Genomic DNA, 54,954 nt, shown 5'->3' with positions numbered 1-54,954 from the left:
TGAGTCAGCAGCGCCATCTGCTCGAAGACCTGCTCCGGGAAGCAATTGCAGGTGGGGAGCTGCCCCGCGGCGCAGATGTCGCCGCGCTGGCTTGGTATTTTCTCGGGGTAAGTCAAGCGGTTTTGGATCTACCGCAGGCGGGTGCGACCAGGAGCGAATTGGACCGGATGATCGCCGTTGCAATGCGGGCGTGGCCGGCCGCCGGTATCGCGCCAACAAGAACCTAGGCATGTACACCGGCTCGACGGTTGCCGGCATGTGAACGCGGCTTCCATCCTCGCCGGCACCCTCGGGCATGCGCTCGCGCAGGCAATCGCCTTAAAGCGCAGGCAAGTGGCCAGCGCGCCAGGCGGCCCCCATGGCGTCGCTGTAGGCGATGGTTTGCTGGCGCTGCGTGCCGAGCAGGTCACTGCCCAAGGTCATCACATCACCGTCCTTCAGGAACACAGGCGGTTTCTGGCCGAGGCCGACACCCGGCGGCGTACCGGTTGGAATCACGTCGCCGGGCCGAAGCGCCATAAAGCGGCTGAGATAAGACACGATGGTGGCAACGCCGAAAATCTGCGTGCGGGTGTTGCCGGTCTGCCGGCGAGTTCCGTTCACGTCGAGCCAGAGGTCGATATTCTGCGGGTCCGGCACTTCGTCAGCCGTCAGCAACCAGGGTCCAATCGGTGCATAGCCAAGGTAGCTTTTGCCCTTGGTCCACTGGCCTTCCATTTCGATTTGCCAGGCGCGCTCTGACACGTCGTTGCAAAGGCAGTAGCCGGCCACATATTGCAGCGCTTCTGCTTCGCTGACATGCCAGGCCGGACGGCCGATCACGATAGCGAGTTCGACCTCCCAATCAAGCTTGCCCGAGCCGGGTGCGATGAGGACCGGGTCGTTGGGTCCTGCCAGCGCGCTGGTGTGCTTGTTGAACACAATCGGCTGCGTGGGAATCGGCGTGTTGGTTTCTGCCGCATGGTCGGAATAGTTGAGGCCGATGCAAACCACATTCGGAACCTGGCCGACGCAGGGGCCGAGCCGTGTATCGGCGGGCACGGCAGGCAAGCTGGAGGTATCGAGGGCGCGCAGCCTTGCAAGGCTCTCGGGTGAAAGTGTTGGCCCGTGAATGTCGCTCACGACGGAAGACAAATCGCGCAAGGTGCCTTGTGTATCAATGAGGCCGGGTTTTTCAGAGCCACGGGGGCCGAATCGAACGAGACGCATGGGAAATCCTTTTGGCTTTTGAAGTATGTATTCAGGTTTGAGGCCGCGTTGTCAAACGCTGCTCGAGCTTCAGCGCAAGCTCGCCGAAGTTGCCATAGCGAAGCACGGCGGGACGCTTGAACGGCAGGTCAATCGCCCCCGCAAATGAGCCGGTGATGACGGCCTGCCCAGCCTCCAGACCCGTGCCCTGGCTGCGTAGAAACTCGGCAAGCCAGTAAAGAGGCAAGCGCGGGTCGCCGTTGGGGTGGCTGGCTGCAAATGTGATGTCGTCCTGGCCCTGTACCGAGAGTGCAATCTCGAAGGGACCAGGAAATGGCTCCTGCGCAAAGTCCAGGGCGACAGTCGGTCCCAGCACCACGCTTTGGTGCCACAGGCTGTCGGCCATCAGTTCAGGGCCGCTGGCGTCTGCAGCATCGTCATAGCGACAACCGAGCACCTCGACCGCCAGCCGCACGCTGCCGATGGCGGCGTTGACATCGGCGCGGGTGTAGGGGGTCGCCCGTGGCGGCAGGCTTTGCTTGAGCTCGAATGCCAGTTCGGGTTCGATGCGCGCTGCGCCTGTCGGTCCGGCAGGCGCAGCAGCCATGCCGCCCGATGGCCTTGCATCATGCAGCGCGGCGGCGACCCAGCGATCGCCCGGGGGCAACCCGCATTTCCAGCCGATGGCGGGGCTGCCGCGCAGTTCGCTGATTCGCCGCTGGATGCGCCAACCGTCTTCCGGCGTGGCCGGGCGCAAGCCGGCTTCGAGCCTTGCACCGAAGCGACCCGACGACTGAAGTGCGTGCAGGTAGCGCGCGGCGGCCTCGATGGCGCTCGGCTCCATGCGGGTCATGCGGCCAGCCCCACGGGCGCTGCCGCTTTGCCCGAGTGGCGCAGCACACCTCGGCTGAAAAAGATCCCGTTGATCTCGTCGCAAGTCGAAGAAGCGCCGGTCGCGCTGTTGGCGCGCTCGATCTGGATACCGTTCATTTGCCTGTTTCCTCGTGTCGACTGAAAATGCCTGTCTGGGCCTGTAAACCTCATCCGGTGTTTGGCCACGGCGCTGTCATCCCTGGGGCCAGACCAGGCCCAGCGTGCCGCTGGCCTGCTGCAGCAGGGCGTGAAACTCCGCGTCGCGCTCGGTGCCCATGCGCAGCAGCGGGCCGGCAATGCTGATCGTGCCCAACACGCGCCGGCTTTCGGGTTCGCGCACGGCCGTCGCAATCGCTTTCACGCCGGGCTCTGCCTCTTCAACTGCGAGCCCGTAGCCGCGGGCGCGGGTCGCGTCCAGTTCACGCAGCAGTTCATCGATGGTTTGCATCGCACGCGGACCGGCGAGCTTGCCGGGAGCGGCCGGCTGGCCCAAGCCGTTTTGCAATGCCAGCCGGGTCGCCGCTTCGTTGCTCATCGTGGCCAGCCACGCCTTGCCGTTGGCGGTGGTGTGCAGCACCGGCCGGCCATTGAGTGCCGGCTGGTACATCAGGCCGGGCGGCGCGCCTTGGGCCGATGCGAACCAGTGCAGCGCGTCGCCCTGCACAACGGTCAGCCGCACCAGTTCGCCGCAGCGCCTGGCCGCCTCATCGAGCACGGGCTGCACGATGCCAGGCAAGCCGGTGCCGCGCAGATATTGCTGGCCCAGCAAGGCCAGCTTCAGCGTCAGGCGATAGCGGTCGGTTTCGGCATCCTGCTCAATCCAGCCGAGCGTGGCCATTTCCGCGAGCAGCCGATGCGCCGGGCCTTTTTGCAGGTCCAGTGCAGTCGCGATGTCAGACAGGCGTCGCCATTGGCCTTCCACCGCCAGCAGCTCGATGACTTCGAGACATCTCTCCAATAAACCCTTGACAAGCCGCATTTGAAGAAACAGAATTCTTGTTGGAACAAAGTTACTTTAACGGTGCGCAAGACAAGTGTCAATCCTTTCGCAAAAGACATCGGCCCGAAAGCCGAAGTCCATTCATCGAAGGAAACAACACGCGTGCCGATCACCCGTGCATTGCTTTTCGCGGCGCATTGAAGGTGCGGTGTACCTGGTGTATGCCGGGCAGCCGCCCCTCACGAAAAAACAAGTCAGAGAGTTTCCATGTCCCTCGATCTTTCCCGCACCCTGCCGGACGACGCCGCCGATGCGCTGCTGATTGGCAGGCTCTGGCAGCCCGGCATCGGCCCGACGGTGGTCGCTTGCCACGACGGCATGCTGCTCGATTTGTCGAGGCTGGCCGCCACCGCCAGCCAATTGCTGGAATTGCCCGATGTGGCGAGTGCCGTGCGCGCCGCCTTGCCGACGGCACCCCCGCTGGCGCCGCTCGTCAGGGTGCTGGCCAACTCCGACGAGGCCCTGCGGGACGAATCGCATCCGTGGCTGCTGGCCCCGTGCGACCTGCAAGTCATCAAGGCCAGCGGCGTGACTTTTGTCGCCAGCCTGCTGGAACGCGTGATCGAAGAGCAGGCGCGCGGCGATGCTTCGCGTGCTGAGGCGATCCGCACGGCACTGTCAGGCATCCTGGACGACAACCTGGCCGGCATCGTGCCCGGCTCGCACGAGGCTGCGCGTGTCAAACAAGTCTTGATCGAGCAGGGTGTCTGGTCGCAATACCTCGAAGTCGGCATCGGCCCGGACGCCGAAATCTTCACCAAGGCGCCGGTGCTGTCGGCGGTGGGCACCGGCGCGCAGGTCGGCATCCATGCGGAGTCGAAGTGGAACAACCCCGAGCCCGAGGTGGTGCTTGCAATCAACAGCAGCGGCGCGGCCGTCGGCGCTGCGCTGGGCAACGATGTGAACCTGCGCGATTTCGAAGGGCGCAGCGCGCTGCTGCTCGGCAAGGCCAAGGACAACAACGCGTCGTGCGCGATCGGCCCCTTCATCCGGTTGTTCGATGCGGGGTTCACGGTCGACGATGTGCGCCGCGCCGATCTCGCGATGCGGGTCGACGGCCCCGAAGGCTTCACCATGCACGGCGCCAGTTCGCTGGCCAAGATCAGCCGCGATCCGCTCGACATCGTGGCGCAGGTGATCGGCCCGAACCACCAGTACCCCGACGGCTTCATGCTGTTTCTGGGCACGATGTTTGCGCCGACCCAAGACCGCCACGGGCCCGGCCTTGGCTTTACCCATGAAGTGGGCGATGTGGTGCGCGTGGCAACGCCCCGGCTCGGCACGCTGGTCAACCGCGTCAACCACTGCAGCAGCATCACGCCCTGGCGCTTCGGCATCACTGCGTTGATGGGCAATCTGGCGCAGCGCGGGCTGCTCTGATCAACACCAAGGCGAGACCAAGTTTCATGAATCCATCGACAACTGTATCCAAGGCCGTGAATGACGTGGCGCCGCTGATCAGGCTGGCTGCGCAGGACGACGTCGGCATTGCCCGGCGCGACCTGGCAGCGGGCGAATCGCTCGCCCCCCTTGGGCTCGTATGTGCCGGTCCCGTTCCCGCCGGCCACAAGGTGGCCCTTCATGACATTGCAAAAGGCGCGGTTGTGCGCCGTTATGGCCAGGTCATTGGCATGGCGACGCAGGCCATCAGCGCCGGTGCTCATGTGCATGTGCACAACCTCGGCATGGGTGAGTTCACGCGCAGCTCCAGCGTGGGCGAGGCCTATCGGCCGACAAGTTTCATCGATCCCGCCGCAACCTTCATGGGCATCGTCCGTGCCGACGGCCGCGTCGCAACGCGCAACTACATCGGAATTCTGTCAACGGTCAATTGCTCTGCCAATGTGTCGCACGCGATTGCCGAGCGCTTCAAGGGTGCGGCCCTCGCCGCCTATCCGAATGTCGACGGCGTTGTACCGCTCACACACGGCAGCGGCTGCGCGATGGACCCCGACGGCGAAGGGCTTGCCTTGCTGCGCCGCACGCTGGCAGGCTATGCACGGCATGCCAACTTTGCTGGAGTGCTGATCGTTGGACTGGGCTGCGAGTCCAATCAGCTGGATGCCCTGAAAGTGGCCGGTGAACTTTCTGAAGGTCCGATGCTGCGCACCCTGGGCATTCAGTCCAGCGGTGGCACGCGCGCGGCAATCGATGCCGGAGTGGCGGCCATCGAGTCGATGTTGCCTGAGGCGAACAAGGTACTGCGACAGCCAGTGGCTGCCAAACATCTGGTGGTCGGCCTGCAATGCGGCGGCTCTGACGGCTATTCGGGCATCTCGGCCAATCCGGTGCTGGGCGCCGCGGTGGATTTGCTGGTGCGCCATGGCGGAACCGCGATCCTGTCGGAAACGCCGGAGATCTATGGTGCGGAACATTTGCTGACGGCCCGCGCCGCCTTGCCGGCGGTGGCCGAGAAGCTTGAAGAGCGCCTGCGCTGGTGGGAGGACTACACCTCGCGCAATCACGGCGAAATGAACAACAACCCATCACCGGGCAACAAGGCGGGCGGCTTGACGACCATTCTTGAAAAGTCTCTCGGCGCGGTGGCCAAAGGCGGCAGCAGCGGCTTGATGGCGGTTGTCGAATATGCCAGGCCTGTTCAAGCCCATGGGCTGGTGTTCATGGACACGCCCGGCTATGACCCGGTCTCTGCAACCGGCCAGGTTGCCGGCGGCGCCACCCTGCTCTGCTTTACCACCGGACGAGGCTCGGTCTATGGCTGCAAGCCTTCGCCTTCGCTGAAGATCGCCACCCATTCGGGCCTCTACCGGCGCATGAATGAAGACATGGATTTCAACGCCGGCGAAGTGCTCGACGGTACGGCCAGCGTTGAGGATGCCGGTGCGCGGCTGTTCGCGCTGATGCTGGAGACCGCCTCCGGCGGCAAGACCAAAAGCGAAGCACTCGGCATCGGCACCGATGAATTCGTGCCGTGGCAACTGGGCGCGGTGATGTAGTCTTTGCCTTGGCCGCGCATTGCCTCAAGTGCGCCGCCGCTGCGACGCCGTTGAAAGCTGCACCGCGCTTTTCGCGGGCGCTGCGCCAGGCAGCGTGGCGGCATTGATCTCGCGCACGCTCCCTTGAACGCCGGTCATCCGAGCTTCTCGCTGCCGCGAGCACCGAATCGGACGAGCGGCATTCCTCTTGTGATCCCTGCAGGGATCAGTGCAACGGCTCGAGCCGTTCGCCGGAGTCGGCGCGGAAAAGATGAACATGCGCGCTGTCCGCACCCAGGCGCACCTGGTCGCCGGGGCGCACACCGACCCGTTCGCGCAGCACGCAGGTGAGCTTGGTGCCGCCCGCATCGACGATGAGGTGCGTCTCCGAGCCGGTGGACTCCACCACCAGCACCCGCGCCTCCACGCCCTCGGCGTCCAGCCGCAGGTGCTCGGGCCGCACGCCCAGCGTGAGGGCCTGCCCGCTTGTGGCCGGCACGCCGGGCACGGTCCAGTGGTTGCCCGCGTTGTCCACAACGCCCTTGCCGTTCACCTTGACGGGCAGCAGGTTCATCGACGGCGAGCCGATGAAGGCCGCGACAAAGACGTTGCGCGGCCGGTCGAACAGGTCGAGCGGCGTGCCTACCTGTTCCACGATGCCATCGTGCATGGCCACGATCTTGTCTGCCATCGTCATGGCCTCGATCTGGTCGTGCGTGACGTAGACGGTGGTGGCCTTCAGGCGCTGGTGCAGCTCGCGAATCTCCGCACGCATTGCCACACGCAGCTTGGCGTCCAGATTGGACAGCGGCTCGTCGAACAGGAAGACCTGCGGGTCGCGCACGATGGCTCGGCCCATGGCGACGCGCTGGCGCTGGCCGCCGGAGAGCTGCTTGGGCAGCCGCGTGAGCAGTGGCTCCAGCCCCAGGATCTTGGCAGCCCGGGCCACGCGCTCTTCGGTCTCCTGCTGCGGCGCATGGCGCAGCTTCAGCGAGAACGCGAGGTTGTCCGCCACCGTGAGATGCGGGTACAGCGCATAGTTCTGAAACACCATGGCGATGTCGCGATCCTTGGGCAGCAGGCCGTTCACGCGGCGCCCGCCGATGCGGATCTCACCGCCGTCGATGCCTTCCAGGCCCGCGACCATGCGCAACAGCGTGGACTTGCCGCAGCCCGAGGGGCCGACCAGCACGACGAATTCGCCGTCCCGGATGTCGATGCTCACGCCGCGGATGATCTGCGTGCTGCCGAAGGACTTGGCGACGTCCTGAATCTCAACTGTTGCCATCTTGGTGTCTCCTCATTCAAAAGATAAATTTGTTGTCGCGCAAAGCCGGCCGGGTGCCGCTGCGCGCACTTCCAGGTCGAAGGGGGGAGTTGTGATCCCTCATCCCGCTTGCCAGGCGGTTTTCAGCCGCGTGTATTCATGCAGATAGCGGCCCACGGCAGCGTCACGCAGTTCGGTGGCCTGTTGCAATAGCGCAAGGGCCGCATCGAAGGCGCCGGGATCACATGCCTCCAGCAACAGCACCCAGCGAGCCGGGGCCTGCAGGTCCTTGCGGTCCTTGCTTTCGGCAGTGCGCTGGCCCGACATGCCGGGGTCCGAGCCCAGCAGGTGCGCACCGCTGATGCGCGGCAGCCGCGCAGCGGCTTCCAGCGCCGAGGTCAGGCGCGGCACCACGTCGCGCACCGTGTCGTCCGCGATGTCGAAGCGCACGGTCAGCATCGCGCCACCCGAGCCCACACCGTGGCTGGCCACCACGCGCGTGAGTGATCGCGTGGTCGTCTGGAAATGTGCGGTGGTCGCACGCGTCCACTCCGTGGGCTCGTTCAAGCGCGACAGATAGTCGCTGCCCTGGATGACCTGGAAGCTCGCGGTTTCATACAGAGTGAAGAACTCCGGCTGCGTCGCGGCATCGGCAGCGCGATAGCGGCGCCCCCGCACAAATCCGGGAATGCCCACGCGCTCGGGCATGTGCTCGTGCAGATGCCAAGCGTAAAACTCTGCGCGCCCGGCCTCGGCGATGTCGTTCCAGATAGCCACTGCACCTTCACCTGCCAGCATGGTTTTGCTCCTTGAATGTGGTGGGCACGGCCTCGCGCAGGTTGAGCGCGACTTGGCCGACCCTTCGGAAACACAGCGCAGCCGCTCGGCCGGCCGCGCACGATGGACGCCTGTGAATGAAAACGACGCCTGGAGCGGCGGACGCGCATGGCACCTCGGCTCCGGCGAGCTTCCGATGGGGAAGGCCTTTATCCATTGGAGACTTTCAGCGGCGTGATCCCCATCATGGCTTCCATCACCTTGCGGCTGGGCCACAGGTCGGCGATCTCCGCCGCGGTGGCTTGCACGTCGGGCGCGATGGCGGCGATGCGCTCCGGTGGGAGTCGCGCCACGGGACCGGCCACACTGACGGTGCCGATGGCGCGGCGGCTTTGCGGATCCACGATCGCGCAGCCCACCGCGCACGTGCCTGGCTCCCCTTCCTCGACGGATGTGCCATAGCCGCGCGCGCGCGTCAGCGCAAGTTCGGCACGCAGGCTGGCCTCGTCGCGCACGACTGGCCGGCCGAACCGGGAAGGCACGACAAAGCCGCGCGCCTTGACCAGCGCCACGGCCTGCTCCTCGTCCAGGCTCGCCAGCCAGGCTTTGCCGGTCGACGTGGCGTGCAGCACCACGGGCTGGCCCATATCGGGGTCGTAACGCAGGCCGGAGAGCGCGCCCTGGGCCTTGGCGATCCAGATCAGCGCATCGTCTTCCACCAATGCCAGGCGCACCAGTTCGCCGGTGCGCGCGGCCAGCCGGTCCAGAGACGGCTGGCAAATTTCCGTGATGCCGGAGGCCGCGAGGAAGCGAAAGCCGATGGCGGCCAGCTTCACCGTCATGCGGTAGCGCTGGCTGTACTCGTCCTGCACCGCCAGCCCGCGCCTCACCAAGATGGACAGCAGCCGGTGCACGGCGCTCTTGGGCAGTTCCAGTCGCCGCGCGACCTCGCTGATCGGCAGCCCTTGGGGGTAGTCGGCCAGCAGCGTGAGGATGTCCAGCACGCGCTCGATCATGTCGCCAGTGGCCACGAAAATCTCCATCTATTTAGAACAGGGTTCCAATGTAGCATCATAAGTTAACCCGGAACCAAGGGATATCCCGCATGACGAGGCGTATTCAAGCAACTACATTGGAACGATGTTCTATGTGAGGTCGTTTTTATGAATGCCATTCCCTACGGGCAGGCCGCGACTGTGGCGCAGGCGGACCCCCGGCCGCCGGGCTTCTGGACGCGTTTCGCCTGGTTTGCGCCAGCCGTCGCCGTGCTGCTCGCCGTCACGCTCTATCCCACGGCCGTGGTGCTGTGGCTGAGCGTCCACCGCACGCGCCTCTATGACGTGGTGGAAGGCGTGGGCCTGGCGAACTATGTCTCAGTGATCACTTCTCCCGCCTTTCTCGAACTCAGCCTCAACTCCCTGCTGTACGTGTTCGGCGCGCTGGCCGTGGTGCTGCCCGTAGGACTGGCTTGCGCCCTTGCGCTGCAGAACATTGCGCGCGGCGCTGCGTACGTCCGTACCCTGCTGTTGCTGCCCTGGACGCTGTCCATGGGCGTGGTGGGCTGCTTCTGGCTGTGGCTGCTCAATCCCTCGTACGGGCCCATGAGCTATCTGATGCGGTCCCTGGGCATGGAGCCCGGCCTGATGCTGGGCGACCCTTCGCTGGCGCTGATCCTCGTCATCCTGGTCACCGCGTGGTGGTCCTTTCCCTACGTGATGGTGATGATGAGCGCCTCGCTGCAAAGCATCCCGGCGGAGCTGTACGAGGCGATCGATATCGACGGGGGTGGCCTGCGCGCGCGCCTGCGCCACGCGGTGTGGCCGCACATCGCGCCCACGCTGGGCAGCACCGCGCTGGCGCTGGGCATCCTCTACCTCACGCTCATCACGCTGATCCTGGTGCTCACCGGCGGCGGACCGCTGGGCTCCACCGCCACCTGGAGCTTCGAAGTGTTCTCCAGCGCCTTCCGCTCGGTGGACCTGTCGCCCTCGTCGGTCATCTCCGTCGTGGTGCTCGCGGTCAATCTCTTCCTTGGCTACCTTTACACGCGGCTCACCGGCCGCGTCTCGGGCTGAACATCATGCATATCCGCCGTTCCGAAAAAATGCTGTCCTGGGCCGTGCTGACGGCCTTGGTACTGGTCGTGCTGATCCCGCTGTCCTGGGCGGTGCTCACCTCGCTCAAGAGCGAGGCCAACGTCATGGCCTACCCGCCTACCTTCTTCCCTACCGAGCCCAGCCTCTCGGCGTACAAGGCGGTGTTCCGAAACGAGACCTTCGGCACCGACCTGTTCAACTCGGTGCTGTACGCGGTCGGCGCGGTTGCGCTCGCAGTACTGCTGTCCGCGCCCGCCGGCTACGCGGCTTCACGCTTCGAGTTCCGCGGCAAGCGCACCGTGATGCTGCTGATCCTGTCCACGTCGATGATCCCCGGCGTTGCGCTGCTGGTGCCGACCTACTTCCTGCTGGACGCGCTGGGCCTCTTGAACAACGCCGCGGTCATCATCGTGGTGCAGGCCGCGCGCCTGGTGCCGCAGACGGTGTGGTTCATGCAGAACTTCGTAGACGCCGTGCCGCGCGAGCTGGACGAGGCGACCCAGGTGGACGGCGCCAATCACTGGCAAACGTTCACCAAGGTCATCCTGCCGCTGGTGCGGCCCGGCATCGCCGCAAGCGCCGTCATCGGCATGGTCACGACCTGGAACGACTACATCACCGTGGCCGCGTTCGCGCCCGAGGTCGCGCACCGCACGCTGCAAGTGGCCCTGGTCAACCAGGTGTTCGACAGCATCGGCATCACCTGGTCGTACGTCATGGCCTACGCCGTGGTGTCCTCCCTTCCCATCGTCGCCATCTTCGTGCTTGCGCAGCGATGGTTCATCAGCGGCCTGACCGCCGGCGCCGTCAAAGGCTAGTCCAACACACGTGCACTTAAACCAGGAGACCAACATGAACGAGAAAAAACCAGCAAGCATGAACGAACAGAACCCGGCGCCGCGTACGAGCCGGCGCATCTTCCTGGGTGGCATGGCTGCCATGCTGGGCACACCCGCGGGCCCAGGCTTTCGCGCAGACCACGGAGACCATCGCCTACGACACCTTTCTCGACCCGGCCAACACCAAAGATCCGCGTGCGGCGGCGCAGACGCAGATGATCGCGGCTTTCGAGGCCAGCCAGCCGCGTGTGAAGGTACGTGTGGTGGTGGACCCCGCCGGGCAAAACGGCGTACGCGCGGCGCGCGCCAAGTCGGACAGCCCCGACGTGATCCGCGTGAACAACTTTCAGATGCCCGAGTTCGTGTCCACCGGCTCGGTGCTGGCCATCGACGAGCTGATCGCGCGCGACAAGGTGGACACCACGGACTGGCTGATCGGCCTGGACCAGACGCGCGTCAACGGCAAGATCTGGGGCTTGCAGCAGGACTATCGCATCCCGATCTACGTCTACCGCAAGAGCAAGTTCAACGAGGCGAAGATTGCGACGCCGCCGCGCACGTACGGGGAAGTGAGCGCGCTCGGCCCGCTGCTGACCAGGCAGAACCAGATGGCCTACGGCGTCCCCATCGGCCTGAGCGGCGGGATCGGCGGCGCGCAGGCGTTCATGGAGTTCATCGTGAGCTCCATCGTTGCGGGCAACAGCGACCCGTTCTTCGCGCCCAACGGCCGCGAGATCGGCTTCAGCGACAAGCGGCTGCTGCTGGCCGCCACCATCGTCAAGGACCTCTTCCAGAAGAAAGCTGCGACACCCGTGAGCCTGCAGTTCGCGTACAACGAGCTGCAAGATGGGATGCGGGCAGGCACGGTGGCCTCCGCCACCTTCGGGCTGTACCGATACCGTGGCCTGAAGGCTGCCGTGGCCGACGACCTGGCCTGGGCGCCGGCCCCTTCGGTGGAGCCCGACGACAAGCACGCGGTGTATGGCTTTCAGATGTGCATCAATAGCCATTCGCCACGCCAGGGCGGCGCGTGGGAGTTCGTCAAGTTCATGGCCAGCCCGGCCGCTCAGGCGATCGCCGCGCGAGGCGGCGAAGTGGTGGCGCGCGCCAGCGCCTACAAGGACGCCTACTTCAAGACGCCCGAAGCCGAGGACCAACTGGGCTGGAAGGCGCTGGTGGAAAAACGCGGCCGCATGGTGAACTACTCCATCATCCAGTCGACCTTCAATCAGATCTGCGGCGAAGCCTTCCAGCGCATGATCCTGCGTGACCTGGCGCCTGCAGCCGTGGCGCTCGAGGTGCGCACTCGTTACACCGAAGCGCTGGCCAAAGCATGATGCCGCATGTCACAGGAACAACCCGACTCTATGGGTTGGTGGGCGATCCGCTGACGACAGCCAAGTCGCCCGAACTATTGAACCGGATCTTTGCCGAACAGCGCGCAGACGCGGTGTGCATCCCATTGGCCGTCAAGGACGATGACCTGCCCGCATTCGTCACCGGCGCACGGGCGTTGGGGAATCTCTCCGGCCTGCTGGTCACGATGCCCCACAAGCAACGGATGCTGGCCTTCGTCGACGAACTGCATCCGACTGCCCGGCAGGTCGGCGCAATCAACGTCATCCGCTGCGATAAGGATGGGCGCTGGGTCGGTGCCATATTCGATGGCCTCGGCTGTGTGCTTGGCATGCAATGGGAGGGCAACCACCCGGCGAACAAGTCCGTTCTTCTCGTCGGCGCCGGCGGTGCGGGAAGAGCCATCGCGTTCGCTGTCGCATCCGCGGGCGCCCGGACATTGACCATATCCGATGTCGACGAGCATCGTGCGGACGACCTCGCCAAATCCGTCGCCGCCGCGACCGGTTGCACCACACATTCCGGCCCACCCGATCCGCACGGATTCGAAATCGTCATCAATGCCACGCCGCTGGGTATGCACGCGAACGATCCCATGCCCGTGGATCCCGAGAGGCTGGATCCCGGCACCATCGTCGTAGACATCATCAATGCACCCGAGCCGACGCCGCTTTGCCGCACCGCCGATGCACGCGGTTGTCGTACCCAAGGCGGCCGCCCGATGCATGAAGGGCAGGCGCTGCATGCCCTGCGTTTTCTTGGATTCGATTACCGACCTGACGGCAAATCACTACCGGGCGGGCCCGAAACCACGCAGTTGTCGCCATCTGAATGAAAGGAAGATGTCATGAATAGGCTTTCCAGGATCGCCGCGGCATTCCGTGCGGCTGGCTGCACGAGAGGAGGATACGCATGAAAGTTGCATTGCTGGAAGCCAGCCATTGGCATGTCCCGCTCTATCTTGATGCGCTCGACACGCCCGGGATCGAGGTGGTTGCCGTTTCGGATGCGGAGCATGTCAAGGGAGAGGCAATCGCCGCGCGATTCGGCAGTACGCTGTATTCGTCGCCCTATGAGCTGCTGGAGCGGGAGGAAGTCGATTTCGCGTTTGTGTTCGGTCGACATTCCGAGATGCCGACGCTCGCGGAAGCGGTGATTGCGCGGCGAATTCCATTTGCGCTGGAGAAGCCCTGCGGTGTCAACATGTCGCAGGTGACCCGGCTGCGGAAACTGACCGAGGAAGCCAATCTTTATTGCGCGGTACCACTCATCTTTCGCATGAGCGACCTGCTCAGCGCAGTCAACGGTGCCGAGGGTCGCATCCCGTCGGACTTCAACTTCATGTCCTTTCGTTTCATCGTCGGTCCGCCCGGACGTTACGAAGCTGCAGGCGCAGGCTGGGCGCTCGATCCCGCGTTTTCCGGTGGCGGATCCACGATCAATGTCGCGACGCACTTCATCGACCTCTTCAGATTGCTGACCGGCAAGGAAGTCACACGCGTCTCGGCGACCATGAACTCCAGGACGCACCGACGTGAGGTTGAAGACTATTCGTTGCTGACGATGCAAACCGAAGATGGCGTGATCGGCCTCGTGGAGACCGGCTACAGCTTCCCCAGTACCCCTGACGAGCAGCGCGAGTTCTCGTTCACCCTTGCATCCGATCGCATGTACGCGAAATCGGGCCCCGACCGGATCGAGATCCGAGACCGAAGCAATCTCGCCGCCGGCACCCGGAGCCTGCGTCTCGAACTGGACACTGATGCTTACTACCCCTTGTTCGTCAAACGGGTCCTTGCCGAATGTCGCACGGGTGCGAAGCCGATCGCGTCATTGCGCGACGCCGAGGCAATGATGCAGGTCATGGACGCGGCCTACGCTTCGGCTCGGCAAGGCGGTGCGCTCCAGACTCTTGCGCCGATAGCCGTGTGAACCGACCGACCACCCATCGCCACCTGCGCGAGCGCCGCGCATCTGGTAGCACTCGCCGACCAAGCAACTGAAAGGGAATCCGATGAGCAAGACTGCGCGATACCAAGGTCCATTGCCGCTTGACCAGGCGAAATCCAAGTTTGTTCTCACGCCCCTCGAGGACAACCGCTTTCATCGGGATGGTCCTCGCGCCAATGTCGAGTACCGGGATCTCGGAATGGCGGAGGCTTCGGGGGGCCGCATCAGCGCCAAGCACATCCGCGCTGTCCAGCCGTTCGGCAAGGAGACCGGTTGGCATTGGCACGACATGACGGCGCACTTCGTGTACGTGCTCAAAGGCTGGGTCGAATTCAGGTTTGACGGCATGCCCGAACCGGTGACCGTCGTTGCCGGCTCCTGCCTCAGCCAGCCCGCCGGCGTGGCGCACAACGTCATTCGCCAGTCTGACGACCTCGAGCTGATAGAAATCAACACGCCCGCGGACTATGTGACGGTCGAATGTTCTCCCTGAGCGGCTGCTTTCGCCGTCTCACGCCTCCAGCCGCAGATCGAAGGCTTTCCGTGCTTTCTCGACCTGCGTGATATTGGCCAATGTCCAGCCATGCAGCGCCTTGAACGGCTGCTCCAGCGTGCGGCCGAGCGGCGTGACTGCGTACTCCACGGCTACGGGTGACACCGGAATCACGCGACGCGAGATGAGCCCGTTGCGTTCGAGCCGCCGCAGGCACTGGGTGAGCGCTTTCTGCGTGATGCCTTCCAGCTGCCGCTTGATCACGTTGAAGCGCAGCGGGCCGTCTGCGAGCACGTGCAGCACCATCATCGACCACTTGTCCGCAATCTGATCGAACAAGGCACGGCTGGGGCAATCGGCGGCGAAGCATTGAAATCGCTTCGATGGGTGAAAACTGGTTGCTGGGTTCACAGACCCGCGTCCAGGCATGAAAGCGGGCTCCCGAGATGCGCCGGAGCGCATGGCCGTCCTGGTGCGATCACCGACGGCACCACCTTGTCAGGTGACCCGAGCCGTTGTGTTGGCGCGCATTCGTTCACGCCTTGCCACGCAGCAGCAGGCATTGCTACTTTCAGCTGCTTTCGCTGCATCGGCCAGGACTCCCATAATCGAACGGGCCCTCCCCACAGAGGCGGCCATTCACAGGGCGGTTCCGCGCATTGCTGCCGGCGCCTGCGTTCTCTCTTCCATCATGAATTCCAAGCAAATCATCACCGACCACGACCTCTGGCGCAAAGGCATCGGAGGCGCGCCCGCAGGGCTGGCCGGGCAGGCCGGGCAGGCCGACAGCCTGGCTTATGCCGGCCTCGATCTCGACCTGGCCCAGTTCGTCGATTCCACTTTCAATGGCAGCAGCTTCACGGCCACGACCTTCAGGCAGGCGGCCTGGCGTTCCTGCGGCTTCACGGGTTGCAGCTTCACCGGCTGCGACTTCGAGGGCATCGCGCTCACCGACTGCGTCTTCACCGGCTGCGTGTTCTCCCAGTCCCAGCTGCGGCACAGCCGGCTCAGCGGCTGCCGGTTCAGCAACTGCCAGTGGGACGGCCTGAACTTCGACAGCAGCCATTGGACCCGCGTCGCCATCCTGGGCTGCACCGGAACCAGGGTGCGGGCCGATGGCCTGTCCGGCGAGCAGGTCGACTTCACCGGCAGCAATTTCGAGCAGCTGGAATTTCGCAACGCCAGCATCAACTGAGGCCCCTTCTTTCCAGGGTGCAGGGCGCTATATTGCGGACAGCCCGTGCCCGCCGGCACAGGGCAAGACCATTCGCTCGAAAAGCCTGGCGCCATGCGTCGCGCAAGAGCAAACCAGGAGGCATTTTGGATCTGCGCGACCTGCAGTACTTCGAGGTCATCGCCGAGCTCGAGCACATGGGCCGCGCCTCCGAGCGGCTGCACCGTACCCAGCCCGCATTGACGAGTTGCGTCAAGCGCCTCGAGGAAGCCTGCGGCGCGGCCCTGTTCGAGCGAACGGGACGCGGCATCCGCCTCACGGCCGCCGGCAAGGCCCTGCTCAAGTGGGCGCAGCGCACGCGCTTCGACGTGGAGAGCGCGCGCCGCGAGATCGGCGACATCGGCCGCGGCCTGGCCGGCAACATCCGCATCGGCATCGTGCCCACGGCCGCGCAGTTCCTGCTGCCGCCGGCCGCGCGGGAGCTGATGAGCGAGGCGCCGGACATCACGCTTCGCACGACGGTCGCCCTGGGCGACATCCTGACGCCGCTGCTGCGCGCAGGCGAGATCGACCTGATGGTCGGTACCGAGGGTGCCGCAGATCCGGGCTTCACCTCGAAGCTGCTTGCCGAAGACCCCATCGTCGTGGCCGCGACCAGCTCGCATGAAATCTTCAAAAAGCCCAGGCCGACGCTCAGGGATCTGAGCGGCTACCGCTGGGTGCTGCAGCCGGCCGGCGCACCGACGCGCGACTGGCTGGACCAGACCTTCGACCGCAGCCACCTGCCGCGGCCCCAGGTGCAAGTGGAAAGCACGATGCTGCTGATGCTGCCGAGCCTGATCGCCGAGACCGGCCTGCTGAGTTTCATCTCGCGGCTGCATCTGCAGGAAGGCCGCTCGGGTGCGGCGCTGCGCGAGGTGAAGGTCCGGGGCGTGACGATGCGCCGCCGCATGGTCGTCACCTACCGCGAGAGCGGATACCTCTCGCCGGCAGCGCAGCGCCTGGTGGTGCTGCTGGCCAAACACGGGCGCTTTCGATCGCGCTGATACCCCAAGCCGCATTTATCGGTTCCAAGAAATTATCGATTGGACCATTGAGGTCTCAGCGCGAATACTTGCCTCCATCGAACGCACCGGACCCGCTTCACAGGGCCGGGCAGTTCGGCCACTGGAGACAAGTTCATGCCCTCATTCCCGCTTCGTGCCGGCGCTTCGCGTCGTCTCGCCATTGCCACCGCAGCCCTGGTTGCCGGCGCCACCCTCCTCGCGCCTGCCGGCGTTCTTGCGCAGTCCTCCTATCCGTCGCGGCCGATCCGGCTGATCGTGCCCTTCCCGGCCGGCGGCGGCACCGACCTGATCGCGCGTGAAGTTGCCAACAAGGTCGCCACCAGCAACGGCTGGTCGATCGTCATCGACAACAAGCCCGGCTCGGGTGGCAACCTGGGCGTCGATGCGGCGGCCAAGGCTGCGCCCGACGGCTACACGCTGGTGCTCGGCCAGACCAGCAACCTGGCGATCAATCCCACGCTCTACGCCAAGCTGCCGTACAACCCGGAAAAGGATCTGGCACCGATCGGCCTCGTCGCCAGCGCGCCGCTGGTGCTGGTGGTGGCGGCCGACTCGCCGTACAAGACACTGGCCGACGTGGTGGCCGCGGCCAAGGCCAGGCCCGAGGCGCTCAACTATGCGAGCTCGGGCAGCGGCACGGTGGCGCACCTGGCGACCGAGCTCTTCCAGAAGACCGCGAATGTCAGGTTCACCCACGTGCCGTACAAGGGCGCCGCGCAGGGGTCGACCGACCTGATCGGCGGCCAGATCCAGATGTACATGTCCTCGGTGCCCACGCTGATCGGGCACATCAAGAGCGGCAAGATGCGCCCGATCGTCGTCACCTCGCGCAAGCGCACCACCGACCTGCCGGATGCGCCGACGGTCGACGAGTCGGGCTACAAGGGCTTCGAGGCCGCGACATGGTTCGGCGTCGCGGGCCCGGCCGGCCTGCCGAAGGAGGTGGTCGCCAAGCTCAATGCGGCATTCAACAAGGCACTGCAGGACCCCGAGGTCAAGCGCAAGCTCGCGAGCCAGGGCGCCGAGGTGAAGGGCAGCACGCCGGAAGAATTCGGCGCCTACATCCGCGAAGAAACCGTGCGCTGGGGCAAGGTCGTCAAGGACTCGGGCGCCAAGGTCGACTGACGCGAACGCCGCACCTCCCGTCTTCACTCCTCAAGAGAAAAATCCATGTCCTTCAACCCTCCCGACATCATTCGCGATTTCGAGCGCGTGCCCGCGCACATCGTGGCGCAGGCCGCCGCACTGCAGCCCGCCATCCTGGCCGACGTGGCCGGCCGCCGGGGCGCCATGCATGGCCGCATCAAGGCGCTGCGCCCGCGCATGAAGCTGGCCGGCCCCGCCTTCACGGTGGAGGTGCGCCCCGGCGACAACCTGATGATCCATGCCGCCATCGCGATGGCCAGGCCCGGCGACGTGCTGGTGATCGACGGCAAGGGCGACCAGGGCTCGGCGCTCATGGGCACCATCATGATGACGGCCTGCCAGAAGCTCGGCATCGCGGGCGTGGTGATGGATGGCGCCTGCCGCGACAGCCTCGAGATCGACGAGATGAACTACCCCGTGTTCTGCGTGGGCACCAACCCGAACGGCCCGACCAAGAACATCGCCGGGCGGATCGGGCATCCGGTTTCGGTCGGCGACGTCACGGTGCGCCCGGGCGACTTCGTGATTGCCGACGGCGACGGCGTGGTGGTGGTGGAGCGCGAGAAGATCGAGGCTCTGCTGCCCGCGGCGGCCCGGAAGGTCAGCGACGAGGCCGCACGCATTGCCGCCATCAAGGAAGGCGACACCGCCGCCGAGTGGCTGAACAGCGCGCTGCGCACGGCCGGCGTGCTGAAGGAAGGAGAGGCCCTGTGAGCACCATCCTTGTGACCGGTGCCGACCTCGCGCCGCAGGCGATCGCGCTGCTCGACGGCCACGAGATCGTCTATGCCGGCAAGGCGCCGACCGAGGACGACCTGGTGGCGCTGTGCCGCGCGCACGACCCCGTGGCCATCATCGTGCGCTACGGCAAGGTCGGCGCCGCGGTGATGGATGCGGCGCCCTCGCTGCGCGTGATCTCCAAGCATGGCAGCGGCACCGACACCATCGACAAGGCTGCCGCCCAGGCGCGGGGCATCGAGGTGGTCGCGGCCGTGGGCGCGAACGCCGCCGCGGTGGCCGAGCAGGCGTTGGCCCTGCTGCTGGCCTGCGCCAAGTCCGTGGTGCTGCTCGATGCGCGCATGCATGGCGGCCACTGGGACAAGGCCACGCACAAGAGCCTCGAACTCGGCGGCCGCACCATCGGGCTGGTCGGCCTGGGTGCGATCGGATTGCGCTTTGCCCGCATGGCCGATGCGCTGGGCATGCGCGTCATCGGCTTCGATCCCTATGCCGGGAATCTTCCGCCCCATGTGACGGCCGTCGATCTGCCGGCGATCTGGCGCGAGTCCGATGCAATTTCGCTGCACTGCCCGCTGACGGAAGACAACCGCGGCCTGGTCAACACCGAGACGCTGGCCCGGTGCAGGCGCGGCGTGATCCTGGTCAACACCGCGCGCGGCGGCCTCGTCGACGAGGCGGCGCTGTTGGCCGCGGTGCGCTCGGGCCAGGTCGGCATGGCCGGCCTGGACAGCTTCGCGGTCGAGCCCATGGCCGCCGGGCATCCGTTCCAGGGCGAGAAGAACTTCGTGCTGAGCCCGCACATCGGCGGGGTGACGGGCGATGCCTATGTGAACATGGGTGTCGGCGCGGCAAGGAACCTGCTGCAGGTTCTGGCACGCCAGCCGGCCACGGCCTGAGCCGCGCTACGCGGTCGCCCCGCACGAAAGCGTCACGCGATTTCGTCGAAACGGCGAAACGAACCGCGGCTTCGACGTTCTGCTCTCTGGCGCCTGCCAGCCTTCGCTTCTACATTTTCCTGACGGAGCCGCGGCTCTTTTCTGGAGAAACAAAATGTCGAAGCTGCAAGTCAAGAACGTTCTGGTGCTGGGTGCGGGCAAGGTGGGCAGCACGGTGGCGGACATGATCGCCGAATACCACCGCATTCCCGTGACGCTGGCCGATCAGCGCGCCGGCAAGCCGTCCAGCGATCCGCTGGTGCGGCAGATCACATTGAACGTGGAGGACGAGGCGGCGCTTGCCAGCGAACTGGCTTCGCACACCGTGGTCATCAACGCGCTGCCGTTCTTTCTGGCCGCGCGCGTCGCCACGCAGGCGGCGCGGCTGGGCGTGCACTACTTCGACCTCACGGAAGACGTGGCGGCCACGCATGCGATCCGCCAGCTGTCCCATGAAGCCACGTCGGTGCTGATGCCGCAAAGCGGGCTTGCGCCCGGCGTGATCGGCATGCTCGGCGGCCACCTGGCGGGGCACTTCGACGAGCTCTACGACCTGCGCCTGCGCGTTGGCGCGCTGACGCGCAATGCCACCAACAGCCTTCGCTACAACTTCACCTGGAGCATCGACGGCGTCATCAACGAATACTGCAACGCCTGCGATGCGATCGTGAACGGCCAGCTCGTGTCGGTGCAGGCGCTCGAGGGCCACGAGACCTTCACGCTCGACGCGGAGGCCTTCGAAGCCTTCAACACATCAGGCGGCCTCGGCACGCTCTGCGAGACGCTGCGCGGCAAGGTGCGCAACCTCGACTACAAGACCATCCGCTATCCGGGCCACCGCGATGCGATGAACTTCCTCTTGCACGACCTGCGCCTGATCGAGCGCCGCGACCTGCTGCGCCAGGTGCTCGAGCATGCGGTGCCGCACAGCCGGGAAGACGTGGTCATCGTGTTCGCCTCGGCCTCGGGCATGCGCGGCGGCCGCTTCGAGCAGGAAACCCGCCTGGGCCGCGTGTTCGGCGCGAAGCTTCGCGGCAAGGACCGCACCGCCATCGAGCTCACCACGGCAGCCGGTGTCGTCGGCGTGTTCGAGCTGCTGCTGCAGGGCCAGCTGCCCCGCTCCGGCTTCGTCGGGCAGGAACAGGCACCGCTCGAGGCCTTTCTCTCGACGCGCGTGGGCCACTACTACCAGGGGCTCGGCGTGAGCGCGGCCAGCCCTTCGCAGCAGGAACTCGCGCACGCCTGAGCGCTTCGCGCAAGCCGCGGCCGGGGAGCGCAACGCCCGGCCCGCCCCTGTCTTTCTTTCTTTTTCAATCCCGGACTGGAGTTTTGCCATGCGTGGTGCAGACGTGCTCGTGCAGATGTTGATCAACTACGGCGTCGACGTGCTTTTCGGTGTGCCCGGCGACACCAACGTACCGTTCTACGAGGCGCTGCAGCGCCGCCAGGGCGAGATCGAGCACGTCATGGCCCGCGACGAGCGTTCGGCCGGCTACATGGCCGATGCCTATGCGCGGCTGACCGACAGGCCGGGCATCTTCGAATGCCCGTCGGGCGCCGGCGCGATGTACTCGCTGCCGCCGCTGGCCGAATCGAATGCATCCTCGGTGCCGGTCATCCTGCTGACCATCGACCTGCCCTTGCCGGGCGAAGGCCGCGGCATGATCACCGAGCTCGATTGCGCCCGGCTGTTCGAGCCCGTCACGAAGATGTCGGTGCAGGTGAAGTCGCCCGAGAAGCTGCCCGAGATCGTCCGCCGCGCATTCCGCGTGGCCTGCTCCGGCACGCCCGGCGCCGTGCACCTTCAGATCCCGGAAGACATGCTGCTGGCGGAGATCGACCCCGACACCATCTCGCTGCACGCCGAGCCCGAGTGCAAGACCTTCCCGGCCTTTCCGATGGCGCCTGCGCCCGGCAAGGTGAATGCGCTTTTCGCCCTGCTGCGCAACGCCTCGAAGCCGCTGTTCGTCGCGGGCGGCGGCGTGAACCGCTCCTGCGCCGGCAGCGCGCTCACCGAGGTGGCCGCGAAGCTCAACGTGCCCGTGGTCAACACGATCACCGGCCAGGGCGCGCTGCCCGACGACCACCGCCTGGCCATCGGCGTCATCGGCGACAACGGCTTTCATCCGCATGCCAACCGTGCGCTCGAGGAATCAGACCTGGTGATCTTCGTCGGCTCGCGCATGGGCTCCGTCGTCACGGTGGGATGGACTTTCCCCAAGTCGACGCTCAACAAGCGCGTCGTGCAGATCGACATCAACCCCGAGCGCCTCGCCAACAACTACGAAAACCTGCTGTCGATCGCGGCGGATGCGCAGCTGGTCCTCAAGCAGATCCTGAACGAAGCGCCCGTGGACTTCGATGGTTCGAAGCACACGCCCTGGATCGACCACCTGAACGCCTACCGCGCGAACTTCTGGGCCCATGCCGAGGGCGTGCTCTCGCTGGACGACGTGCCGCTGCGGCCTGAGCGCGTGGTGCGCGAGTTCGGCAAGCAGCTCGAGAAGTACGGCCAGGCGGTGCACATTCTTTCGGATGCCGGCACGCCCACGCCCTACATGACGCGCTTCCTGCGCATCGGCGACCGCCGCACGCGTTTCGTGATACCGCGCGCCTTCGGCGGACTGGGCAGCGCGATTCCCGCGGTGGTCGGCGCCTGGTATGCCGACAAGACGCGCCGGCCGATCGGCATGTTCGGCGATGGCTCTTTCAACATGGCGGTCGGCGAGCTCGAGGCGCTGGTTCGCAAGAAGGTGCCGGCGCTCTTGATGCTCTTCAACAACGGCTGCTTCGGCTGGATCAAGGGGCTGCACCGGCTCAAGGGCCACGACGAATGCTTTGGCGTGGACTTCCTGCCGCCGCGCGGCCAGGCCATTGCCGAAGCCTTCGGCATCAAGGCCTGGACGGCCGCCACGCCCGGCGAATTGATCCAGGCGCTCGATGAAGCCTTCGCCTATGACGGCCCCTGCCTCATCGACATTCACATCGAATCGCTCGCGGACCGCGTGCCGCCCGTGTATTCATGGCTGGCGAAAAAGAAGCTCGATCCGCTGGCGCTGGCGCCGGAAGACGTGGCCTATCTGTAGATCGGATCGCGGCGCCAGCGGTTCACGATAGACTTTTCGGCGAATGAACCGATTGGCCTGAATGAAGAACACTGTTGCCGTGCTCGGCGCCGGCATCGTCGGCGTGTCGTGTGCCCTCGAACTCCAGCGGCGGGGTTTCGACGTGACGGTCTTCGACCGCACCGCGCCTGGCCGTGAAACCTCCTACGGCAATGCGGGCGTGATGGCCCGCAGCTCGCTGATGCCGTTCAATCATCCGGGGTTGTGGTCTTCGCTTCCCAGGCTGCTGAAGAACAACTCCGCGGGCTTTCGCTACAACCCGTTTTTCCTCGCGAAGAACCTGCCATGGGCGCTGAAGTTCCTGGCCAACACGCGCGCGGCGGTCTTTCATGAAACGACCGCGGCGCTCGACGCGCTGATCCGGCTTTCGACGGCGGAGCACCTGCGGCTGCTGGGAGAAGCGGGCGCGGCGCATCGCCTGCGCACCACGGGTTGGCTCTTTCTCTACCGCAGCGAGCAAGGCTTTCTCGGCAGCCAGCTCTCGCGGGACACCTTCAAGAAGTTCGGCATCGCGACGCAGCTGCTCGATGCGCGGGAGCTGGCGCAGCTCGAGCCCCATCTGAAGCCGCTGTTTCCGCGCGCGCTGTGGATCCAGGACACGGCCTCGGTGGACAGCCCGGGCCAGGTGGTCGAGGCCTATGCAAGGCTTTTCGTTGCCCGCGGAGGCCGCGTCCGGCAGGCATCGATCGGCGGACTGCGCCGATCGGATGCAGGCGATGCCTGGCAGCTGAGCGAAGACGGCGGTACGCTTCACGAGGCCTCGCGCGTCGTGCTCGCGCTGGGGCCGTGGAGCCGGGAGTTCGCGAAGAAGGCCCTGGGCCTGTCGGTGCCGATGGCCTACGAGCGCGGCTACCACATGCACTACCGGGCGGCCGGCGGCGCCTCGCTCGGCCGGCCGGTCTACGACACCGGCGGCGGCTATGTGCTCTCGCCGATGGAACAGGGCCTGCGCCTGTCCACCGGCGTGCAGCTGACCGATCGCGAGGCGCCTAAAAACCTCGCGCAGCTCGACCTGGCCGAGCGCGCCGCGCGCGAGGCGTTTCCGCTCAAAGAGCGCCTTGACAAGGAAGCCTGGCTCGGAAGCCGCCCCACACTGCCGGACAGCCGCCCGATCATCGGCGAATGCCCCGGCCGCAGAGGCCTGTGGCTCGCCTTCGGCCATCAGCACATCGGCTTCAACACCGCCCCGGGAACGGCCGCGCTCCTGGGCGCGATGATGGCCGGCAAGGCCTGCGCGTTCGATCCCGCGCCGTTCCGGCCTTCGCGCTTCCTGGGCTGAAGTCGCCGGCGCAGCCGCACCCGATGAAGACGGGGGTGCACCGATCTGGCACCCCGGGCGTGCCCATGGTGCGACCAGGACATTCCTGCGCCGTCCGACGGAAATGGTCGTTTCGCATGCCCGCGGTGACGGTCTGACGAAAACTTCGCGCGATCCTGACGAACTGCCGCATTGCTCGTGACTATCATGGCTCCTAGACTTCATTCGCGAGTCGAAGCCTTCCTTCTTATTCAAATGGCGAGCTTTTTGCTTGGAGACCCCATGACTACAAAACGAGCGATCCTTCGCACCCTCCTCGCGCTGACGAGCGCATGCACCCTCACCCTCAGCGTCGCCCAGGAGCCGGAAAGCTCGATGACCCGCGTCCAACGGACCAAGGTCCTGCGGGTGGGCGCGATCGCCGGGGCCATTCCGTACTTCAGCAAGGATCTGGTCTCGGGCAAGTGGGAAGGCTTCGGCCCCGACTTCTCGGAGAGCCTGGCCAGGAAGTTCGGCGCCAAGGTCGAATACGTGGAAACGACCTGGGGCAACGCGGTGCTCGACCTGCAATCGAACAAGATCGACGCGATGTTCGGCATGGCGCCGACGCCGGCGCGCAAGGAGGTCGTGAACTTCTCCGACACGCTGTTCGACAACACCTACACCGCCGTGTGCAAGAAGGGCTTCCCGACCAAGACCTGGGAGCAACTGAACGCGCCGGAGAACAAGATCGTGGTCGACGTGGGCTCGAGCCACGACCAGCTCGCCACGCGCATCCTGCCGAAGGCCGAGGTCCAGCGGCTGGAGAACTCGGGCTCCGCAACGCTCGCGCTGCAGGCCGGCCGCGCCGACTGCCAGATCCTGGTGATCCTGCTGGCGCAGCCGCTGCTGGCCAAGCGCGCCAACGTGGGCGTGATGCAGATCCCCACCCCGATCTACACCGCGCCCGTAAGCATCGGCCTGCGCAAGGAAGCCGATCCGGCCATGCAGGCGGCCGTCAACGCCTGGCTGGGCGAGGTTCGCGCCAAGGGCGAGGTCCGCAGCGTGATCCTGAAGAACATGGAAAAACTCGCCGGCGTTCCCGCCAGCGCCTTCCCTTCCGAAATCAAGTTCTGAGACCGGGCCATGGAATACGCCGAATCGCAGGGGGCGCCCCGTTCGCGCTCTCGCCTGGGCATGGCCCTGATGGTGGTTCTCGCGCTGGCCGGTGCCTGGGCCCTGGTCAAGCACTTCGCCGGCGCAAGCGCGGCCTCCGCCGGCTACGACTGGGACTTCGCGGTGCTCTGGAAGTACCGCTCGCTCCTCATCAGCGGGTTGCTCTACACGCTGCTCTTCACGGTGGTCTGCGTGGTGCTCGGGTTGCTCGTGGGCCTGCTCACGGGGCTCGGGCGGCTGTCCACCAATCCGTACCTCACCGCACCGCTGCGCGCCTACATCGAGGTGTTCCGGTGCACGCCGGTGCTGGTGCAGCTCGTGTGGTTCTACTACGCGCTGCCCGTGCTGACCGGGCTCGAACTCTCGGCCACGGCCGCCGCCACCCTGTGCCTGACGCTCTATGGCGGCGCGTTCTATTCCGAGATCGTGCGCGGCGGGATCATCTCCATCGAGTCCGGCCAGACCGAGGCCGGCAAGGCGCTGGGCATGACGCGCCTGCAGCTGCTTCGGCGCATCGTGCTGCCGCAGGCGTTCAAGAAAATGGTGCCGCCGCTGATGAACCAGTCGATCATGCAGCTGAAGAACACCTCGCTGCTCTCGGTGCTGGCCGTGCCCGACCTGCTCTACCAGGGCCAGGTGATCGCGCACGACACCTACCGGCCGCTGGAGCTCTACACCTTCATCGCGATCGCCTATTTCGCCGTGCTGCTGCCCATCACGATCTGGGCCAAGCGCATGGAATACGGCGTTGCCAAGGAAGCCTGACATGACGACACCCACCGTGATCGAGATCGCAGGCCTTCGAAAGTCCTTCGGCGCCCACGTGGTCCTCAAGGACATCTCGCTGAAGATCGAGCGCGGCCAGGTGGTCGCGATGATCGGGCCTTCGGGCTCCGGCAAATCGACGCTGCTTCGCTGCATCAACCTGCTGACGGTTCCGGACGGCGGACGCATCGCCGTGGGCGACCAGGCGATCCAGTTCAGCGGACGCGACACCGCGCTGCCGAGCGAGCGCAAGCTCGCGAAGTTCCGAGCCTCCACCGGGATGGTGTTCCAGCACTTCAACCTGTTCCCTCACATGACCGCGCTGCAGAACGTCATGGAAGGCCCGCTCACCGTGCTCAAGACGCCCAAGGCCCAGGCAGCGGCCGAGGCCCGGGCGCTGCTGCAGAAGGTGGGGCTGCTCGAGCGCGCCGACTACTACCCCGACAAGCTCTCGGGCGGGCAGAAGCAGCGCGTGGCCATCGCCCGTGCGCTGGCCATGAAGCCGAGCGTCATGCTCTTCGACGAGGCCACCTCGGCGCTCGACCCCGAGCTGGTCGGAGAAGTGCTGACCGTCATCAAGGGCCTCGCGAAGGAAGGCATGACCATGATCCTGGTCACCCATGAAATCGGCTTTGCGCGCGAGGTGGCGGACCAGGTGATCTTCATGCGCGACGGCGTCGTCGCGGAATACGGGCCGCCCGGCATCGTCATCGACAACCCGCAGCAGGAGTCGACGCGCGCGTTCCTCGGCCGCTTCAAGGCATCCGCGGGCACGCCCGAGCCCGCCGCCGCCGTCGTGGCCTAGTGGGCGGCGAGGCTGCTCCCGCAGAAGCCCGTGCATGGCAGCAGGGATGCTGCCACTGCGGCGCGGTGCGCTTCGAGTTCGTGCTGGCATCGCACAAGGGCGTGCGCTGCAACTGCAGCTATTGCGTGCGCAAGGCGGCGCTGCACCACCGCGTGCCGGCAGAGAACTTCCGCCTGCTCGCGGGCACGGCGCAGCTGTCGAGCTACCGCTTCGGCACGATGCGCGCACGCCATCTCTTCTGCAGGAACTGCGGCATTCATACGCACTGCCATCCGCGATCGGCCCCTGGCGAGGTCAATGTCAACCTGCATTGCGTCGACGCGCTGCAGGATGTGCACATCGAGCTTTCCCTGCACGACGGCCGCGGCTGGGCCGCACTGCCGTAGCATGCGGGCCAAACTCCAGAACTTCATGAGACAACGCGATGGATGGAAGACTTGACGACCTCGACCGGCACCTGCTGAGCCTGCTCCAGGCCAACGCAAGGGAGCCCGCCGCCAACCTGGCGCGAAAGCTCAAGATCGCGCGCACCACCGTGGTCGCGCGCATCGCGCGACTCGAGCGCGAAGGCATCGTGGCGGGCTATGGCGTGCGCCTGGGCCACAAGCTCGAGCATGCGGCCGTTCGCGCGATCTGCGGGCTCAGCGTCAATGCCAAGAATGCGCCCGCGGTGATCCGGGCGCTGGAGCGCGTGCCCGAAGTCGAGGAGCTTTCGGCCGTGAGCGGCCAGTTCGACTACATGGTCTTCCTGCGCTGCGACACACCGGAAAAGCTCGATGTCCTGCTGGACCAGCTCGGCCAGCTGGACGGCATCAACCAGACGCAGACCTCCATCGTCCTGAGCCGCAAGATCGACCGCCGCAGCGCCCTTCCCTCGGTCTCCTGAGTTTTGCTTGACATGAATGCCGCTGTGCCTGGCTTCCTCGGTGTGCTGATGCTCGACACGCGCTTTCCGCGGCCGCCGGGCGACGTCGGCAATGCGCAGACCTATGCGCGCGCCGGCATTCCGGTGCGCTTTCTCACCGTGCAGGGTGCATCACCGAGGCGCATCGTCGAAGAAGCCGATCCGCGCCTGGTCCAGCCCTTCGTCGACGCCGCGGTGCGGCTGGTGGCCGAAGGTGCATCGATGATCACCACCAGCTGCGGCTTCCTGGCCGCCTACCAGGACGTGCTTTCGCAGGCGTTGCCCGTGCCGGTGCTGACCTCGAGCCTGCTGCAGGTGCAACACTGCGCCCAGCCGGGCATCGTCACTTTCGATGCGCAATCGCTGACGCCGCAGATCCTGCAGGCTGCCGGCGTGCCCGCGGGGACACCCATCATGGGCGTGCGCCCGGGCTGCGAATTCCATCGCCGCATCCTGGACAACGACACCGTGCTCGACCTTGCCGAAGCGCAGCGCAATGTCGTCGAAGCGGCCTTGCGCCTGGTGCAAGCCTTTCCGTCCGTCGAGCGCATCGTGCTCGAATGCACGAACATGCCGCCGTACCGGGAGGCCGTGGCTGCGGCCGTCGGACGCGAAGTGCACGACATCGAGACGATGATCCTGAAGGCCTGGCGCGACAACAGGCCAACGCCGCGCCAATGAAGCCGATCAGTCGAGCTTCACCCCCACAGCCTTGACCACCTTGTCCCATTTCTGCGAGTCGGCCGTGACCAGCTTCGAGAACTCGGCCGGCCCGAGCGCGCTGGCCTCCATGCCCATCTTGGCGATGGTCTCGCGGATCGCAGGCGTTTCGACCACCGCCGCAATCTCCTTCGCCAGCCGGTTGACGACCGGCTGGGGTGTTCCCCCGGTAGTGAACACGCCATACCAAGAGACCACTTCGTAGCCGGGCAGGCCCGATTCGGCGACCGTCGGCACGTTGGGCAGGGCATCGACCCGCTTGCTGCTGGTCACGGCCAGGATGCGCACCTTGCCCGTGTCGGCACCCGCGCGCGCCGACGGCAGGCTGGCGAAGGTGACCTGTGCCTGCCCGGCCATCACGTCCTGCATGGCGGGGGCATCGCCGCGGTAGGGAATGTGCGTGATGAACACGCCCGCCATGTTCTTGAAGAGTTCGGCCGCCAGGTGCGAGATGGTGCCGTTGCCTGGCGAGGTGACGTTGAGTTCGCCGGGATGCGCCTTCGCATAGGCGATCAGCTCGCGCACGGAGCGCACCGGCAGCGCGTCGTTCACGACCAGCGCGTTGGCCGACTTCGCCACCAGCGACACCGCCTGCACGCCCTTGATCGGGTCATACGGCAGCTTGCTGTAGATGGAAGGCGCAATGGCCTGCCCGCCGACCGAGCCGAGCAGCAGCGTCTGGCCATTGGGCTTGGCGCGCGCCATTTCTCCCGTGGCCACCGTGCTGCCGCCGCCCGGTTTGTTTTCGACCACCATCGTTTCCTTGGTCTGCAGCTGGAACTGCGTGGCCACGGTGCGCGCAATCACGTCGTTGCCGCCGCCCGGCGCAAAGCCGACGAGCAGTCGCATCGGCGAAGGCGGCAGATCCTGCGCGAAGCCCTGGCTCGCGGCCGCGGCCATGACGAGAAGAGCCGGAATGAATCTGAAAAAACCCATGTCTGTTCCTTGGTTGAATTTCAGCCAACCGTCTCGGGCTGGCGCTGTACCGTCTTCGAAAGGGCGAGTCTCCGGATGCTTGTCTTGAGGCCTTGCCTGGCCTCGGTGAACCTGTTCCTGCGCGCGTCGTTCGCCTCTTGATCAGCGGCGGCAATCGCTTCGAGTTGCGAGATGCGCTCCTTCAGGCGCGACGGCGCCGGGCCGCCCACGACCACGCGGCCGGCCACGCTCGCGAGCGGATCGAGGCTCGCGCGCACCTCTTCCTCGCTCAGGTCCAGCGGCGCGCCAAGCTGCTCGGACGCCGCGGCATTGACCATGGCAAGGTCGACTTCATCGGCGCCGAGCGACCGGTCCATCGCCTGGCGCACCACGGCGCCCACCACGTGGTGCGATTCCCTGAAGGACAGCCCGCACTTGCGGACCATCAGGTCGGCCAGGTCGGTTGCCGAACTGAAATCCCTGCGCACGCGGCGCAGCATGCCTTCGGCATTGGGCGTGGCGCTGCGCACCACCAGGTCGAGCAGCCGCAGGCTGCGCAGGCACTCTTCGCCAGCTTCCCAGAAGCTGCGCATGCCTTCGCGGTTGCCGTCACCGGTGTGGCTGAAATTGACGCCCTTGATGGTGGACAGCGACGCGCCAAGCAAACCGAGCAGGTGGCCGGCCTTTCCCTTGAGGTACTCGAGCACCACCGGGTTTTTCTTCTGCGGCATGATGCTCGAAGTGCCCGCGACGCGGTCCGGAAAATCGATCAGCCCGAACTCGTGGGTGCACCAGACGAAGTAGTCCTGCGCGAACCGGCTCCAGCCCACCGCGCAGATCGCCATGGCCGAGAGCAGCTCCATCGCGAAGTCGCGCGAGGCCACGGCATCGAGCGCATGGGGCACCACGCCACCGAAGCCGAGCATGCGGGCCGTCGCCTCGCGATCGATGGGGAACGAGGTGCCCGCGAGCGCACAAGCGCCCAGCGGGCAAAGGTCGATGATGCGCTCGACCTGCCGCACCCGCTCGATGTCGCGCGACAGCGCCTCGGCAATGGCGCAGAGATAGAAGCCGTAGGTGATGGGCTGCGCGGGCTGCAGATGCGTATAGCCGGGCATGACCGTCTCGCCATGAAGGCGCGCACCTTCGAGCGCCGAGCGCCGCACGGTGCCCAATGCGTCGATGAGCTGCAGCGCCATCTCGCGTGCCCGCATGCGGTCCATGGTGGCGAGGATGTCGTTGCGGCTGCGCGCCATGTGCAGATAGCCGCCGACGTGGCTGCCCGCCACTTCCATCAGGTAGGCCTCGTAGTTGAAGTACGCATCCTCGATCGACGGATCGAGCGGCACTTCGGCCATGCCTTCGGTCTCGATCTTCGCAAGCGCGGCAGCCAGCTGGGCCGCCTCGTCCTGCGGGATCAGATCCACGCCGCGCAGCATCAGCAGGTGCGCCTGGTTCACGTCGTTCAGATGCTCGAACACCGCCGGAAAATCCTTGGCCAGGCGTGGGCCGTAGATGTTCTCGGTGACTTCCGCGGCGGTGCCTTCGGTGAGGCGTCGGCTGACTTTTGATTTCATGCGGCCAGTATCGGCAGCCAGCCCGAATCCGGTCAAATAGGAAAACGGCGGGCGCCTATGCATTCCTGATATGCCTCTCGGTGCTTGGCAAAAATGCATTCGCCTACTTGCGGATGCGGATGACGGCATCGCGCGACGCATCGTTCTGCGGCAGCGTCGCGAATTCGCCCAGCGTCACCGGCTTGATCGGAAAGCGGATGCGGTAGTAGCCCACGTCGCGCGGATGGCGGCCCTGTTCATCGGCGATGAGTTCCGTCACCGTGAGCCCGCAGAAGCGCCCCTGGCACGGCCCCATGCCGCAGCGCAGGAAACTCTTCATCTGGTTGGGCCCCTGGCAGCCCAGGCGCGCGGTCTCGCGCACTTGCGCCGCCGTGACCTCCTCGCAGCGGCAGACGATGGTGTCGCCCGTGGGGCGGCGGAAGGTGTCGGGCGCGCGATAGAAGGTTTCGAAGAACTCGCGGCCCCGGCTCGCACGCGCGAGGGCCCGCTGGTGCGGCCGGCCTTCGTCGTCGCGGCGGGCCTTGTCGATCTTGCCGAGCGACATGGCGGCGTGCAGGGCCGCGAGCCGGCCGCGGTGTTCGGCCGCCATGGCGCCTGCGATGCCTGCGCCGTCGCCGGCGATCGTCACGCCGGATACCGAGCTGGCGCCCCACGCATCGACCACCGGCTCCCAGCAATCCTGGCGCTCGCTCCATGCATGTTCGGCGCCGATGGCCCGAGTGAGATTGGTGTTGGGAACGACGCCCTGGTGCAGCAACAACTGCTCCGCCGGCACCGTGTGCGATCGGCCTTGCGCGCTATAGCGCACCTGCTGCAATGCGCCCTCCTCGCCCAATGCTTCGATGGCGGTGACGCCGCTGACGACGGGAACGCCGGCACGCACCGCGCGCAACAGCTTGAGCCCCTTGGCGAGGTACGCAGAACGCAGAAAGCCCCAGGCATGCGGCAGCGCCTGGCGCCAGCGTCCGGGCGGTGTCGTCTCCAGGATGGCATCGATCCGCACGCCGGCGTTGAGGTATTGCCAGGCCAGCAGGTAGAGCAGCGGCCCGCCACCGGCCAGCACCGTAGGGCCGCTCGGCACCACCCCGGCGGTCTTGAGCAGGATCTGCGCGGCACCGGCCGTGATGACGCCGGGCAGCGTCCAGCCGGGAATGGGAAACGGGCGCTCCTGCGCGCCGGTGGCCAGGATCACGTGGCGCGCATGCAGCAGGCGCGTCTGGCCATCGGCCGTGTACGCGACCTCGAAACCACCCTCCTCCTCCAGCCGGTTCATGGCCCAGACCATCGCACCGGCCACATGCCGCGCGCCGGAGCGGGCGAAGGGCTCCAGCAGCGCGAGGCCGTGCCAGTAGTCCTCGCCCAGGATGCGGCGGTCGCGCAGCGGCGTGGCGCCCACGGCGCGGTAGATCTGCCCGCCGGGCGCGGGCTGTTCGTCGATCAGCACCGTGTCGATGCCCTGGCTCGCCGCCTGCGTGGCGGCGGCCAGGCCGGCCGGCCCGGCGCCGACCACGAGCAGGTCGCAAGCGCTGCGGTTCATGCGGCCACCTCGCGCGCACCGGACTGGCGGCCAACGACCATGCCTTCGCGCACGGGCGTCATGCAGGCCTGCTGGTTGGCGCGGCCGTCGATGGTGACGAGGCAGTCGTAGCACACGCCCATCATGCAGAACGGACCGCGCGGGGAGCCCGACACAGCCGTGTCGCGGCAGGCGTTGGAACCGCCGGCCAACAGGGCCGCCGCCAGGCTGTCGCCCTCGCGGCATGCCAGCACGGCGCCGTCCACCGTGACGCGCACCGTGCGCGCCGAGAGTTCGGTGGCGGCCGCATCAAGTCTTCTGAACATGGAATCTCCGGGTTGAAAACGGGTCGAGCTCACGCGCCAGGACGCCCTCGCCGATCATGGGTGCAAGCCTGAGCGCATGCGCCGCGGCCAGGGTGACGCCACTGTGGCAGGTGGCGATGAAGGCGCCGGGGTGCGTAGCGGATTGCTCGTAGACCGGGAACCCGTCCTGCGCGCGCACCCGCAGCGCCGACCAGGAGCGCACCACGCGCACCTCCTTCAGCGCGGGCAGCGTGCGCACCGCGCGGTCGGCCAGGGTGGCCAGCACGGGCAGGGTCACGACGTCGTCCGCGTAGCCGGCATCTTCCTGCGAGTCGCCGATGAGCCAGCTGCCTTCGTCGTTCTGCCGCAGCGTGACGAACGGCGTGGTCAGCAGCCGGCGCGTGCGTTCGAGCACCAGGATCTGGCCGCGCTGCGGCGCCATCGGCAGATGCAGCCCCACCTGCTCGCCGAGCACCTGGTTGTGCAGGCCCGAGGCCAGCACGATCTTGCGCGCGCGCACCTTGGCCTTTGCCGTTGCGAGCACGAACTCGCCGCCGCGCTGCGCAATCGACTGCACGCCGTGGTGCGGCAGGTAGCGAATGCCGGTGCGGTCGAAGGCGATGTGCAGCGCGCGCAGCAGCTTGAGCGGATTGACGGTGCCGTCGACGGGCGTCCAGATGGCGCCGGTCACTTCCGGTCCCAGGCCGGGCACCAGCTCGGCCGCCTCATGGTGGTCCAGCAGCTTCCACGGATAGGGCGCCATGCCGGGCTGCGCGAGCAGCCGCTGCATCCAGGCGACACGGGCCTCGACCTCGAGGTCGCCAAGCAGAGGGATCATGCCGCCGTTCTGTTCGAGCGCCACGTCGACGCCGGTGAGTTCGAGCAACTGCGCGGCAAGTCGCGGCCACAGCCGCGTGGAGCCGAGCGTCCAGCGTCCGTAGTCGCCCATGCCCATGCCCTTGCTCTGCACCCAGACCAGCCCGAAATTGCCGCGCGAGGCCCGCAAGGCCACGTCGCCCTCGTCGAGCACCGCCACATGCTCGGCTGAATCGCGCAGTCCGTAAGCGATGGCGCTGCCGACCAGGCCGCCGCCGATCACGACCACATCGAAGACGGCCGGTGTCGTCGCGGACACCATCAGCCGGCTCTCCAGGCAGCTGCCGCAAGGAAAAGAAACAACGAAGGAGGGCTCCAGGCCCGGGGCAAGGTCATCGATCGAACTCGTGGAAGAAGAAGTGGCAACAGCTGCGCGATCCGCCCGCGTCGCACGCGGGAGGCACGGTGTCATCGAGTATTGCGGCACCCTCCCCCAGGCGCAAATACGGTTCCGTCAGGCGCCCATCCGGAAACCGTATGGGCTGCCGCAGCCGCGTCAGTCCGCGAGGGTCTGCAGTTCGCTCGTGATGACCTGCTGCACGAGCTCGGCGAAACGCTCCACCAGCGCGCTGCCCGGGCGGTTGCGCGGCAGCAGCAGGTAGCTGACGAAGGGCACCTTGGGCCGGAACGGCCGCACGTGAATGCCCATGTGCACGTAGTTGCGCGCGACCAGCGGATTGACGATGCTCACGCCCAGCCCGAGGCCCACCATGTGGCAGATGGTCGAGCCATAGGGCGTCTCGAAATGCATGATGCGGCGGTCGCGCGCCGCGAAGGCCTCGTCGACCGCCGCGCGCAGGCCGTCGCCGTGCGCCATCGAGATGAAGGACTCGCCATCGAGGTCCGCGGGCTCGATCCAGGGCTTGCCGGCCAGCCGATGGCCCGGCGGCAGCACGCAGCAGCCCGCCACGTCGCAGACCGCATGCGCATCGGTGGTCGAGCTGCCGGGCAGGTAGGAGACCAGCCCCAGGTCGCATACATGGCCCGCCACCCACTCCGACACCATCTGGGAGCTGCTGGTGTCCATGGCGACAGTGACTTCGGGATGGCTCGCATGGAACTGCTGCAGCACCGTGGGCAGCACGCTCATCGCGAGCGAAGGCACGGCGGCAATGCGCAGGCGGCCCTTGCCGAACTGCCGGATGTTGCGCGCCGCGTCCTTGAGCGCATCGAGCCCGACGAAGGCGCGGTCGACCTCGCGCATGAAGGCCAGCCCCTCTTCGGTGGGTGTCAGGCGGCCCGCATTGCGACGGAACAGCTCGAGGCCTGTGGAGGCTTCGAGCTGCGAGATCAGCCGGCTGACGTTGGGCTGCGAGGTGTACAGGCCGGATGCGGCCGCCGTCATGGAACCGGAGCGCATGACGGCACGGAATGCGTCGACTTCCTTGAACTTCATGGGCGGGAGTCTAAGACGGGCGCCACTGCGCCCGACGCGTCACGCATCGCCCAGTGCGGCGATCGGCGCATGGCGCGCCATCAGCTCGTCGATCCAGTCGATGAACACCCGCAGCTTCGCGCTGACATGCCGGTTCGGCGGGAACACCACGTACATCGGCATCGCGCCGAAGTGCCAGCCCTCGAACAGCGGCATCAGCTCGCCCTGGGCCACGTGGGGCCCGGCCATGTAGTGCGGCAGCCAGAGAACGCCCATGCCCGCCACGCCGGCCGCGAGGTAGGCATTGCCGTCGTCGACCGCGACCACATGGCGGCCCTGCAGTTCGATGTGCTCGCCACCGCGCTGCATGTGCAGCGCAGCGACCTTGCCGCTGCGCGTGCTCAGGTAGCCCACGATGCGGTGGTGCGTGTCCTCGAGCTCGCTCGGGTGTGCAGGCGTGCCGGCGCGTTCCAGGTAGCACGGCGCCGCATAGACGCCGAGCTGCAGCTCGCCCACGCGGCGCGCCGTCAGCGATGAATCGGTGAGCTCGCCGCCGCGCAGCACGCAATCGACGTTGTCGCCGATCAGGTCGACCATCCGGTCGCTCACGCCAAGGTCGAGCTGGATCTCGGGATGGCGTGCATGGAACGCCGGCAATGCGGGCACCAGGATCATGCGGGCGAACGGGCTGGGCACGTCCACGCGCAAGCGCCCCCTCGGCGAGGCCGAGGCGCCGGACAGGCTGGCGTCTGCATCCTCCAGGTCGGCGAGCAGCCGCGCCACGCGCTCGTAGTAGGCGGCGCCATCGGCCGTGACCTTGACCTGGCGCGTCGTGCGGTTCAAGAGCCTCACGCGCAGCCGCGCCTCCAGCTGCTGCACCAACTGGGTCACGGTGGTCTTGCTCATGTGAAGCGTCTGCGCCGCCTTGGTGAAGCTGCCGGCCTCCACCACGCGGGCAAAGGCCTGCAGCGCATCGAATCGGTCCATCTCTGTGCCTCGGGTCGATTGTTTGGGCTGAGCAAACAGTCATTGTGCGTCCTGCCTGTTTATCCATCGGCCGCGCGCTTCTAGAGTCCACCGATCGCAACCTCCCTTTCCAAGAAAGCCGATCCATGTCCGCACGCAACGTTGTCTTCCCCGCCGGCCGCCAGGCGCTCTACGAGCGCAACCGCTATTCGCCCGCCATCCGCTCCAACGGCTTTCTCTTCGTGTCGGGGCAGGTCGGCAGCCGGCCCGACGGCTCGCCGGAGCCCGACCTGGAGGCGCAGGTCCGGCTCGCGTTCGACAACCTCAACGCGATCCTCTCGGCCGCGGGCTGCAGCTTCGACGACGTGATCGACGTGACGGTCTTCATCGTCGATCCCGAATCGAAGTTCGAAACCATCTGGAAGGTGGTCGCGGGGTATTGGGGCGAGGCGCCGCACCCGACGCTGACGGGCATCGGCGTGACCTGGCTCTACGGCTTCCAGTTCGAGATCAAGGTGATCGCGAAGCTTCCGGACGGGCCCGCGGCCGGCTGACGGAGCGCCCGCCCAGGCCGTAGCGAAACAAGATGCCGCCACGCCGCTGATTGCGAAATCCCGTGCTGATTCGCGCGCCCACTTCGATCCGAAAAGGAACAGCAAGGCTCCTATGCTCGTGGCGAACGACGCTTGTCGTCTCTTCGCCGCTGCGGCACCCGCGCCTTTTTCATCTCGATTGGAGCTGTTCCCATGTCCCTGCAGGATTTCAAGGTTCTCACCTTCGACGTCGTCGGCACGTTGATCGATTTCGAGGGCGGCATGCTGGCCTACCTGCGCTCGGCGGTGCCCGATGCCCGCGTGAGCGACGACGACTTCTTGGCCGCCTACCGCCAGGCACGCGCCGACGGCAAGGCCGGGTGGTACCCCGACGACCTGGAGCGCTGCTGGCACGCGATCGCGCCCGCGCTGGGCCTGCCCGACAGCGATGCGCTGGCGCGCGGCCTGCGCGACTCGGTGGCGCAATGGCCGGCCTTCGCCGATTCGGTGGAGGCACTGAAACGGCTGCGCAAGCGCTTCAAGCTGGTCACGATGACCAACGCGCAGCAATGGGCGCTGGCTCATTTCGACAAGACGCTGGGCTCGCCCTTCGACATGCTGCTGAGCTGCGACGATGCGCTGTGCGAAAAGCCCGACGCGCGCTACTTCGCCTATGCACGCGGCCGCTTCGAAGGCGCCTGGGGCTACAAGCAGGCGGACAACCTGCACGTGGCGCAAAGCCAGTACCACGACATCGGCATTGCCAAGCAATTGGGCATCACCACCTGCTGGATCGAGCGCCGCCATGCGCAGAAGGGGTCCGGCGGCACCATCGAGTCGAAACGCACCGAGCCCGACTACCACTTCCACACGCTGGCCGAACTCGCGGATGCCGTCGAGGCGGGCCGCTGACCATTGCGCCCCAGCGACTTTCTGCGCGGCGTCAGCGCTTCCCCAGAAGCGGCGAGCGGCCCATCTTTTCTCGCGGGGTCGTCACCACCGGCTTCACATCCGAGAAACGCGCCCGCTTGATCGCGACATCCAGCGACGGCAGGCTCCAGGTCCTCTGCAGGCGCAGGCTGTTCATTCCGGCGTTCCAGGCATGCAGCATCCGCTTGCCCGTCTCGCGGAATCCGGGGTAGCGGCCGGCCGCCTCGACCACCTGCGGGGTCACGCGGACAATGGACTCGCAGATGCGATCCACGCGCTCTTTGGTCTGGGCAGGCATCACGCCGCAGCGTGTCTGCAGAAACCTTTCCAACGCCTTGCCGGGCATCCAGGTGCTGCGCCCTTCGACAGGCATAGCCGGCGGATTCTTCGCATAGTCGTTGTAGACCGTCGTGGTCAACATGTCGTAGACGGGAGCCAAGGCGATGCGCTCGCGCGACGCATAGATCAGCGCGACGTTCTTGGTGTGGCAGTCCGCGTTGCGCAGCGCATAGGTCAGCAGCAGCAGATCCGCCAGCTGCGACAGCGCCGCATTCTGTTGCGCCGGCGAATCCACCACATCCTTGATGCGGCCGACCACACGCTCCCAGGTCGACTGGTACTTTTCTTCAGGCCGCAGCGACAGCAGACTGCAAAGATCTTCCATGCCTTTGCGTGTGACGCCGTCGTCGTCGAAGTCGAAGCGATGCACCACGAGCGCTTGACCGTCCTCGGAAACTTCGGTCATCGCGGCAGGAATGCCGGCCTGGCGCGACACTTCCATGCACAGGTGCTCATTGAGCGCGATGCCCGGGAGCCGAGCGGTGGCCCCCTTGATGATGTACCGATCGGTGGCCAGCGTCCCTTTGCCGTATTCGGTCAGCGTGTGGGGCGACAGGAACTTGGGGACGATGCCAGACACCCCGGACACGGCGTATCGGCGCACCAGGTCGACAAAGGCCGCCTCGGAGTTGTCGCCGCGCAAGATTCCCGCCAATTCGAAGGGCACGGGTGGCTGTGTCGGGTCGGCGCCGGGCATGGCGACCTTCACGCGTCCGATGGCGTTGCGCCCCACCACCGACAGTAGGTTGAGCGGCGATGCACCGACCTGCGGCCCCAATTGCTCCTGCAGGATCGACAGCAGGAAGCCCTCCGGCAGGTTCATCCGAAAGACGGGATGAAGGTCGGGATAGGCATAGGACTCCGTCCGCGCAGGCATCAGCAGCGAGACGAACTGCTCGGGTTCGACGTCCGGGTGATAGGCCATGACGTGGCGAAAACCATCGGCAGACTCCAGGGTCGCCACCGGCTTGTCATGAACGAAGACGTGCAGCTTCATCCGTGCGCTTCGCTGCTGTCCTGCGCGAAGGCGCGTTGCCGCTCCGCCAGCGCGTCATCGAGCGTGAAGCTGCGCTTCATCGGCATGTAGCTCATCTCGTGGCCGAGCACCTCCAGCAGACGCAGCAGCTTGCGCGAGCCGAACTCGGCGACACCGCCCGTCTCGAAGCGTGCAAGGGTGGATTGGCCCAGGCCGCTCAAGGCGGCGAGCTCCTTCTGGGTCATGCCGCGCTCCTTGCGCAAGCGCGCCAGCGCACGACCAAGATCAGGCAGACTGTTCATATGCTTTATTTGATATAGAAATCCATGCAGCTTGCTGCGTGTTCGGTCAAACTATAGCAAATAAAGCATAAGCACAGAGCGCCATAAATATCGTATATGACATAAATATATTCGAGCTTCGACTGCGAGGCCATACATTTATAGCAAATACGGCATTACTCAGTTCAGCCCCTCGCACGGAGCCGCCCTCACCTGGTCCCGCGCAAATGCCCGCATGGTGGCGGCGCATGCAGGCACCGGCTCCCGAGCGCAGCGCGTGAATACTTTCGCTTGCGGGAGGGCATACTCGCACGCGTTCCAAGAAACCCTATTTCAACAAGGATCCCATGTCAGGACACGGCTTTCACGTGCACGGCCCGCACGACCACGAACTTGAACATGCGGCATCCGGCGGCCATGGCGACGGCCACGGTCATGCGGACGGCGGGGCGGCCTCAGCGTCCGGTGGCATGAGCATGACGAGCAAGATCGCGGTGTGTACAGCTGTCATCGCCACCGTCGGCGCCATCTTCTCGTACATGGGCGGAGCCACGCAGGCGAACGCCGGGCTCTACAAGAACAACGCCGCGATCAAGAAGACCGAGGCGTCGAACCAGTGGAATTACTTCCAGTCGAAAAGCACCAAGCAGGCGCTCGCCGAATTCGCGCGCGACACCGCGACCGACGACGTTCGCAAGCAGGGCTGGCAGGTCAAGGTGGCACGCTACGAGCAGGAGAAGACCGACATCCAGGCCGCCGCGAAGAAGCTGGAAGCCGAGGCGAGCCAATGGGACGCCCAGTCGGAAGAGCAAATGCACCAGCACCATCGCTGGGCCCAGGCGACGACCGTGCTGCAGGTGTCGATTGCGCTTGCCGCCATTGCGTTGCTGACGAAGAAGAAGTGGCTTGAGCGCGCCATGTTCGGCGTGGCGGCCGGGGGGCTTGTGGTGGGGGTGCTGGCTGCGTTTCACATCTAGCAGCCAGGCCGGCGCACGTCCTGCCCCGTCTCCTGGCCTTTGGCTATGCAGCCTGCCGCAGGGCCGCGCGCGCACAGGCCAGGAACGGCTCGATCAGGGGACTCTGCCAATCGCTGCGCCAGCAGGCGGCGATGTCCATCTTTGCGTCGACGTTCCGCAGCGGCCTGAACACCACGCCCGGCGGGCGGCCGATCCGGGCGCAGGCGGGCAGGATGGCCACGCCCTTGCCCGCCAGCACGAGCGCCAGCGCCGACACCATGGTCTCGACGCGTTGCGCAATCGGCATGCTGACGTCGTGCCGCCGAAGCATCGAGGCGACGACGAATTTGTCGACGTCACCATCCGGCACAGGCAGCCCGACGAGGGGCATGCCTGAAAGCCGCCCCATTGGAATGCTGGACATGCGGGCCAATGGCGAATCCGCACGCACGGCCAGCATCAGCGGCTGGGTTCCGATGCGCTCGACCGCGATGCCCGCCTGGGCGACGGGCGGGATGCAGATCGCCACGGACACGTCCGAGTCGGCGATGGCCGAGACGTTGTTGACGGCATTCAGTTCCACATACTGGATTTCCACGTCCGGCAGTTTCGCCCGAAGCAGGTTTTCCAAACGGGGAAGCACCAGGTAGGACAGCACGACCATGGTCCCGATCGTGAGCCGGCCCCTGCGGCCCGACCCGATCGCCCGTGCCGCGTCGAATCCTTCATTGGCCAGCAGCAGTGCTTCCTTCGCGCGCTGGAAGAGCGCATTGCCGGCATCGGTGATTTCCATGCCGCGTGCCGCCCTGCGAAACAGCGGCGTGCCCACCGCCGCCTCCAGGTTCTTGATGTGAACCGACAGCGGCGGCTGGGCCATGTTGAGCCGGCGTGCCGCCTTGCCCACGCTGCGTTCCTCGGCCACAGCCACGAAATAGCGGAGCGTCCTGAAGTCTGGTGCTGCCATACGCTGCTCATATGCCTTTTCAGAAAAACAGTATTGGACCCGATGGTGCGGTGCGTCAATCATTTGCGCATGAAAGAAAAGTTTCCGCGTCTTCCGAAGTCCGAGATCTGTGAAATGTCCGCCGCGGCGATGCGCACGCTCGTCGCGCAGCGCCAGCTCTCGCCGGTGGAGATCGTCGAAGAAGTATTGCGCCGCGCCGACGCGGTCCAGCCGCACCTGAACTGCTTCATCACGCTCTGCCACGAGCAGGCCATGGTTCAGGCCCGCGAGGCGGAAAGTGCCGTGATGAGAGGCGAGGCACTGGGCCTGCTGCACGGCCTGCCCTTCACGGTGAAGGACATCGTCGACACCGAGAACGTCAGGACGACCTACGGTTCCTTGCTGCATCGCGACCACGTTCCCGCGCAAGACGCCGTGGCTGTGGCGCGCATGCGCCAGGCGGGCGGCATCCTCATCGGCAAGACGACCACCTCCGAGTTCGGCGCCAAGTGCCTGACCGACGCGCCGCTGTTCGGCAGCACCCGCAACGCCTGGGATGCGACGCGCACAAGCGGCGGCTCGAGCGGCGGGGCAGCTGCTTCCATCGCAGCGGGCATCGCGCCGCTGGCCATCGCCACCGACGGCGGAGGCTCGACCCGCATTCCCGCCGCCTGCAACGGCGTCGTCGGTTTGAAGCAGAGCCTGGGCGTGGTGCCCCACAGCCAGGTGCAGGACGCCTTCGGCAACTACACCTACGTGACGCCCACCACGCGCAACGTGGCCGACACGGCGCTCATGCTGCAGGCCATGACCGGCGCCCATGGGTCGGACCCCTGGTCACTGGGTGTGCCGGCGCAACGCTACTTCGACGCGCTGCAGCCCGGTGGCGATCTTCGCGGCAAGCGGATTCTTTACTGCGCAACGCTCGAGGGACGTCCGATCTCCGCCGACGTCGCCACCGCCTTCGAAGCCGCCCTTGCCACATTGCGTTCGATGGGCGCAGACCTCGAAGAGATGTCGAGCGACGGATACGACGTCGAGCCGGTGTGGCGGGTGATCAACCACACCAGCTGGCGCGGCCGCTTCGCGCCGCTGGCCGCAGCCCATGCCGACCAGTTGAGTCCATCGTTGCTGCAACAGCTCGAACTCGCGCAGCACGTCGACGGGGTCGCCTTCCAGCAGGCCATGTTTGCCAGGACCGCGCTCTTTCGCAAGGTCCAAGCCCAACTGGAGAGCCACGACTTCATCTTCACGCCCACGCTCTCGCGCACGGCCCTGCCGATCGACCAGGACCTGTTCGGCCGCATCGAGATCGATGGGCAAGCGTATGCCGAGGTGCGGCCGAACTGGTTTCCCTGGACGATGCCCTTCAACCTCACGGGCCACCCCGCCATCAGCCTGCCGTGCGGCGCGGGCCGCGACGGCCTGCCCATCGGCATGCAGCTTGTCGGCCGGTTCCGCGAGGACCTGCAGCTGCTGCAGGCCGCGGCGTCCTTCGAAGCCGCGCACCGGCCGGCGAACGCGCTGCCCACCCTCGCCTTCTGATCCCCTCTCCCGCTCTCATCCCAACTTTTGGAGGTACTCCCACCATGGCCTCGTTTCTCAGGACACTTTTCCTCGGTGCGTCGATCGCCTTGATCGGCGCCGCCGCGCATGCCGACAGCAATGCGCCCATCCGGCTGGTCATCGGCTTTCCACCCGGTGGCGCCCTCGACAACCTGGCACGCTCGCTGGCCGAGGACTTGCGCACCACGCTCAAGGAACCCGTGCTGGTGGAGAACCGGCCCGGCGCCTCGACGCGGATTTCCATCGAGGCCGTCAAGGCCGCACGGCCCGATGGCCGCACCATCCTGCTGGGCGCAACGCCGCCCTTCGTTCTCTTTCCGATGACCTATGCGCGGCTGAACTACGACGTCGAGAAGGACTTCATCCCCATCGCGCACCTCGCGAACGTGCCCAGCGTCCTTTCGGCCGGCACAGGCCAGCCGTTCAAGACGCTTCCCGAATACGTCGCCTGGGTCAGGAAGAATCCCGCCGGCGCGAGCGTGGGGTTGACCAACCTCGGAGGCGGACTGCACTTCAGCGTGCTGCAGCTGTCCAAGGCCATCGGCGTGCCGCTCGCGCCGGTCACCTACAAGGGCGGCGCGCCGCTGGCGACCGACATCATCGGAGGTCACGTGCCGCTCGCTGCCGATGCGCTGGCCAGCCAGCTCGAGCTCCACCGCGCGGGCAAGCTGCGGATCCTGGGCGTGGCCGGGACCCGGCGATTGAGCTGGCTGCCCGACGTTCCGACCATCAAGGAATCGGGCTACGACGCCTTCGACCGCGCCAACGCCGCCTATGCCGCCTTCGTGCCGGCGGGCACGCCGAAGGACGTGGCCGCAAAGCTGGAAGCGGCCCTTCTCGCGGCCATGCGCAATCCGCAGGTGCGCGCACAGGTCGACCGCATGGGTCTCGAGGCCACGGGGCTCCCCGGCGCGGAAGTGACGCGGATCATGAGCGAGGACCGGGCGTACTGGCGCCCCATCGTCAAGGCCTCGGGGTTCAGGAGCGAAGACTGAATCGATGATGGCAGACGACGATGACGCTGACAGGACGGGCTGGGCGGTGCTCGTCGCCGCCAGTTCGGGCGCGCTGCTGTGTTTTCTCAACCTCAGCGCACTCAATGTCGCACTGCCTGCCGTGGCGCGGAGCCTGCACGCCTCGCCGACGCAGGCAAGCTGGATCCTGCTGTCCTACATGCTGGTGAGCACCGTCTGCATCCTGAGCTTCGGACGCCTGGCCGATCTCTGGGGACGGCGCCGGCTCTTCCTCGCGGGCCTGGGGCTTTTCGTGGCCGCTTGCGCGGCATGCGCCTTCGCACCCACCGCGGAACTGATGCTGGCGAGCCGCATCGCTCAGGCCGTCGGTGCGGCCGGCGTCATGGCCAACGCCAGCGCCTTGGTGGGCGATGCCTTCGGCCGCCGCAAGATGGGATTGGCACTCGGCGTGCTCGCCATGGTCGCAGCGCTGGCCCAGGTCGTGGGCCCGCTGGCGGGCGGCTTCGTCGTGTCGTGGTGGGGATGGCGCGTCCTCTTCATGCTCAACGTGCCGATCGGGCTTGGCGTGCTGGCGTGGTCCTGGAAAATCCTGCCAAAGGGCGCGGCCGCCCGGGCCGAGCGCTTCGACCTCGCAGGCGCGGCGCTGTCCCTCGTCGGCATCGGATGCGTGACCTATGCGCTCTCGATGGCAGGGCCCAACGGATGGACCAGCACACCGGTGTGGGCATTCATGCTCGCAGGGCTTTGCGCCATCGCCCTTTTCGCCGGCGTTCAAATGCGCGTGGCCAGCCCGTTGGTCGACCCCTCGCTGTTCAGCGACCCGGGACGCCGTAGCGCCTACGCGGCCATCCTGCTGCTGTCGATGGCGCAGGCGGCGCCCCTGCTGCTGATGGCCCTGTACCTGCAGGCTTGTGCAGGCCTGCCGCCATCGCAGGCGGGCCTGCGCATCGCACCGGTGGCCTTCGGCATGCTGATGGCTGCGCCGGTGGCAGGTGCCCTGACGCGACGCTTCAGGCCCGAATCCATCTGCGTGGGCGGCATGCTGCTCGCAGGATGCGCCCTGGCGCTGCTGGCCGCACTGCTGCAGCCGGCGATCGGTACCGTGCAGCTGTCGCTGTGCCTCTGGATGCTTGGCCTGGGCATCGGGAGCTTCGTGACGCCGAACAACACGTCGATCCTCCAGAGCGTGGTCCCCCAGCGCCGGGGCATCGCCAATGGCGTTCGGTCGACGCTGCAGAACACCGGCATCATGGTGGGAACGGCGCTGACGCTGAGCGTGGCGCTGGCCCAGCTTTCTTCCGGCTCGCAACGCACGATTCTGGGAAATGGCGGCCCGGGACTTTCGAATGCGGATGTGGCCGCCTTTACCCAAGGGGCCAGTTCTGCGCTGGTTTTGCTGGCAGTCCTTTGCCTTGCCGGCGCGGCGATGATCGCCGCGAATGCCTGGCGCCAAGCGGGGCGGCTGCAACCAGGTTGAAGAACATTTGGCTGCTCGTGAGACCCTGAACGCCTCAGGCAGCCTGCCTCGCCAACTCGGACGCGAAGCGCCCGATCGAGAAGCTCCCGATCGGCGTCGAAGTCCGTCCGGTGGCGATCAGTTCGGCCATGGTCTCGCCCACGCCGGGGCTGATCGCGAAGCCTTCGCCGTTGAAGCCGAAGGCATAGTGCAGCCCCGGCACGCGCGCGCTGGGGCCCATCACGGGCTGCCAGTCGGCGGTGTAGCCCTCGATGCCGCTCCACACGCGGATCAATTGCACATGCGCGAAGGCCGGCACGAAGCGGCGCAGCTCGCGCAGCTGCCGCAGCACGTTGTCCGGCCTGACGTAGGCGCGGATGTGGTCCGCATGCGCCGGCCCCTTGAGCCCGCCGCCGAAGACGATGTTGCCGCGCGCGATCTGGCGGAAGTACAGGCCTTCATGCTCGATCGGCGAAGACAGACCGATCGACGGACCGATGGCGTAGGGCAGCGGCTCGGTCACGCCCATCTGCGGGCCGCGCGCCTCCATCGGCACGGCCTCGCCGAACTGTTCGGCCATGCGGTTCGACCAGGCACCGCAGGCCACCAGCAGCTGCGCCGCGCGAAAGCGCCGCCCGTCGGCCGTATGGGCCGTGAAGCCCGCGGCGTCGTGCTCGACCTGCATCACCTCGGCCTGCTCGACGATGTTCGCGCCGGCCCGCCGGGCCGCCCTTGCGAAGGCCGGCCCGGCCAGGCGCGGATTGGCATGGCCGTCGTTCGGCGAAAGCGAGCCGCTCACCACCTCGGGCGCGAAGATGCCCCAGCGCTTGCGCAGCTGCCCGGCGTTGAAGAGTTCGAGGTCGAGGCCAAACGGCTTCACGTCCCGCGCATGCTGCTCGAGCGCGGCGGCCTGCTTGTCGGTGTAGCAGACGCGCAAGTGGCCGTAGGGCACGAACTCCAGGTCTTCGCCCAGCAGTTCCTTCACGCGGCCCCACACGGCGCGCGCGCGGTTGGCCAGCGGCATCTGTTCCAGCGCGCGGCCCTGCCGGCGCACATTGCCGAAGTTGGTGCCGCTGGCCTGGCGGCCCACCAGTTCGCGCTCGAGCAGCGTGACCGACAGGCCGTGCTGCCGGCGCAGGAAGAAGGCGGCGGTGGTGCCCATGAGGCCACCGCCCAGGATCAGCACGTCGGTGTTGGTGATTTCGCTCATGCCTGAACCTCGCGCGTGCTCATCGCCAAGGGCTTGACCGGCGCCTGCGAGCGCAGGCGGCCCACGAGTTCGATCGGCACGCCACTGGCCTGCGCGACGATCTCGGCCGAGGCATGGCCGCAGAAGCGGCCCTGGCAGCGGCCCATGCCGACACGGCTGAAGGCCTTGGCGCGGTTGACTTCGCGGCTGTCCATCTCGTTGACGCAGCGGCGAAGCTCGCCGGCCGTGACGCTTTCGCAGCGGCACACCACGGCATCGTCGGGCAGCGCGGCGGCTTGCGCATGCGGCCATGGAAAGGCGCGCGCCAGGCCTTCGCGAAAGCGGTTCATTTGCGCCAGCGTACGCCGCAATGCACTTGCTTCCGCGTCGTGGAGCGCCCTGCCCGTCGCGTGGCCCAGGTCGGCCAGTGCCGCGAGCGCCGCCAGCCGGCCGGCGGTCTCCGCACCATCGGCGCCGAGGATGCGGGCGCCATCGCCCGCCAGGTACACGCCGCGCGTGCTGCTGCGCCCGTCGGCATCGATGCGCGGCAGCCATTGGCGGCTGACCGGCTCGAAGTCGAACTCGCAGCGCGCCAGGTCGGCCAGTTGCGTTTCGGCGCGCAGATGCCAGCCGAGGCCGACCGCGTCGCATTCGAAGCGATGCGCGTGGCCTTGGGCATCGCGCACGGCCACGGCCTGCACGCCCGCGCTGTCGTCGCCGTCGATGCGCAGCGGCACCACGCCCTGCAGCACCTTCACACCGGCACGGCGCAAGTCGCGGATCAATGCCAGCCCGCGCAACGCGAGCCGCGGCCGCGCGAGCAGCCCGGCCATCGCGCCCCAGCTCTTGGCCGATGGCGAGGTGTCGAGCACGGCCATCACCTGCGCGCCGGCCTGCACATATTGCGAGGCGACGAGGTACAGCAGCGGACCGCTGCCGAGAAAGACGGTGCGCGCACCGATCGCACAGGCCTGCGCCTTCAGCGCGATCTGCGAGGCACCCAGGCTGTAGCAGCCGGCACGGTGCCAGCCCGGCACGGGCATCAACCGATCGGTGGCGCCGGAGCAGACGATGAGCGCATCGAACGGCAGCACCTGCGGCTCGCCGCCGCGCACGACGTGCAGCGCGCCTTCGCTGAGGTTCCAGGCCAGCGTATCGCTGCGGTAGTCGACCTGGCCGCGCAGCGCATCGAAGTCGCGGTGCAGCGCCTGCGCCTTGCCGGCCTCGGTGCCATAGAGCTTGGCGTAGGGGCGCCTGAACCCTTCGGGCTGGCGGCGATAGATCTGGCCGCCATCGCGCCGGCCTTCGTCGACCACGATCGGCCGTACGCCGGCCTGCACCAATGCCTGCGCCGCGCGCACGCCCGCGGGCCCGGCACCCACCACGACCACGCGCGGTGCGCCGGAAGATGCGCCGGAAGAGGTGCCGCTCATGCGCCGCTCTCCGCGGCCTGGCGTGCCAGCAGTTCCTTCAGATCGGGTGTCATGGGCCACTGCCCCACGGGTGGCCGCGTGAGCACGGACATGCCCGCCTCCACTGCGGTCGAGCAGGCACGCAGCCGCGCGCCCGACGCGGCCCACACCCAGCAGTCCTGGCAGGCGCCCATCAGGCAGAAGCCGGCGCGCGCGCCGTCGCCGAACTCGCTGTCCCGCACCCGGCGGCCCTGGCTCAGCAGCGCCACCAGCAGCGTGTCGCCTGCCAGCGCGGTGGCTGGTTGGCCGTCGATCTGGAAGGCCAGCGCGGGCCGGTCGGTTTCTGCGAGCCGCACGAAGCGGGCCGGCGGGCGAGAGGAACTGGACGAGGGTTGTTCGGGCATGGGCAGTCGAAAGCGCCGGTCAGCGCGGATGCGGAAACAGCCGTTCGATCGGGCAATGCGTCTTGATGAACGGCGACTTGATGACGATGTAGCTGAAGTACTTGGAGATGCCGATGTTGCGTTCGAGCAGCTCCTCGATCACTTCCTGGTAGTGGTTGACGCCGCGCGTCAGGAAGCGCAGCAGGTAGTCGTAGCCGCCGCTCACCAGGTGGCATTCGAGCACCTCGTCCACCTCGCGGATCGCGGCCTCGAAGCGCACGAAGTCTTCGCGGTGATGGTCCTGCAGCGTGACCTCGGTAAACACGGTGAGCGTGTCGCCGAGCTTCTCGAGCCGCAGGTGCGCGCCGTAGCCGGCGATGTAGCCGGCCTGCTCCAGCCGCTTCACGCGGATCAGGCAGGGGCTGGGCGACAGGCCGACCGCATCCGCGAGGTCGACGTTGGTCATGCGCCCGTTCTGCTGCAGCTGGGCCAGGATGCGCAGGTCGAGTCGGTCGATCTTGAAAGCTTCAGACATGGCGGTCCTGAAAAACGAAAGAGGATCCGATTCTGCTTTGCCGGCGCGGTCCCGGGGCAGTGCTTTCCCGCTCAGGCCGCCAGAGCCGCGCGCACGTCGGCGGCGGCCAGCACCTCGTCGAGCGTTTTCTTCAGGCGCACGAACATCTGGGCGAACTCGTCCTCGGTGAAGGTGAGCGCCGGCGCAAAACCGAGGATGTGGTCGCCGAAGGAGCGAAACACCAGGCCGTTGCGGTAGCCGGCGGCAAAGATGCGGTCCGCAAGGCGGAGAGCCGCGTCGAAGCCGCGCTTGCTCCGCTTGTCGCTCACCAGCTCCAGCGCGCCGAGCAGGCCGCGATGGCGTGAATCGCCGACCAGGGGGTGCGCGCGCAATGCATCGAGCCCGGCCGCGAAATGCGCCGCCCCGCGCTGGCCGTTGGCGAGCACGCCGCCCTCTTCGTACAGGCGCAGCACCTCGAGCGCGACCGCGGCGCTCACCGGATGCGCCGAATAGGTCGCGCCGTGGCCGATCGGCACGCCCGCGGGCGCACCGTCGGCAATACCGGCGTAGACCTTCTCGGACAGCATCGTTGCACCCATCGGCACGTAGCCGGAGGTTAGGCCCTTGGCCATGGTCATGAGGTCGGGCTCCACGCCTTCGGCCTCGCAGGCGAACATGGGGCCGGTGCGGCCGAAGCCGGTGATGACCTCGTCGACGACGAAGAGAATGTCGAGCTCGCGCGCGGCATCGCGCATGGCCTTGAGCCAGCCCTTGGGCGGCACGATGACGCCGCCCGAACCCTGGATCGGCTCGCAGAAGAAGGCGGCCACGTTGTCCGCGCCGAGCTCTGCCACCTTGGCGCGCAGCGAGGCCACCGATGCGGCGATCAAGGCCTGCGGGTCGGCGCCGTCCGCATGGCGGTAGGGGTTGGGCGACGGAATGTAGTGCTGCGTGGGCAGCGGCAGGTCGAAGCCGCGATGAAAGACCGGCAAGGCCGTGAGGCCCGCGCCGGTCGAGGACGAGCCGTGGTAGCCGCGCTCCAAGGCGATGAACTGCTTTTTCGACGGCTTGCCGATGGCGTTGTAGTACTGCACGATGAAGCGCACGGCGGCATCGACCGCCTCGGAGCCACCGAGCGTCAGGTACACGCGCGTCAGCGATGCGGGCGCGATCTGCACCAGCTTTTCCGCGAGGCGGATGGCCGGCTCGCTGCTGAAGTGAAAGTAGCCGGTGGCGTACGGCAGCCGCCGCATCTGCTCGGCCGCGGCCTGGACCACGCTCTCCTGGCCGTAGCCCACGTTCACGCACCACAGGCCGGCGAAGGCGTCGAGCAGTTCATGCCCGTTCGCATCCGTGAGCCATGCACCGCGCGCCGAGGCCAGCACGGTGGGGCCGCGCTCCTCGTGCGTGCGCCAGGGCGACACGGGGTGGATCAGGTGGGTGCGGTCGATGGCGTCGAGCGTGGCGTGGCGGGGCAATGCGGTGGGGTGCGTCATGGCGGTGTCGATTGAAGCGAGAGCGAAGGAAGCTTTCGATGCCATGAGCTTAGGTCGCCTGCCGCATGGCATGGTGCTGCTTTGGGGGCGCCGCGCGAAGCAGGCTGCGGTTATGCGCGCCGCCACAGCACATCATGCGGCCGGGCTTTCTTCAGTAGCCCTTGGCGCGGTCGACGCGGCCGATCATCGGCTCGCCGGCTTCGAAGCGGCGCAGGTTGTCGAGCACGGCCTCCGCGGCGCTCAGCGGCTGCGTCATGCTCGCGATGTGCGGCGTGAGCTGGATGCGCGGATGGCGCCAGAAGGCATGCGCGGGCTGCAGCGGCTCGGGGTCGGCCACGTCGAGCACGGCATCGCCGATCTGGCCGCTGGCGAGCGCTTCCAGAAAGTCGGATTCGACCAGGTGCGGCCCGCGGCCCACGTGCACCAGCCCCGCGCCCATCGGCAGCATCGAGAACAGCCTTGCATTCAGAAAGCCGCGCGTCGAATCGGTGAGCGGCAGCAGGCACACGAGGATGTCGGTGCGCGCCAGAAAGGCGGGCAGCTCGTCGGCGCCTGCATGGCATTGCACGCCATCGACGGCGTGCCGGGAGCGGCTCCAACCCGCGCAGTCGAAACCCAATGAGACCAACTGCGCCAGCACGGCCTGGCCGAGAGAGCCCAGCCCCAGGACACCCACGCGCCGCTCGCTTGCGGGCCGCACCGGCAGCGGCTGCCACCGGCCTTCCTGCTGCTGGCGCCGGTACTGCGGCATGTCGCGGTGCAGGCCGAGCACCGCATGCGTCACGTACTCGACCATGCCGCGCACGATGCCGGGCTCGACCATGCGCACCACCGGCAGCTCGGGCGGCAGCGCCGCGAAGTCGAACTGGTCTACACCCGCGCCCGAGGAGAACAGCACTTCGAGGTTCGGAAAGCGCTCGGCAATGTCTTCCGGCGGCACCCAGGCTGCGAGAAAGCGCACCTGGGCCGGGTCGCCGATGTCGGGCCAGATGCGGAAGTCGATGTCGGGGCGGTGGCGGCTGAACACTTCGGCCCATTGGCGGCCGCGCGCGGGGTCGGACTTGTAGAGAAAGGTGGTGTTCATGAGGAGGTGTGTTCTTGGCGCTGTTGTTCTTGGTGCTGTTGTTCGGGGCGCTGTTGTTCGGGGCGCTGTTGTTCGGGGCGCGTGCACAGGCCACCGGGTACTCCCCTCCGCGAATGTCCCCCGCCTTCGGCTCCTCCTTTATTTCGCTGCGGGGAGTACCCGATGCCCTGTGCACCAGGGCACGCTCTTGGTGTACAGCTGATCAACAACCGCTCTGTCCAACGCTCCCGTCGATGGGGTGCCTTGCGCAGCGAAATCAAGGAGGAGCCCGAAGGGCGGGGGACATTCGCGGAGCAAGGTACCCCGTCGGCGGGAGCGCGCCCTGAACAGCAGCAGCGCCCCGAACAGCAAGCTTTCACCCTACCCAACAGCCTGCGTAACGATCGCGAACAGCGACGGCCCTTGCGCCGCAACAGCAAGCGGCGCACCCCGCACCATCGTCGTCGGCGCATCCACGCGCAGCAGCCCGATGCTCTCGAGCCATTCGGCCAGGCCGCTGTCGAAGTCGATGTCGATACGCGTGAAGTGCCCGGCATTCAGCCCCGCGAGATGCGCGATCAGCGCCTTCGCGCCCTCGGCGTCGGGCGCGACCACCGGGCCGATCGAATGCCCACGCCCAAAGCGCCGCAGCATCGCGAAACCCTTCGGCTCGTTATCGTGGTCGAGCACCACGCAGGCATCGGCGCTTTGCAGCAGCTCGCCGACGAGTGCATCGCGCGGCATGCCGCGTGCCGCCGCGTCGAGCGCCTGCAGCGCCGGCAGTTCGTTGAGGCCCGCCGGCCGCAGGCGCCAGCCCGGCTGCAGCGCGACCAGCGGCGCCGGCTGCGCAATGCCCTGGTGCTGCCGCATCTCGCCGGTTCGCACGAAGCCCAGCCGCTCGTAGAGCCCGCGCCCTTCCGACGTGGCATGCAGCAGCACCGTGCGGTCTTCCAGCCCTTCGAGCAGCGCGCTCATCAGGCGGTGCCCGATGCGGCGGCCCTGGCAGGCGGGCGTGACGATCACCAGGCCGATGGTGGCGTGGCTCTCGCCCCAGCGCCAGCGCAGACCGGTCGCGATGATCTCGCCATCGCGCTCGACCGCAATGCCGTCGGCATGCGAGAACACCTGCTCCCAGTCGGCAGGGCGGTGCGGCCAGCGCAGTTCGGCCGAAAGCGCATGCGCCTGTGGAAGGTCGGCGGCCGTCATCGGCCTGAGCACCACGCCATCCATGGCGGGTGCGTTTGAAGTGGGTTCAGGCATAGGGGAAAACTCTCTGTTGCGAAGGATTGGCGCATCCATCTTGGACGACATTGCCGCGCCGCACCAGACCGAAATCGGCCTCTTTCGCAACTTGCAAGCTTCGGTTGCAGCACCCCCCGGTTTTGCAATTCGCTGCGGCGGAGCGCCTGCATACGCACACAAATGCCGTGCCAACCTGCCTAGGATCGACGACCACTTCCACGACCTGCCGCCATGCAAGCCTTCGATTCGCTCAACATGCTCCGGCAAGGACCTGGAACGCCAGGCCATTCGAAGCCAGGCTGCGCTTCAAAAACGTGCCCGTCGACTTTGCCGCGACGCACTGAGGTGCACGGCCGCACGCATGAAGGGCATACCGCACGGCATGCCGTCGCCACCCCCGCAAACCGCAGCTTCGTTTCGGCAGGAGTCGTTTTTCCCTACATCCCCCGAGCGACGGCGTGCTGCAATCGCTTCGTAATGAGTTTGTCGCATTTGCCACCTTTTACACAGGACCCGAGACCATGACCTTCCGTCCCAAATACGTGACCTTCGACTGCTACGGCACCCTCACCCGGTTCCGCATGAAGGAGCTGACCACCGACCTCTTCGCCGACCGCATCAAGCCCGAGCAGATGGATCAGTTCGTCGCCGACTTCACCGCCTACCGCTTCGACGAAGTGCTGGGCGCGTGGCAGCCCTACGAGGTGGTGCTGAAGAACGCGGTGCGGCGCCTGTGCAAGAAGTGGAAGATCCAGTACCTCGACAGCGACGGCCAGAAATATTACGACGCCGTGCCCACCTGGGGTCCGCACGACGACGTGGCCGCCGACCTGGCCAAGGTGGCGAAAGAAATTCCGCTGGTCATCCTGTCGAACGCCTCGGACGACCAGATCCAGAAGAACGTGGCGATGCTCGGCGCGCCCTTCCACCGCGTTTACACCGCGCAGCAGGCCCAGGCCTACAAGCCGCGGCTGCAGGCTTTCGAATACATGCTCGACTCGCTCGGCTGCAATCCGGAAGACGTGCTGCACGTGTCGTCCAGCCTGCGCTACGACCTGATGTCGGCGGACGACATCGGCATCGTCAACAAGGTGTTCGTCAATCGCGGCCATGGCCCGGGCAATCCGGCCTACCGCTATACCGAGATCCAGGACATCGGCGGGCTGCCCGGCGTCGTCGGGCTCTGATCTTTTTTTCCAGCATCAGCCTCACGCCATGAAGCTCGACTCCTACTGGACCGATTCGGCGCCTGCGTTCGCCCCGGAGGCGCACGAGCTGCCGGCGCAGGTCGACGTCGCGATCGTCGGCGGGGGCTTCACCGGCCTCTCGGCGGCGCGGACCTTGGCCCGGCGCGGTGCGCGCGTCGCGGTACTGGAGGCCGGCACGCGGGTGGCGGCCGAGGCGTCGGGGCGCAACGGCGGGCACGTCAACAACGGGCTGGCGGTGGACTATGCCGACGTGGCCGCCAAGGTCGGCATCGACAAGGCCCGCGCCTGGTACCGCGCCTACGACGACGCGGTGGACACCGTGGCGCGGCTCGTGCGCGACGAAGCCATCGACTGCGACTTCATGCGCCACGGCAAGCTCAAGCTCGCCACGCGCGCCCACCAGATGGCCGCACTCGAACGCAGCGCCGAGCGCCTGGTCCATGACGGCGTGGATACCGACGTCGAGATCCTCGACGCGGCGCAGGTGCGCGGCGAGGTGCAGAGCGAGCGCTTTCACGGCGGCCTGCTCTACAAGCGCAGCGGCCAGATGCACATGGGCCGCTTCGCCCACGGCCTGGCCGAGGCCGCGCAGCGCTACGGAGCGCAGATCCACACCGGCACTGCGGTGAACCGCATCGAGCGCCTGGGCCAGGGCCATGTGCACCGGCTGCACACCGCCGGCGGTGCCGTCGTCACCGCGCAGCAGGTGCTGCTGGCCACCGGCGCCACGCGCCACGGCGGCTATGGCAGCTTCGGCTGGCTGCGCCGGCGCATCGTGCCGATCGGCAGCTTCATCGTCGTCACCGAACCGCTCGGTGCGGACCGCGCGCTGGTGCTGCTCGCGGCGCGGCGCACCTACACCACGGTGGCGAACATCCACCACTACTTCCGGCTCACGGCCGACCACCGGCTGGTGTTCGGCGGCCGCGCGCGCTTCTCGGTCTCCAGCCCGCAGGCCGATGCCGCAAGCGGCGAGATCCTGCGCGCCGGACTGGCCCAGACCTTTCCGCAGCTCGGCGCCGTGCGGCTCGACTATTGCTGGGGCGGCCTCGTCGACATCACGCAGGACCGCCTGCCCCATGCCGGCGAACGCGACGGCCTCTACTACGCCATGGGCTACAGCGGCCATGGCACGCAGATGTCGGTTCACATGGGCGAGCGCATGGCCGCCGTGATGAACGGCGACGCGGGCGCCAACCCCTGGCAGGGCCGCGACTGGCCCGCCATTCCCGGCCACTTCGGTCCGCCCTGGTTCCTGCCGGCGGTGGGCCTCTACTACACGCTCAAGGACAGGCTGGCCTGAGCGCCTGCGAGCTACGCGTTTTCGTTTCGTGTTCTTCAACCCAAGGGATCAATCCAGGAGTAACCCATCATGAGCGACAGCAGCAACAAG

57 protein-coding genes (2 of these 57 cut by a window edge) are annotated in these 54,954 nt (G+C 66.8%); 32 read left to right on the top strand and 25 right to left on the bottom strand.

Annotation, left to right across the window (positions count from 1 at the left end; all coding sequences use genetic code 11):
• Positions 1 to 227: the end of a TetR family transcriptional regulator C-terminal domain-containing protein gene (locus QFZ47_RS28925; protein WP_307654254.1), read on the top strand. 415 nt of this gene lie to the left of the window's left edge; 227 of the gene's 642 nt are visible here — the last part of the coding sequence; the start codon falls outside the window, past its left edge; it ends in the stop codon at positions 225 to 227.
• A 91-nt stretch (positions 228 to 318) separates the two neighbouring features.
• On the opposite strand, the gene QFZ47_RS03220 is transcribed toward QFZ47_RS28925, so the two are convergent.
• The 4 genes from QFZ47_RS03220 to QFZ47_RS03205 all read right to left on the bottom strand — a co-directional run bounded on the left by QFZ47_RS03220 (position 319) and on the right by QFZ47_RS03205 (position 3,040).
• Positions 319 to 1,209, bottom strand: a complete 891-nt coding sequence (locus QFZ47_RS03220; protein ID WP_307654253.1) for a fumarylacetoacetate hydrolase family protein — start codon at positions 1,207 to 1,209, stop codon at positions 319 to 321.
• Positions 1,210 to 1,240: 31 nt separating this feature from the next.
• Entirely contained in the window at positions 1,241 to 2,041 is an 801-nt protein-coding gene (locus QFZ47_RS03215; protein WP_307654252.1) for a hydratase, read from the bottom strand.
• Positions 2,038 to 2,178 (bottom strand): hypothetical protein, encoded by a 141-nt coding sequence (locus tag QFZ47_RS03210; protein ID WP_307654251.1) that lies wholly within the window; start codon positions 2,176 to 2,178, stop codon positions 2,038 to 2,040. Before QFZ47_RS03210 ends, QFZ47_RS03215 begins: the two co-directional genes overlap by 4 nt.
• A gap of 76 nt (positions 2,179 to 2,254) precedes the next feature.
• A complete protein-coding gene (locus QFZ47_RS03205) occupies positions 2,255 to 3,040 on the bottom strand; it encodes an IclR family transcriptional regulator (protein ID WP_307654250.1) in 786 nt (261 codons plus the stop codon).
• A gap of 228 nt (positions 3,041 to 3,268) precedes the next feature.
• Here QFZ47_RS03205 and QFZ47_RS03200 point away from each other — a divergent pair, with 228 nt between their 5' ends.
• A complete protein-coding gene (locus QFZ47_RS03200; RefSeq protein ID WP_307654249.1) occupies positions 3,269 to 4,441 on the top strand; it encodes a fumarylacetoacetate hydrolase family protein in 1,173 nt (390 codons plus the stop codon).
• 26 nt (positions 4,442 to 4,467) lie between these two features.
• Complete coding sequence (locus QFZ47_RS03195) at positions 4,468 to 6,018, top strand: UxaA family hydrolase (RefSeq protein WP_307654248.1); 1,551 nt, start codon at positions 4,468 to 4,470, stop codon at positions 6,016 to 6,018.
• Positions 6,019 to 6,223: 205 nt separating this feature from the next.
• Here the strand turns inward: QFZ47_RS03195 and QFZ47_RS03190 are convergent, their stop codons facing one another.
• The 3 genes from QFZ47_RS03190 to QFZ47_RS03180 form a co-directional block, all read right to left on the bottom strand.
• Positions 6,224 to 7,285: an ABC transporter ATP-binding protein gene (locus QFZ47_RS03190; protein WP_307654247.1), complete on the bottom strand. Its 1,062-nt coding sequence runs from the start codon at positions 7,283 to 7,285 to the stop codon at positions 6,224 to 6,226.
• 99 nt (positions 7,286 to 7,384) lie between these two features.
• The gene (locus QFZ47_RS03185; RefSeq protein ID WP_307654246.1) at positions 7,385 to 8,062 is read right to left on the bottom strand and encodes a hypothetical protein; all 678 of its coding nucleotides are present in this window, start codon (positions 8,060 to 8,062) and stop codon (positions 7,385 to 7,387) included.
• A 188-nt stretch (positions 8,063 to 8,250) separates the two neighbouring features.
• Positions 8,251 to 9,072, bottom strand: coding sequence for an IclR family transcriptional regulator (locus tag QFZ47_RS03180; protein WP_307654245.1), 822 nt, complete (start codon positions 9,070 to 9,072; stop codon positions 8,251 to 8,253).
• 132 nt (positions 9,073 to 9,204) lie between these two features.
• Here QFZ47_RS03180 and QFZ47_RS03175 point away from each other — a divergent pair, with 132 nt between their 5' ends.
• From QFZ47_RS03175 to QFZ47_RS03150, 6 genes are all read left to right on the top strand, one after another.
• Positions 9,205 to 10,116 (top strand): carbohydrate ABC transporter permease, encoded by a 912-nt coding sequence (locus QFZ47_RS03175; RefSeq protein ID WP_307654244.1) that lies wholly within the window; start codon positions 9,205 to 9,207, stop codon positions 10,114 to 10,116.
• A gap of 5 nt (positions 10,117 to 10,121) precedes the next feature.
• Complete coding sequence (locus QFZ47_RS03170; protein ID WP_082572186.1) at positions 10,122 to 10,955, top strand: carbohydrate ABC transporter permease; 834 nt, start codon at positions 10,122 to 10,124, stop codon at positions 10,953 to 10,955.
• Positions 10,956 to 11,062: 107 nt separating this feature from the next.
• Complete coding sequence (locus tag QFZ47_RS03165; RefSeq protein ID WP_307654243.1) at positions 11,063 to 12,313, top strand: extracellular solute-binding protein; 1,251 nt, start codon at positions 11,063 to 11,065, stop codon at positions 12,311 to 12,313.
• Positions 12,310 to 13,167, top strand: coding sequence for a shikimate dehydrogenase family protein (locus QFZ47_RS03160; RefSeq protein ID WP_307654242.1), 858 nt, complete (start codon positions 12,310 to 12,312; stop codon positions 13,165 to 13,167). Before QFZ47_RS03165 ends, QFZ47_RS03160 begins: the two co-directional genes overlap by 4 nt.
• A 77-nt stretch (positions 13,168 to 13,244) precedes the next feature.
• Entirely contained in the window at positions 13,245 to 14,264 is a 1,020-nt protein-coding gene (locus QFZ47_RS03155) for a Gfo/Idh/MocA family protein (RefSeq protein WP_307654241.1), read from the top strand.
• An 82-nt stretch (positions 14,265 to 14,346) separates the two neighbouring features.
• Positions 14,347 to 14,775, top strand: coding sequence for a cupin domain-containing protein (locus QFZ47_RS03150; RefSeq protein ID WP_307654240.1), 429 nt, complete (start codon positions 14,347 to 14,349; stop codon positions 14,773 to 14,775).
• A gap of 18 nt (positions 14,776 to 14,793) precedes the next feature.
• On the opposite strand, the gene QFZ47_RS03145 is transcribed toward QFZ47_RS03150, so the two are convergent.
• Complete coding sequence (locus QFZ47_RS03145) at positions 14,794 to 15,186, bottom strand: winged helix-turn-helix transcriptional regulator (RefSeq protein WP_307654239.1); 393 nt, start codon at positions 15,184 to 15,186, stop codon at positions 14,794 to 14,796.
• Between the two features lie 280 nt (positions 15,187 to 15,466).
• On the opposite strand from QFZ47_RS03145, the gene QFZ47_RS03140 reads away from it, so the two are divergent.
• The 14 genes from QFZ47_RS03140 to QFZ47_RS03075 all read left to right on the top strand — a co-directional run bounded on the left by QFZ47_RS03140 (position 15,467) and on the right by QFZ47_RS03075 (position 28,531).
• Positions 15,467 to 15,970: a pentapeptide repeat-containing protein gene (locus tag QFZ47_RS03140; protein ID WP_307654238.1), complete on the top strand. Its 504-nt coding sequence runs from the start codon at positions 15,467 to 15,469 to the stop codon at positions 15,968 to 15,970.
• Between the two features lie 125 nt (positions 15,971 to 16,095).
• Positions 16,096 to 16,995: a LysR substrate-binding domain-containing protein gene (locus QFZ47_RS03135; protein ID WP_307654237.1), complete on the top strand. Its 900-nt coding sequence runs from the start codon at positions 16,096 to 16,098 to the stop codon at positions 16,993 to 16,995.
• A gap of 135 nt (positions 16,996 to 17,130) precedes the next feature.
• Entirely contained in the window at positions 17,131 to 18,141 is a 1,011-nt protein-coding gene (locus QFZ47_RS03130) for a Bug family tripartite tricarboxylate transporter substrate binding protein (RefSeq protein ID WP_307654236.1), read from the top strand.
• A gap of 45 nt (positions 18,142 to 18,186) precedes the next feature.
• Positions 18,187 to 18,876: an RraA family protein gene (locus QFZ47_RS03125; protein ID WP_307654235.1), complete on the top strand. Its 690-nt coding sequence runs from the start codon at positions 18,187 to 18,189 to the stop codon at positions 18,874 to 18,876.
• Complete coding sequence (locus tag QFZ47_RS03120) at positions 18,873 to 19,799, top strand: NAD(P)-dependent oxidoreductase (RefSeq protein WP_307654234.1); 927 nt, start codon at positions 18,873 to 18,875, stop codon at positions 19,797 to 19,799. The genes QFZ47_RS03125 and QFZ47_RS03120 overlap by 4 nt, the downstream gene beginning before the upstream one ends.
• A gap of 154 nt (positions 19,800 to 19,953) precedes the next feature.
• The gene (locus QFZ47_RS03115; RefSeq protein ID WP_307654233.1) at positions 19,954 to 21,084 is read left to right on the top strand and encodes a saccharopine dehydrogenase family protein; all 1,131 of its coding nucleotides are present in this window, start codon (positions 19,954 to 19,956) and stop codon (positions 21,082 to 21,084) included.
• Positions 21,085 to 21,172: 88 nt separating this feature from the next.
• Positions 21,173 to 22,924, top strand: coding sequence for a thiamine pyrophosphate-binding protein (locus QFZ47_RS03110; RefSeq protein WP_307654232.1), 1,752 nt, complete (start codon positions 21,173 to 21,175; stop codon positions 22,922 to 22,924).
• A gap of 61 nt (positions 22,925 to 22,985) precedes the next feature.
• A complete protein-coding gene (locus QFZ47_RS03105) occupies positions 22,986 to 24,242 on the top strand; it encodes an NAD(P)/FAD-dependent oxidoreductase (RefSeq protein WP_307654231.1) in 1,257 nt (418 codons plus the stop codon).
• Positions 24,243 to 24,596: 354 nt separating this feature from the next.
• Positions 24,597 to 25,337: a transporter substrate-binding domain-containing protein gene (locus QFZ47_RS03100; protein ID WP_307654230.1), complete on the top strand. Its 741-nt coding sequence runs from the start codon at positions 24,597 to 24,599 to the stop codon at positions 25,335 to 25,337.
• A 9-nt stretch (positions 25,338 to 25,346) separates the two neighbouring features.
• Positions 25,347 to 26,141, top strand: coding sequence for an amino acid ABC transporter permease (locus QFZ47_RS03095; RefSeq protein WP_307654229.1), 795 nt, complete (start codon positions 25,347 to 25,349; stop codon positions 26,139 to 26,141).
• 1 nt (position 26,142) lies between these two features.
• Positions 26,143 to 26,946, top strand: coding sequence for an amino acid ABC transporter ATP-binding protein (locus QFZ47_RS03090; protein ID WP_307654228.1), 804 nt, complete (start codon positions 26,143 to 26,145; stop codon positions 26,944 to 26,946).
• Positions 26,946 to 27,332 carry a GFA family protein gene (locus QFZ47_RS03085; protein ID WP_442480555.1) on the top strand — a complete coding sequence of 129 codons (387 nt, stop codon included), beginning with the start codon at positions 26,946 to 26,948 and terminating at the stop codon, positions 27,330 to 27,332. The genes QFZ47_RS03090 and QFZ47_RS03085 overlap by 1 nt, the downstream gene beginning before the upstream one ends.
• 38 nt (positions 27,333 to 27,370) lie before the next feature.
• Positions 27,371 to 27,832: an Lrp/AsnC family transcriptional regulator gene (locus tag QFZ47_RS03080; protein ID WP_047787395.1), complete on the top strand. Its 462-nt coding sequence runs from the start codon at positions 27,371 to 27,373 to the stop codon at positions 27,830 to 27,832.
• A gap of 12 nt (positions 27,833 to 27,844) precedes the next feature.
• Positions 27,845 to 28,531 carry an aspartate/glutamate racemase family protein gene (locus QFZ47_RS03075; RefSeq protein ID WP_307654226.1) on the top strand — a complete coding sequence of 229 codons (687 nt, stop codon included), beginning with the start codon at positions 27,845 to 27,847 and terminating at the stop codon, positions 28,529 to 28,531.
• Between the two features lie 6 nt (positions 28,532 to 28,537).
• On the opposite strand, the gene QFZ47_RS03070 is transcribed toward QFZ47_RS03075, so the two are convergent.
• The 7 genes from QFZ47_RS03070 to QFZ47_RS03040 all read right to left on the bottom strand — a co-directional run bounded on the left by QFZ47_RS03070 (position 28,538) and on the right by QFZ47_RS03040 (position 36,121).
• Positions 28,538 to 29,506, bottom strand: coding sequence for a Bug family tripartite tricarboxylate transporter substrate binding protein (locus QFZ47_RS03070; RefSeq protein ID WP_307654225.1), 969 nt, complete (start codon positions 29,504 to 29,506; stop codon positions 28,538 to 28,540).
• 20 nt (positions 29,507 to 29,526) lie between these two features.
• Entirely contained in the window at positions 29,527 to 31,062 is a 1,536-nt protein-coding gene (argH, locus tag QFZ47_RS03065) for an argininosuccinate lyase (protein ID WP_307654224.1), read from the bottom strand.
• Positions 31,063 to 31,165: 103 nt separating this feature from the next.
• Positions 31,166 to 32,599, bottom strand: a complete 1,434-nt coding sequence (locus QFZ47_RS03060; RefSeq protein ID WP_307654223.1) for an FAD/NAD(P)-dependent oxidoreductase — start codon at positions 32,597 to 32,599, stop codon at positions 31,166 to 31,168.
• Complete coding sequence (locus QFZ47_RS03055) at positions 32,596 to 32,904, bottom strand: (2Fe-2S)-binding protein (RefSeq protein ID WP_307654222.1); 309 nt, start codon at positions 32,902 to 32,904, stop codon at positions 32,596 to 32,598. The genes QFZ47_RS03060 and QFZ47_RS03055 overlap by 4 nt, the downstream gene beginning before the upstream one ends.
• A complete protein-coding gene (locus QFZ47_RS03050) occupies positions 32,888 to 34,021 on the bottom strand; it encodes an NAD(P)/FAD-dependent oxidoreductase (RefSeq protein ID WP_307654221.1) in 1,134 nt (377 codons plus the stop codon). The genes QFZ47_RS03055 and QFZ47_RS03050 overlap by 17 nt, the downstream gene beginning before the upstream one ends.
• 234 nt (positions 34,022 to 34,255) lie before the next feature.
• Positions 34,256 to 35,155 carry a LysR substrate-binding domain-containing protein gene (locus QFZ47_RS03045; protein ID WP_307654220.1) on the bottom strand — a complete coding sequence of 300 codons (900 nt, stop codon included), beginning with the start codon at positions 35,153 to 35,155 and terminating at the stop codon, positions 34,256 to 34,258.
• Between the two features lie 39 nt (positions 35,156 to 35,194).
• A complete protein-coding gene (locus QFZ47_RS03040) occupies positions 35,195 to 36,121 on the bottom strand; it encodes a LysR family transcriptional regulator (protein WP_307654219.1) in 927 nt (308 codons plus the stop codon).
• A 125-nt stretch (positions 36,122 to 36,246) separates the two neighbouring features.
• Between QFZ47_RS03040 and QFZ47_RS03035 the strand changes: the two genes are divergently transcribed.
• Both QFZ47_RS03035 and QFZ47_RS03030 read left to right on the top strand, forming a co-directional pair.
• The gene (locus QFZ47_RS03035) at positions 36,247 to 36,654 is read left to right on the top strand and encodes a RidA family protein (RefSeq protein WP_307654218.1); all 408 of its coding nucleotides are present in this window, start codon (positions 36,247 to 36,249) and stop codon (positions 36,652 to 36,654) included.
• 192 nt (positions 36,655 to 36,846) lie between these two features.
• Positions 36,847 to 37,545: an HAD-IA family hydrolase gene (locus tag QFZ47_RS03030; RefSeq protein WP_307654217.1), complete on the top strand. Its 699-nt coding sequence runs from the start codon at positions 36,847 to 36,849 to the stop codon at positions 37,543 to 37,545.
• Positions 37,546 to 37,576: 31 nt separating this feature from the next.
• Here QFZ47_RS03030 and QFZ47_RS03025 read toward each other — a convergent pair whose 3' ends face one another.
• Both QFZ47_RS03025 and QFZ47_RS03020 read right to left on the bottom strand, forming a co-directional pair.
• Positions 37,577 to 38,899, bottom strand: a complete 1,323-nt coding sequence (locus tag QFZ47_RS03025; RefSeq protein ID WP_307654216.1) for a type II toxin-antitoxin system HipA family toxin — start codon at positions 38,897 to 38,899, stop codon at positions 37,577 to 37,579.
• A complete protein-coding gene (locus QFZ47_RS03020; protein WP_307654215.1) occupies positions 38,896 to 39,180 on the bottom strand; it encodes a helix-turn-helix domain-containing protein in 285 nt (94 codons plus the stop codon). The genes QFZ47_RS03025 and QFZ47_RS03020 overlap by 4 nt, the downstream gene beginning before the upstream one ends.
• Positions 39,181 to 39,506: 326 nt before the next feature.
• Here QFZ47_RS03020 and QFZ47_RS03015 point away from each other — a divergent pair, with 326 nt between their 5' ends.
• A complete protein-coding gene (locus QFZ47_RS03015; RefSeq protein ID WP_307654214.1) occupies positions 39,507 to 40,136 on the top strand; it encodes a DUF4337 domain-containing protein in 630 nt (209 codons plus the stop codon).
• Between the two features lie 43 nt (positions 40,137 to 40,179).
• Here QFZ47_RS03015 and QFZ47_RS03010 read toward each other — a convergent pair whose 3' ends face one another.
• Positions 40,180 to 41,079, bottom strand: a complete 900-nt coding sequence (locus tag QFZ47_RS03010; protein WP_307654213.1) for a LysR family transcriptional regulator — start codon at positions 41,077 to 41,079, stop codon at positions 40,180 to 40,182.
• 114 nt (positions 41,080 to 41,193) lie between these two features.
• Here QFZ47_RS03010 and QFZ47_RS03005 point away from each other — a divergent pair, with 114 nt between their 5' ends.
• From QFZ47_RS03005 to QFZ47_RS02995, 3 genes are read left to right on the top strand one after another with little or no spacing between them, the layout of a single operon-like run.
• Positions 41,194 to 42,603, top strand: coding sequence for an amidase (locus tag QFZ47_RS03005; protein WP_307654212.1), 1,410 nt, complete (start codon positions 41,194 to 41,196; stop codon positions 42,601 to 42,603).
• A gap of 44 nt (positions 42,604 to 42,647) precedes the next feature.
• Entirely contained in the window at positions 42,648 to 43,619 is a 972-nt protein-coding gene (locus QFZ47_RS03000; protein ID WP_307654211.1) for a tripartite tricarboxylate transporter substrate-binding protein, read from the top strand.
• Positions 43,620 to 43,626: 7 nt separating this feature from the next.
• Positions 43,627 to 45,075, top strand: coding sequence for an MFS transporter (locus QFZ47_RS02995; protein WP_307654210.1), 1,449 nt, complete (start codon positions 43,627 to 43,629; stop codon positions 45,073 to 45,075).
• 34 nt (positions 45,076 to 45,109) lie between these two features.
• Here the strand turns inward: QFZ47_RS02995 and QFZ47_RS02990 are convergent, their stop codons facing one another.
• The 7 genes from QFZ47_RS02990 to QFZ47_RS02960 all read right to left on the bottom strand — a co-directional run bounded on the left by QFZ47_RS02990 (position 45,110) and on the right by QFZ47_RS02960 (position 52,371).
• Positions 45,110 to 46,264, bottom strand: coding sequence for an NAD(P)/FAD-dependent oxidoreductase (locus tag QFZ47_RS02990; protein WP_307654209.1), 1,155 nt, complete (start codon positions 46,262 to 46,264; stop codon positions 45,110 to 45,112).
• The gene (locus tag QFZ47_RS02985) at positions 46,261 to 47,676 is read right to left on the bottom strand and encodes an FAD/NAD(P)-dependent oxidoreductase (protein ID WP_307654208.1); all 1,416 of its coding nucleotides are present in this window, start codon (positions 47,674 to 47,676) and stop codon (positions 46,261 to 46,263) included. Before QFZ47_RS02985 ends, QFZ47_RS02990 begins: the two co-directional genes overlap by 4 nt.
• Positions 47,673 to 48,059 carry a (2Fe-2S)-binding protein gene (locus tag QFZ47_RS02980; protein ID WP_307654207.1) on the bottom strand — a complete coding sequence of 129 codons (387 nt, stop codon included), beginning with the start codon at positions 48,057 to 48,059 and terminating at the stop codon, positions 47,673 to 47,675. Before QFZ47_RS02980 ends, QFZ47_RS02985 begins: the two co-directional genes overlap by 4 nt.
• 19 nt (positions 48,060 to 48,078) lie before the next feature.
• Positions 48,079 to 48,573: an Lrp/AsnC family transcriptional regulator gene (locus tag QFZ47_RS02975; protein WP_015865681.1), complete on the bottom strand. Its 495-nt coding sequence runs from the start codon at positions 48,571 to 48,573 to the stop codon at positions 48,079 to 48,081.
• Between the two features lie 71 nt (positions 48,574 to 48,644).
• Positions 48,645 to 50,048: an aspartate aminotransferase family protein gene (locus tag QFZ47_RS02970; RefSeq protein ID WP_307654206.1), complete on the bottom strand. Its 1,404-nt coding sequence runs from the start codon at positions 50,046 to 50,048 to the stop codon at positions 48,645 to 48,647.
• A 151-nt stretch (positions 50,049 to 50,199) separates the two neighbouring features.
• Entirely contained in the window at positions 50,200 to 51,132 is a 933-nt protein-coding gene (locus tag QFZ47_RS02965) for a 2-hydroxyacid dehydrogenase (RefSeq protein WP_307654205.1), read from the bottom strand.
• Between the two features lie 360 nt (positions 51,133 to 51,492).
• Complete coding sequence (locus QFZ47_RS02960) at positions 51,493 to 52,371, bottom strand: GNAT family N-acetyltransferase (protein WP_307654204.1); 879 nt, start codon at positions 52,369 to 52,371, stop codon at positions 51,493 to 51,495.
• 503 nt (positions 52,372 to 52,874) lie between these two features.
• On the opposite strand from QFZ47_RS02960, the gene QFZ47_RS02955 reads away from it, so the two are divergent.
• The 3 genes from QFZ47_RS02955 to QFZ47_RS02945 all read left to right on the top strand — a co-directional run.
• The gene (locus QFZ47_RS02955; protein WP_307654203.1) at positions 52,875 to 53,540 is read left to right on the top strand and encodes a haloacid dehalogenase type II; all 666 of its coding nucleotides are present in this window, start codon (positions 52,875 to 52,877) and stop codon (positions 53,538 to 53,540) included.
• A 28-nt stretch (positions 53,541 to 53,568) separates the two neighbouring features.
• Complete coding sequence (locus QFZ47_RS02950) at positions 53,569 to 54,864, top strand: NAD(P)/FAD-dependent oxidoreductase (protein ID WP_307654202.1); 1,296 nt, start codon at positions 53,569 to 53,571, stop codon at positions 54,862 to 54,864.
• A 69-nt stretch (positions 54,865 to 54,933) separates the two neighbouring features.
• Positions 54,934 to 54,954: the start of an ABC transporter substrate-binding protein gene (locus QFZ47_RS02945; RefSeq protein WP_307654201.1), read on the top strand. It continues 1,602 nt past the right edge of the window; the window shows 21 of its 1,623 coding nt (coding positions 1-21); it begins with the start codon at positions 54,934 to 54,936; the stop codon falls past the right edge of the window.

Source organism: Variovorax paradoxus (assembly GCF_030815975.1).
Classification (GTDB): domain Bacteria; phylum Pseudomonadota; class Gammaproteobacteria; order Burkholderiales; family Burkholderiaceae_C; genus Variovorax; species Variovorax paradoxus_N.
This window is presented reverse-complemented; position numbering and strand designations above follow the sequence as displayed.

Coding starts and splice junctions, on each gene's coding strand:
- QFZ47_RS03160 (WP_307654242.1), top strand. CDS start 12,310: ATGATGCCGCATGTCACAGGAACAACCCGACTCTATGGGTTGGTGGGC.
- QFZ47_RS02955 (WP_307654203.1), top strand. CDS start 52,875: ATGACCTTCCGTCCCAAATACGTGACCTTCGACTGCTACGGCACCCTC.
- QFZ47_RS03105 (WP_307654231.1), top strand. CDS start 22,986: ATGAAGAACACTGTTGCCGTGCTCGGCGCCGGCATCGTCGGCGTGTCG.
- QFZ47_RS02950 (WP_307654202.1), top strand. CDS start 53,569: ATGAAGCTCGACTCCTACTGGACCGATTCGGCGCCTGCGTTCGCCCCG.
- QFZ47_RS03220 (WP_307654253.1), bottom strand. CDS start 1,209: ATGCGTCTCGTTCGATTCGGCCCCCGTGGCTCTGAAAAACCCGGCCTC.
- QFZ47_RS03075 (WP_307654226.1), top strand. CDS start 27,845: ATGAATGCCGCTGTGCCTGGCTTCCTCGGTGTGCTGATGCTCGACACG.
- QFZ47_RS03130 (WP_307654236.1), top strand. CDS start 17,131: ATGCCCTCATTCCCGCTTCGTGCCGGCGCTTCGCGTCGTCTCGCCATT.
- QFZ47_RS03155 (WP_307654241.1), top strand. CDS start 13,245: ATGAAAGTTGCATTGCTGGAAGCCAGCCATTGGCATGTCCCGCTCTAT.
- QFZ47_RS03020 (WP_307654215.1), bottom strand. CDS start 39,180: ATGAACAGTCTGCCTGATCTTGGTCGTGCGCTGGCGCGCTTGCGCAAG.
- QFZ47_RS02980 (WP_307654207.1), bottom strand. CDS start 48,059: ATGCCCGAACAACCCTCGTCCAGTTCCTCTCGCCCGCCGGCCCGCTTC.
- QFZ47_RS02960 (WP_307654204.1), bottom strand. CDS start 52,371: ATGCCTGAACCCACTTCAAACGCACCCGCCATGGATGGCGTGGTGCTC.
- QFZ47_RS03045 (WP_307654220.1), bottom strand. CDS start 35,155: ATGAAGTTCAAGGAAGTCGACGCATTCCGTGCCGTCATGCGCTCCGGT.
- QFZ47_RS03050 (WP_307654221.1), bottom strand. CDS start 34,021: ATGGTGTCCGCGACGACACCGGCCGTCTTCGATGTGGTCGTGATCGGC.
- QFZ47_RS03200 (WP_307654249.1), top strand. CDS start 3,269: ATGTCCCTCGATCTTTCCCGCACCCTGCCGGACGACGCCGCCGATGCG.
- QFZ47_RS03210 (WP_307654251.1), bottom strand. CDS start 2,178: ATGAACGGTATCCAGATCGAGCGCGCCAACAGCGCGACCGGCGCTTCT.
- QFZ47_RS03215 (WP_307654252.1), bottom strand. CDS start 2,041: ATGACCCGCATGGAGCCGAGCGCCATCGAGGCCGCCGCGCGCTACCTG.
- QFZ47_RS03125 (WP_307654235.1), top strand. CDS start 18,187: ATGTCCTTCAACCCTCCCGACATCATTCGCGATTTCGAGCGCGTGCCC.
- QFZ47_RS03035 (WP_307654218.1), top strand. CDS start 36,247: ATGTCCGCACGCAACGTTGTCTTCCCCGCCGGCCGCCAGGCGCTCTAC.
- QFZ47_RS03060 (WP_307654223.1), bottom strand. CDS start 32,599: ATGAACCGCAGCGCTTGCGACCTGCTCGTGGTCGGCGCCGGGCCGGCC.
- QFZ47_RS03195 (WP_307654248.1), top strand. CDS start 4,468: ATGAATCCATCGACAACTGTATCCAAGGCCGTGAATGACGTGGCGCCG.
- QFZ47_RS03115 (WP_307654233.1), top strand. CDS start 19,954: ATGTCGAAGCTGCAAGTCAAGAACGTTCTGGTGCTGGGTGCGGGCAAG.
- QFZ47_RS03150 (WP_307654240.1), top strand. CDS start 14,347: ATGAGCAAGACTGCGCGATACCAAGGTCCATTGCCGCTTGACCAGGCG.
- QFZ47_RS03015 (WP_307654214.1), top strand. CDS start 39,507: ATGTCAGGACACGGCTTTCACGTGCACGGCCCGCACGACCACGAACTT.
- QFZ47_RS03040 (WP_307654219.1), bottom strand. CDS start 36,121: ATGGACCGATTCGATGCGCTGCAGGCCTTTGCCCGCGTGGTGGAGGCC.
- QFZ47_RS02995 (WP_307654210.1), top strand. CDS start 43,627: ATGGCAGACGACGATGACGCTGACAGGACGGGCTGGGCGGTGCTCGTC.
- QFZ47_RS03005 (WP_307654212.1), top strand. CDS start 41,194: ATGTCCGCCGCGGCGATGCGCACGCTCGTCGCGCAGCGCCAGCTCTCG.
- QFZ47_RS03030 (WP_307654217.1), top strand. CDS start 36,847: ATGTCCCTGCAGGATTTCAAGGTTCTCACCTTCGACGTCGTCGGCACG.
- QFZ47_RS03025 (WP_307654216.1), bottom strand. CDS start 38,899: ATGAAGCTGCACGTCTTCGTTCATGACAAGCCGGTGGCGACCCTGGAG.
- QFZ47_RS03000 (WP_307654211.1), top strand. CDS start 42,648: ATGGCCTCGTTTCTCAGGACACTTTTCCTCGGTGCGTCGATCGCCTTG.
- QFZ47_RS03055 (WP_307654222.1), bottom strand. CDS start 32,904: ATGTTCAGAAGACTTGATGCGGCCGCCACCGAACTCTCGGCGCGCACG.
- QFZ47_RS03205 (WP_307654250.1), bottom strand. CDS start 3,040: ATGCGGCTTGTCAAGGGTTTATTGGAGAGATGTCTCGAAGTCATCGAG.
- QFZ47_RS03170 (WP_082572186.1), top strand. CDS start 10,122: ATGCATATCCGCCGTTCCGAAAAAATGCTGTCCTGGGCCGTGCTGACG.
- QFZ47_RS03010 (WP_307654213.1), bottom strand. CDS start 41,079: ATGGCAGCACCAGACTTCAGGACGCTCCGCTATTTCGTGGCTGTGGCC.
- QFZ47_RS02985 (WP_307654208.1), bottom strand. CDS start 47,676: ATGAGCGGCACCTCTTCCGGCGCATCTTCCGGCGCACCGCGCGTGGTC.
- QFZ47_RS03175 (WP_307654244.1), top strand. CDS start 9,205: ATGAATGCCATTCCCTACGGGCAGGCCGCGACTGTGGCGCAGGCGGAC.
- QFZ47_RS02975 (WP_015865681.1), bottom strand. CDS start 48,573: ATGTCTGAAGCTTTCAAGATCGACCGACTCGACCTGCGCATCCTGGCC.
- QFZ47_RS02965 (WP_307654205.1), bottom strand. CDS start 51,132: ATGAACACCACCTTTCTCTACAAGTCCGACCCCGCGCGCGGCCGCCAA.
- QFZ47_RS03100 (WP_307654230.1), top strand. CDS start 24,597: ATGACCCGCGTCCAACGGACCAAGGTCCTGCGGGTGGGCGCGATCGCC.
- QFZ47_RS02990 (WP_307654209.1), bottom strand. CDS start 46,264: ATGAGCGAAATCACCAACACCGACGTGCTGATCCTGGGCGGTGGCCTC.
- QFZ47_RS03190 (WP_307654247.1), bottom strand. CDS start 7,285: ATGGCAACAGTTGAGATTCAGGACGTCGCCAAGTCCTTCGGCAGCACG.
- QFZ47_RS03185 (WP_307654246.1), bottom strand. CDS start 8,062: ATGCTGGCAGGTGAAGGTGCAGTGGCTATCTGGAACGACATCGCCGAG.
- QFZ47_RS02970 (WP_307654206.1), bottom strand. CDS start 50,048: ATGACGCACCCCACCGCATTGCCCCGCCACGCCACGCTCGACGCCATC.
- QFZ47_RS03070 (WP_307654225.1), bottom strand. CDS start 29,506: ATGGGTTTTTTCAGATTCATTCCGGCTCTTCTCGTCATGGCCGCGGCC.
- QFZ47_RS03140 (WP_307654238.1), top strand. CDS start 15,467: ATGAATTCCAAGCAAATCATCACCGACCACGACCTCTGGCGCAAAGGC.
- QFZ47_RS03090 (WP_307654228.1), top strand. CDS start 26,143: ATGACGACACCCACCGTGATCGAGATCGCAGGCCTTCGAAAGTCCTTC.
- QFZ47_RS03080 (WP_047787395.1), top strand. CDS start 27,371: ATGGATGGAAGACTTGACGACCTCGACCGGCACCTGCTGAGCCTGCTC.
- QFZ47_RS03095 (WP_307654229.1), top strand. CDS start 25,347: ATGGAATACGCCGAATCGCAGGGGGCGCCCCGTTCGCGCTCTCGCCTG.
- QFZ47_RS03110 (WP_307654232.1), top strand. CDS start 21,173: ATGCGTGGTGCAGACGTGCTCGTGCAGATGTTGATCAACTACGGCGTC.
- argH (WP_307654224.1), bottom strand. CDS start 31,062: ATGAAATCAAAAGTCAGCCGACGCCTCACCGAAGGCACCGCCGCGGAA.